General features: G+C 54.3%; 45 protein-coding genes (1 of these 45 running past the window's edge). 26 read left to right on the top strand and 19 right to left on the bottom strand.

Going from position 1 to position 57,671, the window contains the following annotated elements:
- The 12 genes from BLP79_RS16615 to BLP79_RS16565 form a co-directional block, all read left to right on the top strand.
- Positions 1 to 1,182, top strand: the 3' portion of a protein-coding gene (locus tag BLP79_RS16615; RefSeq protein ID WP_090220820.1) for a calcium-binding protein. The gene continues 1,176 nt to the left of window position 1, outside the view; 1,182 of the gene's 2,358 nt are visible here — the last part of the coding sequence; the start codon falls outside the window, past its left edge; the stop codon is at positions 1,180 to 1,182.
- Between the two features lie 48 nt (positions 1,183 to 1,230).
- Positions 1,231 to 1,755 carry a hypothetical protein gene (locus BLP79_RS16610; RefSeq protein WP_090220819.1) on the top strand — a complete coding sequence of 175 codons (525 nt, stop codon included), beginning with the start codon at positions 1,231 to 1,233 and terminating at the stop codon, positions 1,753 to 1,755.
- Between the two features lie 280 nt (positions 1,756 to 2,035).
- Positions 2,036 to 3,385 (top strand): phosphoglucosamine mutase, encoded by a 1,350-nt coding sequence (gene glmM / locus BLP79_RS16605; protein ID WP_090220818.1) that lies wholly within the window; start codon positions 2,036 to 2,038, stop codon positions 3,383 to 3,385.
- Between the two features lie 292 nt (positions 3,386 to 3,677).
- Positions 3,678 to 4,955 (top strand): nucleotide sugar dehydrogenase, encoded by a 1,278-nt coding sequence (locus BLP79_RS16600; protein ID WP_090220817.1) that lies wholly within the window; start codon positions 3,678 to 3,680, stop codon positions 4,953 to 4,955.
- A 220-nt stretch (positions 4,956 to 5,175) separates the two neighbouring features.
- On the top strand, positions 5,176 to 6,216 hold the full coding sequence (locus tag BLP79_RS16595) for an NAD-dependent epimerase/dehydratase family protein (protein ID WP_090220816.1): 1,041 nt from the start codon (positions 5,176 to 5,178) through the stop codon (positions 6,214 to 6,216).
- A gap of 252 nt (positions 6,217 to 6,468) precedes the next feature.
- Positions 6,469 to 6,609 carry a hypothetical protein gene (locus tag BLP79_RS19735; protein WP_170830514.1) on the top strand — a complete coding sequence of 47 codons (141 nt, stop codon included), beginning with the start codon at positions 6,469 to 6,471 and terminating at the stop codon, positions 6,607 to 6,609.
- A 190-nt stretch (positions 6,610 to 6,799) separates the two neighbouring features.
- Entirely contained in the window at positions 6,800 to 7,069 is a 270-nt protein-coding gene (locus BLP79_RS16590; protein WP_232716533.1) for a PqqD family protein, read from the top strand.
- Positions 7,070 to 7,507 carry a lasso peptide biosynthesis B2 protein gene (locus tag BLP79_RS16585; RefSeq protein WP_090220814.1) on the top strand — a complete coding sequence of 146 codons (438 nt, stop codon included), beginning with the start codon at positions 7,070 to 7,072 and terminating at the stop codon, positions 7,505 to 7,507. It begins immediately after the preceding gene.
- Positions 7,508 to 7,509: 2 nt separating this feature from the next.
- Entirely contained in the window at positions 7,510 to 9,417 is a 1,908-nt protein-coding gene (locus BLP79_RS16580) for an asparagine synthase-related protein (protein ID WP_090220813.1), read from the top strand.
- Positions 9,418 to 9,419: 2 nt separating this feature from the next.
- Positions 9,420 to 10,364: a phosphoenolpyruvate carboxykinase (ATP) gene (locus tag BLP79_RS16575; protein ID WP_090220812.1), complete on the top strand. Its 945-nt coding sequence runs from the start codon at positions 9,420 to 9,422 to the stop codon at positions 10,362 to 10,364.
- Between the two features lie 190 nt (positions 10,365 to 10,554).
- Complete coding sequence (locus BLP79_RS16570; RefSeq protein ID WP_157843999.1) at positions 10,555 to 11,727, top strand: polysaccharide biosynthesis/export family protein; 1,173 nt, start codon at positions 10,555 to 10,557, stop codon at positions 11,725 to 11,727.
- Positions 11,728 to 11,804: 77 nt separating this feature from the next.
- Complete coding sequence (locus tag BLP79_RS16565; protein WP_090220810.1) at positions 11,805 to 13,619, top strand: ABC transporter ATP-binding protein; 1,815 nt, start codon at positions 11,805 to 11,807, stop codon at positions 13,617 to 13,619.
- Positions 13,620 to 13,820: 201 nt separating this feature from the next.
- On the opposite strand, the gene BLP79_RS16560 is transcribed toward BLP79_RS16565, so the two are convergent.
- On the bottom strand, positions 13,821 to 15,242 hold the full coding sequence (locus BLP79_RS16560) for a mannose-1-phosphate guanylyltransferase/mannose-6-phosphate isomerase (protein ID WP_090220809.1): 1,422 nt from the start codon (positions 15,240 to 15,242) through the stop codon (positions 13,821 to 13,823).
- 568 nt (positions 15,243 to 15,810) lie between these two features.
- Between BLP79_RS16560 and BLP79_RS16555 the strand changes: the two genes are divergently transcribed.
- Positions 15,811 to 16,980 (top strand): nucleotidyltransferase domain-containing protein, encoded by a 1,170-nt coding sequence (locus tag BLP79_RS16555; protein ID WP_090220808.1) that lies wholly within the window; start codon positions 15,811 to 15,813, stop codon positions 16,978 to 16,980.
- 64 nt (positions 16,981 to 17,044) lie between these two features.
- Here BLP79_RS16555 and BLP79_RS16550 read toward each other — a convergent pair whose 3' ends face one another.
- From BLP79_RS16550 to BLP79_RS16540, 3 genes are all read right to left on the bottom strand, one after another.
- Positions 17,045 to 17,788, bottom strand: a complete 744-nt coding sequence (locus BLP79_RS16550) for a metallophosphoesterase family protein (RefSeq protein ID WP_232716536.1) — start codon at positions 17,786 to 17,788, stop codon at positions 17,045 to 17,047.
- Positions 17,789 to 17,998: 210 nt separating this feature from the next.
- Positions 17,999 to 19,471: a calcium-binding protein gene (locus BLP79_RS16545; RefSeq protein ID WP_090220807.1), complete on the bottom strand. Its 1,473-nt coding sequence runs from the start codon at positions 19,469 to 19,471 to the stop codon at positions 17,999 to 18,001.
- A gap of 369 nt (positions 19,472 to 19,840) precedes the next feature.
- Complete coding sequence (locus BLP79_RS16540; protein ID WP_090220806.1) at positions 19,841 to 20,617, bottom strand: sulfotransferase family 2 domain-containing protein; 777 nt, start codon at positions 20,615 to 20,617, stop codon at positions 19,841 to 19,843.
- Between the two features lie 297 nt (positions 20,618 to 20,914).
- Between BLP79_RS16540 and BLP79_RS16535 the strand changes: the two genes are divergently transcribed.
- Both BLP79_RS16535 and BLP79_RS16530 read left to right on the top strand, forming a co-directional pair.
- The gene (locus tag BLP79_RS16535; RefSeq protein ID WP_090220805.1) at positions 20,915 to 22,762 is read left to right on the top strand and encodes a type I secretion system permease/ATPase; all 1,848 of its coding nucleotides are present in this window, start codon (positions 20,915 to 20,917) and stop codon (positions 22,760 to 22,762) included.
- Between the two features lie 3 nt (positions 22,763 to 22,765).
- Positions 22,766 to 24,076, top strand: a complete 1,311-nt coding sequence (locus tag BLP79_RS16530) for an HlyD family type I secretion periplasmic adaptor subunit (RefSeq protein ID WP_090220804.1) — start codon at positions 22,766 to 22,768, stop codon at positions 24,074 to 24,076.
- A gap of 25 nt (positions 24,077 to 24,101) precedes the next feature.
- Here BLP79_RS16530 and BLP79_RS16525 read toward each other — a convergent pair whose 3' ends face one another.
- From BLP79_RS16525 to BLP79_RS16500, 6 genes are all read right to left on the bottom strand, one after another.
- The gene (locus BLP79_RS16525; protein ID WP_139163227.1) at positions 24,102 to 25,010 is read right to left on the bottom strand and encodes a glycosyltransferase family protein; all 909 of its coding nucleotides are present in this window, start codon (positions 25,008 to 25,010) and stop codon (positions 24,102 to 24,104) included.
- A 162-nt stretch (positions 25,011 to 25,172) separates the two neighbouring features.
- On the bottom strand, positions 25,173 to 26,177 hold the full coding sequence (locus BLP79_RS16520) for a hypothetical protein (RefSeq protein ID WP_232716539.1): 1,005 nt from the start codon (positions 26,175 to 26,177) through the stop codon (positions 25,173 to 25,175).
- Positions 26,165 to 27,820, bottom strand: a complete 1,656-nt coding sequence (locus BLP79_RS16515) for a glycosyltransferase family 4 protein (protein ID WP_090220801.1) — start codon at positions 27,818 to 27,820, stop codon at positions 26,165 to 26,167. The genes BLP79_RS16520 and BLP79_RS16515 overlap by 13 nt, the downstream gene beginning before the upstream one ends.
- A 20-nt stretch (positions 27,821 to 27,840) precedes the next feature.
- Complete coding sequence (locus tag BLP79_RS16510; RefSeq protein WP_090220800.1) at positions 27,841 to 28,758, bottom strand: glycosyltransferase family 2 protein; 918 nt, start codon at positions 28,756 to 28,758, stop codon at positions 27,841 to 27,843.
- Positions 28,755 to 29,921, bottom strand: a complete 1,167-nt coding sequence (locus BLP79_RS16505; protein WP_090220799.1) for a hypothetical protein — start codon at positions 29,919 to 29,921, stop codon at positions 28,755 to 28,757. Before BLP79_RS16505 ends, BLP79_RS16510 begins: the two co-directional genes overlap by 4 nt.
- A gap of 90 nt (positions 29,922 to 30,011) precedes the next feature.
- On the bottom strand, positions 30,012 to 30,872 hold the full coding sequence (locus BLP79_RS16500) for an ABC transporter permease (RefSeq protein WP_090220798.1): 861 nt from the start codon (positions 30,870 to 30,872) through the stop codon (positions 30,012 to 30,014).
- Positions 30,873 to 30,962: 90 nt separating this feature from the next.
- On the opposite strand from BLP79_RS16500, the gene BLP79_RS16495 reads away from it, so the two are divergent.
- From BLP79_RS16495 to glf, 3 genes are all read left to right on the top strand, one after another.
- Positions 30,963 to 32,330, top strand: coding sequence for a KpsE/RkpR family capsule polysaccharide export protein (locus tag BLP79_RS16495; RefSeq protein ID WP_198512012.1), 1,368 nt, complete (start codon positions 30,963 to 30,965; stop codon positions 32,328 to 32,330).
- Between the two features lie 22 nt (positions 32,331 to 32,352).
- Positions 32,353 to 33,006 carry an ABC transporter ATP-binding protein gene (locus tag BLP79_RS16490; protein ID WP_090220797.1) on the top strand — a complete coding sequence of 218 codons (654 nt, stop codon included), beginning with the start codon at positions 32,353 to 32,355 and terminating at the stop codon, positions 33,004 to 33,006.
- 67 nt (positions 33,007 to 33,073) lie between these two features.
- On the top strand, positions 33,074 to 34,246 hold the full coding sequence (glf, locus tag BLP79_RS16485; protein WP_198512013.1) for a UDP-galactopyranose mutase: 1,173 nt from the start codon (positions 33,074 to 33,076) through the stop codon (positions 34,244 to 34,246).
- Between the two features lie 16 nt (positions 34,247 to 34,262).
- Here the strand turns inward: glf and BLP79_RS16480 are convergent, their stop codons facing one another.
- The 4 genes from BLP79_RS16480 to BLP79_RS19730 all read right to left on the bottom strand — a co-directional run bounded on the left by BLP79_RS16480 (position 34,263) and on the right by BLP79_RS19730 (position 41,568).
- The gene (locus BLP79_RS16480) at positions 34,263 to 35,618 is read right to left on the bottom strand and encodes an HlyD family type I secretion periplasmic adaptor subunit (RefSeq protein WP_090220796.1); all 1,356 of its coding nucleotides are present in this window, start codon (positions 35,616 to 35,618) and stop codon (positions 34,263 to 34,265) included.
- A gap of 11 nt (positions 35,619 to 35,629) precedes the next feature.
- Complete coding sequence (locus tag BLP79_RS16475; protein ID WP_232716541.1) at positions 35,630 to 37,588, bottom strand: type I secretion system permease/ATPase; 1,959 nt, start codon at positions 37,586 to 37,588, stop codon at positions 35,630 to 35,632.
- A 22-nt stretch (positions 37,589 to 37,610) separates the two neighbouring features.
- Positions 37,611 to 39,638, bottom strand: a complete 2,028-nt coding sequence (locus tag BLP79_RS16470; RefSeq protein WP_090220795.1) for a hypothetical protein — start codon at positions 39,636 to 39,638, stop codon at positions 37,611 to 37,613.
- Between the two features lie 100 nt (positions 39,639 to 39,738).
- A complete protein-coding gene (locus tag BLP79_RS19730) occupies positions 39,739 to 41,568 on the bottom strand; it encodes a hypothetical protein (protein ID WP_157844000.1) in 1,830 nt (609 codons plus the stop codon).
- 679 nt (positions 41,569 to 42,247) lie between these two features.
- On the opposite strand from BLP79_RS19730, the gene BLP79_RS16460 reads away from it, so the two are divergent.
- The 5 genes from BLP79_RS16460 to BLP79_RS16440 all read left to right on the top strand — a co-directional run bounded on the left by BLP79_RS16460 (position 42,248) and on the right by BLP79_RS16440 (position 46,503).
- On the top strand, positions 42,248 to 43,084 hold the full coding sequence (locus BLP79_RS16460; RefSeq protein ID WP_090220794.1) for a response regulator transcription factor: 837 nt from the start codon (positions 42,248 to 42,250) through the stop codon (positions 43,082 to 43,084).
- Between the two features lies 1 nt (position 43,085).
- On the top strand, positions 43,086 to 43,637 hold the full coding sequence (locus tag BLP79_RS16455) for a hypothetical protein (protein WP_232716543.1): 552 nt from the start codon (positions 43,086 to 43,088) through the stop codon (positions 43,635 to 43,637).
- Positions 43,638 to 43,691: 54 nt separating this feature from the next.
- Complete coding sequence (locus tag BLP79_RS16450; RefSeq protein ID WP_090220793.1) at positions 43,692 to 44,822, top strand: hypothetical protein; 1,131 nt, start codon at positions 43,692 to 43,694, stop codon at positions 44,820 to 44,822.
- Positions 44,823 to 45,091: 269 nt separating this feature from the next.
- Positions 45,092 to 46,027 (top strand): hypothetical protein, encoded by a 936-nt coding sequence (locus BLP79_RS16445; protein ID WP_090220792.1) that lies wholly within the window; start codon positions 45,092 to 45,094, stop codon positions 46,025 to 46,027.
- Between the two features lie 2 nt (positions 46,028 to 46,029).
- A complete protein-coding gene (locus tag BLP79_RS16440; protein WP_090220791.1) occupies positions 46,030 to 46,503 on the top strand; it encodes a hypothetical protein in 474 nt (157 codons plus the stop codon).
- Here the strand turns inward: BLP79_RS16440 and BLP79_RS16435 are convergent.
- A complete protein-coding gene (locus BLP79_RS16435; protein ID WP_090220790.1) occupies positions 46,500 to 46,814 on the bottom strand; it encodes a hypothetical protein in 315 nt (104 codons plus the stop codon). The genes BLP79_RS16440 and BLP79_RS16435 overlap by 4 nt on opposite strands.
- Positions 46,815 to 47,183: 369 nt before the next feature.
- Between BLP79_RS16435 and BLP79_RS16430 the strand changes: the two genes are divergently transcribed.
- Entirely contained in the window at positions 47,184 to 48,368 is a 1,185-nt protein-coding gene (locus BLP79_RS16430) for a BCCT family transporter (RefSeq protein WP_090220789.1), read from the top strand.
- Between the two features lie 178 nt (positions 48,369 to 48,546).
- Here the strand turns inward: BLP79_RS16430 and BLP79_RS16425 are convergent, their stop codons facing one another.
- Genes BLP79_RS16425 through BLP79_RS16415 form a run of 3 tightly spaced genes read right to left on the bottom strand, consistent with a single transcriptional unit; the run spans position 48,547 to position 53,233 of the window.
- Entirely contained in the window at positions 48,547 to 49,134 is a 588-nt protein-coding gene (locus tag BLP79_RS16425) for a hypothetical protein (protein WP_090220788.1), read from the bottom strand.
- On the bottom strand, positions 49,131 to 50,903 hold the full coding sequence (locus BLP79_RS16420) for a hypothetical protein (protein WP_090220787.1): 1,773 nt from the start codon (positions 50,901 to 50,903) through the stop codon (positions 49,131 to 49,133). Before BLP79_RS16420 ends, BLP79_RS16425 begins: the two co-directional genes overlap by 4 nt.
- Positions 50,900 to 53,233, bottom strand: coding sequence for a glycosyltransferase (locus BLP79_RS16415; RefSeq protein ID WP_157844001.1), 2,334 nt, complete (start codon positions 53,231 to 53,233; stop codon positions 50,900 to 50,902). The genes BLP79_RS16420 and BLP79_RS16415 overlap by 4 nt, the downstream gene beginning before the upstream one ends.
- A 33-nt stretch (positions 53,234 to 53,266) precedes the next feature.
- Here BLP79_RS16415 and BLP79_RS16410 point away from each other — a divergent pair, with 33 nt between their 5' ends.
- On the top strand, positions 53,267 to 54,331 hold the full coding sequence (locus tag BLP79_RS16410; protein ID WP_090220785.1) for a hypothetical protein: 1,065 nt from the start codon (positions 53,267 to 53,269) through the stop codon (positions 54,329 to 54,331).
- Positions 54,328 to 54,972, top strand: a complete 645-nt coding sequence (locus tag BLP79_RS16405; protein WP_090220784.1) for a class I SAM-dependent methyltransferase — start codon at positions 54,328 to 54,330, stop codon at positions 54,970 to 54,972. The genes BLP79_RS16410 and BLP79_RS16405 overlap by 4 nt, the downstream gene beginning before the upstream one ends.
- A gap of 68 nt (positions 54,973 to 55,040) precedes the next feature.
- Here BLP79_RS16405 and BLP79_RS20050 read toward each other — a convergent pair whose 3' ends face one another.
- Positions 55,041 to 57,269 carry a nidogen-like domain-containing protein gene (locus tag BLP79_RS20050; protein WP_090220783.1) on the bottom strand — a complete coding sequence of 743 codons (2,229 nt, stop codon included), beginning with the start codon at positions 57,267 to 57,269 and terminating at the stop codon, positions 55,041 to 55,043.
- Between the last annotated feature and the right edge of the window lie 402 nt (positions 57,270 to 57,671).

Below are 57,671 nucleotides of genomic sequence, written 5' to 3'. Positions count from 1 at the left end.
GGCGCAGATATGTTGGTGGCGTCGCGGGCAGGCAGTCAATTGCAGGGCGGGGCGGGCGCGGATCGCTTTGTCATTCAGCCGCATCAGGGGGAGATTGCCCAGGGGCGGATTGAGATCTTAGATTTTGAAGTGGGGCTGGATCAGCTGGATCTGAGCCTTGTGCCGGGGCTGCGCAGTCTGAGCCAGCTGGAGGTGCGCACGCGCGGCGCAGAACTTTCACTGACCTTTGACGGGTTAGACCTGCGTCTTCACAGTGCAGATGGCACCCGTCTGCAGCTGCAAGACATCTGGCCACAGGATATGCAACAGGCCTATCATATCCCGCCGGGGGAGAGCCTGTCTGCAACCCCGGTGATTGATCCGCCACCGCCGGTGGTCGGGGATGAGACCCTTGTGATTGGCGATACCGGAGACAATCTGCTGACAGGCAGCCAGGCTGCAGATCGGATTGTCGGGGCGGCTGGTAATGACAGCTTGTGGGGCGCCGCTGGAGCGGACAGTCTGCTGGGAGGCGACGGGGCAGATATGCTGCGCGGTCAGGCCGGTCATGATCGTCTGTGGGGCGGTTCTGGTGCAGATCACCTGAACGGGGATCGTGGACGTGATACATTAAGCGGCAATGAAGGGGCCGATCGCCTTTATGGGGCGGCAGGGCATGATGTGTTGTGGGGCGCGCGCGGCAATGACCGCCTGTATGGGCAACGCGGCAACGACCGTTTGGAAGGTCAGGCTGGGCATGACAGCCTGTGGGGGGGGGCTGGCACAGACCGGCTGGTGGGTGGCACTGGAGCAGATCAGCTGCGCGGGCAAGCGGGCAATGACCGGCTGTTTGGCGGCACCGGGCGTGATGATCTGGGCGGAGGACAGGGGCAAGACAGGTTATATGGGCAGCAGGGGGCGGATCGTCTGAATGGTGGTGCAGGGGCCGATCTGTTGTGGGGCGGTGCAGAGGGGGATGTCTTTGTCTTTGCAGGCCGCCACGGGCAAGATCGGATCATGGATTTTCAGCAGGGACGCGATGTGATGGATCTACGTGCCTTGGCGCAGGGCGGGGCAGAGCGGGTTTCGGATCTTGATATCAGGTCAGCCCAAGGCGATCTTTCGATCGACACCGGCAGTGGCAGGATCCTTCTGGAGGATTTGGCGCGTCTTGAACTGACAGCGGCCGATTTCATTTTCTAAGTTTTTTGGTTTTGAGAGTATGAATGGGGGGCTTTGGGGGAGAACACGATGGACAACCAATCAACCAAGATAGCAGAAATTTGCGAATGTATTGATCATAGCTTTGGATTCTTAGTCTGGTGTGATGACTTTGCCCGTCGTGTTGATCCTGATGATCTGGCTTTTGGCCTCGCCCGGGGGCATGAGTTGATTTCTCATGCGACCCGACTGCATAGTTTTCTTGCCCTTAGGAAGCTCGACGATTTTTTATCAAGCAAGACGACCAAGGCGGATGATTTGGTCGCCACTAAACTTGGGTTAGATGTGTCAGAGATTCTTAGTGGAAAGTGTTTTCTAACATCGAACGAGCGACAAGACATAAACAAGGGCGTTGCTCACCTCACGAAACGGCTATCGCTTGATGCTGATAGTGAGGTCGAATTGAAGGCAATCGTCGTGCGCTCCATACCTATATACAAACGTTTGATACTGGAACTTTGCAATTTAGATACTTCTAACGAAGCTGAGTATTGGCTCAATAAGACTGGCAAACTGGTACAATGGTACAATGAAGTACTAGGCGTGGCCGGCTAAATGTCAGTTATGCCTGCAGTGTGCCTATTCAGCACTTGTCTGATTTGTAGTAAACCACAGTGCTATAGATCAAAGGCTTGCAGGGTGGACAATCTAGCGGGATTAACGAAAATAAAGATCGTAAGGGGCTGAGTTTCGTATTGTGGGCGCTCTGTAAATTTTCTGGCTGTGACCCCTCTTTCAGTGCCTTATACCAGTCTCTTGGGGGCAGCCATGGACAGGCTTTGGCAATCGGCTTAAACCAGTGCGCAAGACGGGGCGCGAACAAAGGGTTAAGCCAATGAGCCGCAAGTATTTTGGAACCGATGGCATCCGAGGCCGCGCCAATACAGGCGCAATGACTGCCCCCTTTATGGTGCAGCTGGCCACAGCTGTGGGGCAATATTTCAAAGACAGTGCAGAAACCCGTCGTGTGGTGATTGGCAAAGACACGCGCCGCTCTGGCTATATGTTGGAAAATGCCCTGACCTCGGGGTTTATGGCCGCAGGGCTGGATGTGTTTATGCTGGGGCCGTTGCCCACCCCTGCGGTGGGGCTGCTCACACGGTCCATGCGCGCAGATCTGGGCGTGATGATTTCCGCCAGCCACAATCCCCATCATGACAATGGCATCAAATTCTTTGGCCCCGATGGTTATAAGCTGTCAGACAAGGCTGAGGCTGAAATCGAAACCCTGCTGGAAGCCTTGTTAAATGGCACAACAGAAGCGTCCAGTGGCGAGATTGGCCGCGCCACGCAATTGCACAATTCCGCCACGCGCTATGTGGAATATGCTAAAACCACCGTTGCGCGCAGCGTGCAGCTGAATGGGCTGCGCATTGTTTTGGACTGTGCCAATGGGGCTGCCTATAAGGCGGCCCCTGAAATCCTATGGGAGCTGGGTGCGGAAGTGATCCCTTTGGGCATCCAGCCGGATGGGTTTAATATCAACAAGAGCTGTGGTTCGACCCACCCGGATGCCGCTGCGCGGCTGGTGCGTGAAACCCGCGCGGATCTGGGCATCTGCCTGGATGGGGATGCGGATCGGATTATCCTGTTGGATGAAACCGGCGCGATTGTGGATGGCGACCAGATCATGGCGCTTTTGGCCACACACTGGGCCAAGGAAGGCAAGTTGAACCACAACACATTGGTGGCAACGGTGATGTCAAACCTCGGTCTGGAAACTCATCTGAAGGAACAGGGGATCACCCTGCAGCGCACGCAGGTGGGGGATCGCTATGTGGTTGAGGAAATGCGCCGCGGTGGCTTTAATATGGGAGGAGAGCAATCCGGCCATATCGTGTTAAGCGATCATGCCACCACAGGGGACGGGCTGATGGCCGGTTTGCAGGTCTTGTCGATCCTGCAGGGCAGCGGACGAAAGGCCAGCGAACTGCTGCGCCGTTTCACCCCGGTGCCGCAGCTGCTGCAGAATGTGCGCTACGGGGCAGGCCGCGCGCCTTTGGAACAGGAAGACGTCAAAGCCGCCATTGCCAAAGGTGAGGCCGCACTGGCCGGATCTGGGCGCCTGTTGATTCGCAAATCCGGCACGGAACCTTTGGTGCGGGTGATGGGCGAAAGCCATGATGGCGCCGTTTTGAAAACGGTGGTGGATGACATCTGCGCAGCCATCGCGGAACATGCCTAAAGGGCAGCCTGTCGCCGGTTGTTCCGAATATTGGCAACGCCACCAAGATGCGTCTGACCGGTTTCATTGACGAGATCGAGAGCGCACTGGGCAAAAGAGTGGTCCGCAATTACATGGAGATACAGGCAGGGGATGTGCCTGCGATCTGAACCGATACGAATTCGTTGCACCAGCTGACAGGCGATTAGCCGCAGAGCGATGTCACAGAAAGTATTGCCCAATACGTGGCCTGGTTCCGCGACGACTATGAGAAACAAACAGGAGCTGATGCTCCGGTGTAGGATAAACACGGATGTCACTTGAGGCTTCAAAAGTTGCAATCGTTGGTCTGGGTTATGTGGGCCTGCCGTTGGCGGTGGAATTTGGTAAAACCCGCCCCACCTTGGGCTTTGACATCAATACCAGCCGGATTGCGGCCCTGCGGGGCGGGCAGGACAGCACTGGTGAGGTGACGTCTGCAGAATTGGCTGAGGCCGCGCATCTTGAAATCACAGATGATCTGGACACTCTGCGCACGGCACAGATTTATATTGTCACAGTGCCCACGCCCATTGATGCCCATAAGCGCCCGGATCTGAGCCCGCTGATTGCGGCCTCAAAAACCGTGGGCGCGGTGCTGAAACCCGGCGATCTGGTGATCTATGAAAGCACGGTTTATCCTGGGGCCACCGAAGAAGACTGCGTGCCAGTGCTGGAGCAGGTCTCTGGCCTGACATTCAACCGAGATTTTTATGTGGGCTATAGTCCTGAACGGATCAACCCCGGCGATAAAACCCACCGTTTGCCTAATATCGTCAAGGTCACGGCAGGCTCCACCCCAGAAGCCGCAGCCAAGGTGGATACGCTTTATGGAGAAATCATTACGGCCGGCACGCACCGGGCGGAAAGCATCAAAGTGGCCGAAGCTGCGAAGGTGATTGAAAATACCCAGCGTGACCTGAATATCGCTTTGGTCAATGAACTGGCGCAGATCTTTCACCGGATGGATCTGGACACAGAGGCGGTGCTGCGCGCAGCAGGCACGAAATGGAATTTCCTGCCCTTTCGCCCCGGTTTGGTGGGGGGGCACTGCATTGGTGTTGACCCTTATTACCTGACCCATAAGGCTGAAAGCCTAGGCCATCATCCGCAGGTCATTCTGGCAGGTCGGCGCATCAATGATCAGATGGGCGTTTATGTGGCGGGCGAGGTGGTGAAACTGATGCTGCAGCGTCAGATTTCTGTCAGTGCTCAAAGCCGGGTTCTGGTGCTGGGCCTTACCTTTAAAGAAAACTGCCCGGACCTGCGCAACACAGGCGTTTTGCATCTGATCCGTGAATTGCAGGATTATGGGCTGAATGTCGATGTGCATGACCCCTATGCCAACCCGCAAGATGCCCTGCGCGAATATGATCTGACCTTATGTTCAGATCCTGCCCAAGGCCGTTATGATGCGGTGGTGTTGGCCGTGGCCCATGAAGACTACCGCTCACAGGGGGCTGCCACTTTACGCGCCTATGGGCGCAAAACGCATGTGTTTTACGATCTGAAATCCGCCTTTGGCCCAGGGGAAAGTGATATGCGCCTGTAAAGAGTGGTTTTGCCGGCTGGGAGGTCGGTTCCTGTCCAGGCACAGTCCGCATGATCTGTGTCACAAGTGCCCGCAAAAGTAGCCTTTTTCCTGTGGCCAAAAGGAAGAAAACAAACTGTGCTGCAATCGCTTCACACAGGGCCGGTTTTATGGAAACTAGGCGCTGCAGGTTCGGCTATTCCAGACCGGACCCTTGAGTATTTCATTTGAGGTCCTTCTCATGCAAACTGTATTGGTCACCGGGTCTGCCGGTTTTATTGGCTTTCATCTTAGCAAACTGCTTCTCTCGCGTGGGTATCGTGTGGTTGGTCTGGACGCGCTGAGCGACTATTATGACGTCTCTTTGAAAGAAACGCGCCATGACTTGCTCGCAAAAGAGCCCAATGGGGATGCGTTTACGCCTGTCATCGGTAAGGTGGAAACGCCTGGTTTGGTGGCTGCGCTGTTTGCTGAACACAAACCGGATTTTGTGGTGCACCTCGCTGCGCAGGCCGGTGTGCGCTACTCGATTGAGAACCCGCGCTCCTATCTGGAAAGCAACCTGATCGGTACGTTTGAAATCTTAGAAGCCGCCCGTGCCCATCCGCCCAAGCATATGCTGCTGGCCTCGACGTCTTCGGCTTTTGGGGCCAACACCCAGATGCCTTATCAGGAAACCCAGCGCGCTGATCATCAGATGTCTTTTTATGCGGCCACCAAGAAGTCGACGGAAAACATGGCGCATTCTTATGCGCATCTGTTTGATCTGCCTGTGACCATGTTCCGCTTTTTCACGGTTTATGGCCCTTGGGGGCGGCCGGATATGGCGCTGTTTAAATTCACCAAAGCGATTCTCGAAGGCAATCCGATCGATGTTTATAACCATGGCGATATGAAGCGCGATTTCACCTATGTGGAAGACCTGGTGGAGGCGATCTGCCTGCTTCTGGATGCGGTGCCTGAACGTCCTGCTGATGGCCGGGTGCCCGAAGGCGACAGCCTGTCTCCGGTGGCTCCGCATCGCGTGGTAAATATTGGCAACTCCACCTCGGTTCAGCTCACAGATTTTATTGCGGCGATTGAAAAAGCCACCGGCCTCACCGCTGAACAGAACTTGATGCCGATGCAGGCAGGTGATGTGCCCGCCACATGGGCGGATGCAAGCCTGTTGCAGCAGCTCACCGGTTATGTTCCCAAGACCGATGTGGACACTGGCGTTGCCGCCTTTGTGGAGTGGTATCAAAGCTTTTACCGCCCCAATGTGGCAGGCCGCCAGTCCTAGCTGTGCAATTTCTGGACAGGGTCTGGGAGGTTACAGATTCTCAGCTCCTGTCTAAGCATACTATGATCGTTTGAGACTATCGTCTTGCGGGTATTGTGCCCGGTGGGAGGGGTCGCCAAAACGCTTTTAAATTCGTTTGCGAGACAAAAATAGGCAGAACTACAAATCCCTAACAAATAGCTAATGATTCTTCTTGCGATGGTACTTTGGGCTGTTAAAATAGATTCAGTTTTAAGAGTTTGAGGATTTAACGTGACCAAACAAGTCTACACCATCCCCGTTCTTCGTATTCATGGCAAAGTTGAAGCCGTTACGGAAGGCCTATCAACTGGTAGCCGCCTTGATAGCAGTTTTCCGCCGTCTTCTCCGCGTGGCGACCTTACGTTCTCATAAATCGCATGGCTGGCTTTGGCCAGAATGGTCATTTGTAAGTAGTGATTGAATAATGGCTGACTTCAAAATGGCGGCTGTTAGAAATTAACCAAGCAAGAGCAGGCGACCTGTCTTCTCTTGCTTCGTCTGTGTGGGACTAGGCGTTTTATGCGCCCTGATGTGATCGCACTCAATCTTAATGGCCTCATCAATGAAATATTTTCAAGCCAAAGCAACCGTGGTTGATGCCGATATGGATGGCGACCGCGCGCTGCTAGATCTCGAAGAGAATACCTACTTTACCCTAAATCCGACAGCATCGACCATCTGGGCTGCGATTTCTGAACCTCAACCTCTGCAGGTTCTTGTCGCTGAAGTGACAGAGAAATTTGATGTTTCCGAAGAAGAATGCCGATCTGATGTGGAGGCTTTGCTGCAGGATATGGTTGCGGCCAACCTCGTGAATGAGGTCGAGGCCTGAATGCGCCTTTTGCGTCGATTTGGTCTTTATGCTCTGTGCTTGGGAACCTTGGTTGTTGTGCGGGTTTTGCTGTGGCTGACCCGCTATCAGCGGATCATGAGCTGGCTGGTCAAACCCTGTCAGGCCAAGGCCAACCCTCAACGTCGCAGTGCCGTTGCTGCCACGGTGCGTGCCGTGAGCCGCAGCGCGAAGCTGGTGCCGGGCGCGAGCTGTCTGACACAGACGATTGCCTGTCAGGCGATTCTGTCTTGGCGCAGCATTCCCAGCACCATCGAAATCGGCGTCCGTTACAATGAAGATGAGACAGAGCAAAGATTTAATGCGCATGCTTGGTTGATGTGGAATGGCCACGCGGTTCTGGAGGCGCAGGAAGGCAATATTGACAGCTTCTCGATCATCAACAGCTTGCCGACCCCCACACGAGAGATAGTGCGTTAGCGATGCATGGTTTTGTTGCCCAGATTGCTGAGGCGCGGCCGATAGAACGGCTGAACCGTCTTGCACGGGCGGGCTGGCGGACAGACGCGAAATTTAACTGTGCCACGATTGGGATGGCGTCCTGCCAGCCTGTGACAAGATCTGATACAGAGGCGCAGCTGATTGGGTTGGCCTGGTTGGCCAATCGGGATGAGATCTGTGACGGTCTTGGCCTTGATACCAAGGCAAGTCATTTACAAGATTTTGATTTGATTGCACGCTTATGGGAACGCGACGGATCTGCGTTTGTGCATCAGGTCAATGGTGGGTTTTCGCTTCTGGTCTATCAACCTGAAACGGGTGTCGTTGATTGCTTCCGTGACCCGTTTGGCATGTTTCCCTTATATTATACGCAGCAGGCAGAGCATCTGACATGTGGGAGCGATCTGCGCGCAGTCTTGCATCTGGCAAACGCACCATTGACGGCGGATCTGACACGTCTGGCGGATTATATTGTGGGCGAAGAAATAGATCGGTCTCGCACGGCATTTGCGGAAATTAGGCGAGTGCCTGCAGCGCATATTTTGCGTGTGGATGGACAGAATGCGCCGGAGCTCCAGGCCTACTGGTCGCTGCCTGACCCGGATGAGATTTCTGTAGAGGCGGCGGTTTCAGGCTTTAAAGCACCGCTACAGTTGGCGTGTTCTGCCTGTGTTGGGGGGGCGCCCGACGGCGTTGGCGCGATGCTGAGTGGCGGGCTTGATTCCTCTTCGGTGGCCGGGTTGGCCGCAGATCAACGGGCGCAGGCCGGGGCGGCAAAACTGCCTACGCTGTCGTTTACATACCCCGGAAAACCCTATGACGAGAGCCCATATATCACCGCTGCAGACGCGCAGTTTTATACAGACCCCGAACATATAGCCGTTACAGCTGCCCCGGATCTGAGAGCGTTGCCGGGCATTGTCGAAGAGCAAATGGATCTGTTTCTGGCTTATGGATTACAGAAGAGCCGCGCGATCTATCACGTCGGACGCGATCGGGGGCTGCGGGTTTTGCTGGATGGTCATGGCGGGGATGAGGTCGTCTCCCATGGCTATGGTCGTCTGATAGAACTTGCGGCAGCGCGCCAATGGGGGGCGCTGCTGCGGGAAAGCCGGGGCGTGTCACAGGTTTATGGGAGCAGCACGTTACAGCTTTTTCTCCTGTTGTTTGGCAAATTTGCACGGTTCAAACCAAAGGGATTGCCGCGTCGAGCGATCATGCGCCTTGCCCGGCGGCTGCACCAGAAAGAGCAGAGAGGCGAGCCAGAGTTTGACAGTAAGACGCTGTTGTCAGATGATCTGCGCGCCTGGCTCTCTCTGGAGGAAACGCCACGCTATGATTGCACAGAAAAGAATGGCGACACCCCGGCAGAACTGCGTCAGCAGGAACGGTTTGAACACCGTAGGAACTTGAAAGCGCCAATTCTGGAACATGCGTTTGAAGTGCTGTTTCGGGCAGCTGGGGCGGCGTGTATTCTACCACTCTACCCGTTTTTTGATCAGCGCGTCGTCCGCTTTTGCCTGTCTGTGCCTGCAGCGGCCAAGCTGCAGGGGGGGCGTACCCGGTGGGTGCTGCGCGAAGGGCTTGGGGATGTCTTACCGGCATTGATCCGCAAGCGCCGCACAAAGGCTGATTTCGGGGATGAATTTCGTGATGCGGTTCAACGCTTTGCTCAAATGACACCGATTGGGCATTCTTTGCAGGCCGGAGCACGCCCGATAGATCTGCTGCGCCCAGAAATCGTTGCAGAGCTTGAGCACCGCGTGGGCGAACTGCAACACAGTTCTGCAGATGTGCTGCGGGCCTACTGGCGCCTTACGGTGCTGCGGGACTGGCTGGATGCCTGCACGCGTTGGACAAAGCTGCAAGCAGCAGGAAAGTTGATGTAACGATGCAGACATTCTACGATGTCTTTGGTCTTGTGATCCGGTCTGATTTTACACTTGAGGCTTTGTCAGAGGCAACTTTGTCAGAGGCCGCGGCGCTCCAACGCAAAGATCAAAAGCCCGAACTGGTTGTACGCCGCGTCAGCGGTTTAAAGCGGCCAGAGCAGCACTCTCATGACCCGTTTTTCGACATTACACCAGAGGTGCAGTATATGCATTGGCAGGCGGTGGGGACCTTTGTGGTTCGCAGTGCGGATCTGGTTGAGATCGAACCCGGTGATGGGATCGATGATCATCTCGTCTCGCAGCCCTTGCTGGGATTGGTGATGTCCATCGTGCTGGAACGGCGCGGCGTGCTGTGCCTGCATGCGGGTGCGGTCAATATCCGGGGGCGCGCTGCGTTGTTTCTGGGCGACAAAGGGGCCGGGAAATCCACTACCTGTGCAATGCTTCTGAACACTGGCGCTTTGCCGATAACTGATGATCTGGTCGCGGTTGAGACAACTGAGACCGGCAAAGCGCACATTCGCCCCGGATTTTCGCGAATGAAACTCTGGCCGGACAGCATCGCTGCGCTAAACTTGTCCGCGACAGCGGCTGACGTACAGGTCCATCCCAAGATCAGTAAAATTCAAAAAGCCATGCCGCAGATGGTCGAGCAAACCCCAGTGCCTGCAGCATGTGGCTTTTTTCTCAATCGTTCGCAGGATGTGACGCAGTTAGAGGTGAGCCGTCTGGCCCCGCATGAAGCTTTGCCGTTGTTGATGCGGTTTACCTTTATGGCACGTTATGGTGAGAGCCGATTGGGGCGGGATCATTTGATCGCCCATATGCGCCGTTGCAGTGCCTTTGTGGCAAAGGTCCCGATGCATCGGCTCGACATACCTGAAGACCTGTCGCAGCTGCCTGCTCTTTCCCAAGTTATTCAGGAGACAGTGGAACATGTCTGAATTTTCCGAAGCGCCTGTTTTTTATCTCTGGCGAATAGAGAACAACCAATTAATTGTGCGAAAAAAGCTCCGTCACACGATTTTTGCAAACAATTAGAGCAGTTTGTGTTAACGGATTCCCTTAGGTTTTACTGAAATATTCACAGGCTGTATTATGGTTTTGTATCTACTTCGTCGCGTTGGACTCATTTTGCTTTTTTCTTGTGCGGCGATTTCCGCGCAAGCTCAAAAAGATATTACAATCGCGCCAGGCGATACGCTGTCCTTTTGGATAATTGGCGCGCTTGATGCGCCCCGCACTGTTCCGATTCAGGCGGATGGCACTGTGATGTTGCCTTTGGTTGGCCCCTTGAGCGTCGCCGGACTTACCATTTCCCAGGCGCGTGAAAAACTGGCAACACGGCTTCGGGATGTGCCAGTTCGGATTGTCACCCAAGAGGGGCGCGAGCTGCGGATTGGTCTGCGCCCAAATGAAATTGGCCTGGATGTGGCGCAGTTTCGACCGATCTATATGTCTGGTGATGTGAACGCGATTGGCGAAGTGGAATACCGGCCCCATCTGACGGCCCGACAGGCCGTGGTCAAAGCCGGGGGGCTTTTGCGGCTGGAGTTTTCTGCCGCCAATGAAATACCGATTGGCCTGATGACACAGCGGGTGCGCTTGCAGCAGCAGGTCGACACAAGCACCTCGATACTGCAGCTGTTGGCACATCACTATCTGCTATTGAACCCGGATACAGACCTGACCACCGAGCCCTTGTTGCGACAGATCCCCGACCTGCCGTTGACGGATGGTGTTCTGACACAGGTTGAAATGCGCAAGACGCTTTTGGAACGCGAGGCTCTTAATCGCCAGAATGTTCTCAAACAGCTGGAAGCCCGCGTAGATGTGATCGAAAGCCTTGAGCGATCCAGCGCAAATTCAATGGAAATAGCGCAGTCCTCGGTGGAGCGGCTGACCAAACTGAATGATCAGGGTCTGCTACGGACCGAAGCCATGGATAGTGCGCGACAGGGGTTTTTACAGTCACAGACCCGCGCTCTGCAAGCGGCATCCGAACGGTTGCGCATCAGCCTTGAGATTGCCCGCCTTGAAAACGAAGGGACAACTGATGCGCTGGAAATGAGCGAAGACCTCTTGGAGGATGTAAAGGCTGAACTGGAACGTTTGCAGACTTCAAAAGCTCAGTTGCAGGTGTTGAACTGGAATGCCGGGCAATACCAGCCCCTAGACGAAGCCCCGCGCGCGGCAGAAGTGATCCTGACGCTTTTTAGAAACGAAAATGGCCAGACAACAGAGCGTAAAATTGAGTTTGACGACATCCTGCTGCCCGGTGATGTGTTGAACGTATCCTTGCAATGAAGCGGCACAAAGTGAAACTCTCTGTTCGGCTGCAGCGGTCGTGGACCTGAGAGGTCCACAGACTAAGGTGACGTTATATGTTTAAACTGATCGCCCTCAAACGCAGGTTCCGTGAGACCTTTGGCCTGTGGCGTAAGGTGTTCTGGCTGCTCAGTTACAGCGGCAAGTGGTTGGGCTTTGCGGTTTTAGGGCTGACGCTTGCGGAAATCGCATTTTCCATCGGGTCTCTCCTGATGATCAAATCTTTGGCGGAAACGATGATTGCCGCAGAGGATTTGCGGGCGCAATCTGATACGTTCTTATGGTACATTTTGTTGCTGTTGCTGGTGTTTCTTGCGGGTCGCATTGCGGCGGCCTTGGGCAATTATGTTCGCAGCAAACAGGGCTATGTGGTGACGGATTATGTCAATCGGGCGATACAAGAGCGTGCGGTCAAAGCAGATCTGAGCTTTTATGACAGTGCGGAGTATTATGACAGCCTGCAGGGGGCCCGTCAGGCGGGGGCAGGACGACCGGCGCAGGTTGTGGCCAATACACTGAATGTCTTGCGCAGCATGTTGATGCTGGGATCGATCATGATCGTAATTGCGACGGTGGAATGGCTGGTTTTGCCAATCTGCTTTGCTGCGGTGGTGCTTATCTTGGTAGTGCAGATCTATTTTACCCGCGAGCGGTTCCAATTGCAGCGCCAACTGGTCCCCAAAGAGCGTCGTGCCCTTTATGCAGATTTTCTGATGACCTCGGAACCCTATGCCAAAGAGATCCGTCTCTGGGATCTGGGAAGCTATTTGCGCAAGGTGTATATCCAACAGCGCAAGTTGATCCGCGAAGATTATAACGTCATTGAATGGCGCAAAGCGTTGTCAGAATCCTGTGTGGCCCTGATCAGTGCTCTGCTGCTGTCTACGGTCATTGCCTACCTGCTCTATCGCTTCAGTGCTGGGGCTGCGACGCTGTCAGATCTGGTCATTGTGGTGTTGCTGCTCCTCCGGGCAGAGCTGTCGGGGCGGAATTTCGTTGCGGCCCTTTCGCGCCTGTATGACGATCAATTGTATCTGTCGCAAATTTTTGGATTTCTGGATCTGAAAGCCAGAATTGAATCCAGTGCAGGTGCGCTACCGGTGCCGACCCATATCTGGAATGGCATTCAAATGAAGGACGTATGTTTTACCTACCCTGGTGCTGATGAACCGACGCTGCACGATGTGAGCCTGGACATCAAACCTGGCCGCTTCACGGCACTGGTTGGGGGCAATGGATCGGGTAAGACGACACTGATCAAGCTGCTGTGCCGCCTTTATGATCCTGAGAAGGGGCAGATCCTGTTGGATGGTGCGGATGTGCGCGGCTTTGCGACAAAATCTTACCGGCGGTTGTTTAGTGTTATTTTTCAGGACTTTGTCCAGTTTGCCTTTTCCGGTGCGGTGAATGTCCAACTGGCGGATCTGGGCCATAAGCCGGATTTTGATCGCATGCGTAAGGCGACAAAACTGTCTGGTGCGGATGAGGTTCTGGAAGAGCTTCCGCAGGGGTATGATACGCTTTTATCGCGTATGTTTGACGGGGGTGTGGAATTGAGCGGTGGCCAATGGCAGAAGGTTGCTCTGGCCCGTGCCGTCTTTCCAGAATCGCGGTTCCTGATCTTGGATGAGCCTACATCTGCCATTGACCCCAATGCGGAAGCGGCTCTGTTTGAAGGATTTCGCAGCAAGCTTGGTGGGCGAGGTGCGCTGGTGATCAGTCACCGACTGTCGACAATCCGAATGGCAGATTACACCTATGTGCTTGATAAGGGGCGTATCGTGGAAGAAGGCACGCATGATGAGTTGATCGCCCGAGGCGGGCGCTATGCCCAGATGTTTGAGCGACAGGGGCGCGGGTACCGCAGATAGCTGCGCCCTGTTGGGGAATTATCGGCCTTGAATGTCTGATAGAGGAAAGCCGTATTTGGCGGTCTTGGCGCTGGATATGGTTGTTAACGGTAAGACGACAGGTTCCTTGTCCGCCATTGCCCATGCCAGCCCCTGCAATTTACCATTTGTCTGTCCTCAAACGAGGGTTTTGGTGCGCCCTGAGACGCACCAAAATTTGTGTTACGTCCGGGCATAGACATCTTCGTAGCGAATGATGTCATCTTCCCCAAGATAGCTGCCGGTTTGCACTTCGATCAGGACCATCGGCACCTTGCCGGGGTTTTCCATGCGGTGGACAGCCCCTAGGGGGATGTAAACGGATTGGTTTTCGGTCACCAACTGGACCTGATCATCAATGGTCACTTTTGCAGTGCCTTCGACAACGATCCAATGTTCAGACCGGTGATGATGGCTTTGCAGGCTGAGTGCTGCACCAGGATGCACCAGGATGCGTTTCACCTGAAAGCGATCGCCAACCACAAGGCTTTCAAACCAGCCCCAGGGGCGGTGATCTTTTGGAAAGGCTGTGGCCTGTTTGGCTGATTTTTCTTTCAGCGCAGCCACGGCTTTTTTCACATCTTGGGCCCGATTGGCATCGGCCACCAGAACCGCATCTGGCATGGCGACGGTGATAATGTCTTTCAGACCGATGCCAACAACTTCAAGCCCGGCATCCTCAGAGCGCAAGAGACTGTTGTCACAATCAATGGCAGTGGCGTTGTCCGAGGTGACAACACCGCGCGCATCTGGGCCGCTTTCGCGCCAGACCGCATCCCAACCGCCCAGATCAGACCAGCCTGCGCCAAAAGGAACCACGCTGAGGTTTTCGGCCCGCTCCATCACGGCATAATCGATGGAGATGTCAGCGGCCTGATCCCAGGCTGCAGGATCAAGGCGCAAAAACCCAAGGTCTGGCTGGCCGGCATCCACAGCCGTTTGCACCGGGGCAATCAAATCTGGGGCATGAGCCTGAAAAGCGGCCAGAATGGTTTTGACTGAGAATAAGAAAATGCCGGCGTTCCACAGGTATTGACCTGAGGCGAACATTTTTTCTGCAGTCTCGGCGTCTGGTTTTTCAACGAACCGTTTCAACCCCAGCGGTGTGGGCTGGTCTGGCAGCTCTGCGGTGTCCAGTTCCAGATAGCCATATCCGGTTTCCGCATGGCTTGGTGTGATACCAAAGGTAACCATCTGGCCGTTTTGAGCCGCAGGAACACCTGCTTCGACGGCTTGGCGGAAGGCCTCTGCATCCGGGACCACATGATCCGATGGTGCCACCAGCATCAAAGCCTCAGGATCGCTTTTGTTGAGCCACAGCGCAGCCGCCAGAACCGCAGGGGCAGTATTGCGCCCGGTGGGTTCAATCAGGATGGCACCGGGATCAATGCCAATGCTGGCCAGTTGTTCCGTCACAATAAAGCGGAAATCAGAATTGGTGAGCACCAGAGGCGCACTATAGCCTTCGCCGGACAGGCGTTGACTTGAGGCCTGAAACAGCGTGGTGTCGCCAACCAGAGGAACAAATTGTTTTGGATAGCTTTTGCGCGACAATGGCCACAAACGGGTGCCTGAGCCACCACAAAGAAGAATAGGGGTAATCATAACACTAAATGACCTCGTGTTTACTTATGACGCATGGTTTATAATTTCTTGCGCTGGCCCCATTCATAGGTCTCGCGCCGTCTCGTCTAAAGGGAAATATGCGTCATTCAGGTGAATAAGTGGGGAGATCTCAAAGATCTGCTGCAATGGTGGTCGTCTCGCACCAAACTGCCTATTGATGTGATAAGCCTGTGGTGCGTCAGCATGTTTCATATGAGGCATTCAAAAGGGTGTTTCTAAGGTTTTGGCATCTCGGATCTGGTGCGTAAGATGACAGACTGGCAGGTGTGCATTGTGTCAGCGCCTGTTCACGTCGTCTAACGCGCGCCTTTTTCAGCGGACTATGGCTAAGTTGCTACATCTTTGTGCTTTTTTTCGTCAATGAATGGTTTATTGGCTGCGCGCAACGCTAATGCCAAAGAAACATAGAATAAATTACCTTAATAGTCTCAATGAAATCTCATTCCATGTTCAAGACATTCCGCAGTGGCCTTAGATACGAGATTTTATTTCTTACTTCAATCACCGGGTGAATACACGCGCCCGACTTTGGTACATTAGGCGTGATATGGACGATGTTGTTTTTAAACTGTTGCTGCTTTTGGGGCGGGAACATGTGTCTGAAGATCAAGAGAAATATGCGCGTGGACTTCTGGTTCAGTTGAAGGACTGGAACAGGTTTATGTCCTTGGCCCATGCCAAAATGGTATCTGGATTCGTCTACCAGAATCTGGAGCGGATTGGGGGTGTGGATCCAGAGATTCTTGAACGCTGGCGACAGCTTTACCGGGGCGTTGCGCTGAACGCTCTGCGGGTACGTGCGGAAATGCAGGCTTTCCAGCAGACCTGTATTGCTCCAACCGCGGCGAGGTCCGTGTTTTTTAAAGGACCTGCGCTGGCGGAGACATATTATGCGTCGCCCTCTTTGCGCCCGTCGCGGGATTTGGATGTGTTGATCCCAGATGAAGACTTCGAAGCGGTGTTTCGCGCAGCGCTGGAGCAAGGGTATTGGGTGGCCGTAACAGAGGAGACCCGCCCTGAACGGCCAGATGAGGAAACATGTCAGGCTCTCTTGAAATACAGCTCTGTGATTAACTTCCTGTCCCCGCGTGGTGTGCATGTGGAGATGCACCGTCATCTGGACAAACACACGAAACTGTTCCCGACAGAAGACCTTGTCACATCTGCAGAGGATCTGGTGCTTGCAGGGACGACTTATAAGGTTCTGCCGCTGGATATGTTGCTGTGTTATGTCTGTTTTCACAATTCGCGTCATGTGTGGTCGCATCTTCATTGGTTGAGCGATTTGGACGCGATTGTGCGCAACCCGGATTTTGACCGGGGCCGTGCTATGGAAGTGGCGCGTCGTAAAGGGCTGGATCAACTGGTGGAAGCCTGTTTGGAGATGCATGCGCTTGTGGCTGCGCTCTGGACATGGACGGAAGATCAAAAGCAGACCCCTGGTGGAAAGCTCCTTTCACTCTGTGAGATGAATCTTGCCGGCGGGCTGGAGGTTGAAGAGGAAATTCGTACAAGCTTGGGGTGGCGTTCAGTGCCTTACAAAGAGTTCCTGAGCCCAAAGATGCAGCGCAGGCTGCGCCGCCGTCAAGCGATCCACCGTTTCCATCCTACAATCCGCGAATATTTGGAATGGCCCCTGCCTGAAAGGTGGCATTTCATGTATTATTTCACCCGGCTGATCTGGCGCGTGCGGCTGCATGTGTTGAAAACTGCGTGACTTCAACCTCTCAGGTCGGGCACATTCATAAGCCAACACCGTGGCAAGAGTGCTTTCCTTGTGCTTACAATCTTGCAGTTATGAAACGGGGGGATGACCCCGGTTCCAGATAGGCGGCTGTCAAAGTGCCGGTTGCATAAGCACCTGTATCAATTGCGATCCGACCATGGGTTGCAGAGGGGTGCGGCTGGATAATATGCCCATAGACAACCCAGGTTTCATCTTGGCGCTGGCGTGTTTCAAACGTGGGGTGCCCCCAGATCAGGTGGTTGGGCTCTTGATCTTCCAGTGTCACATCCGGGTGCGCGCCTGCGTGGGCTGCAAATACATTCCCGGAGCTGTAAAAAGCGGGCAGCGCCTTCAGCCAAGCGATCAACCTGTCGCCCATCTTGGCTTCAAGCTGTGACCGACAGGTCAGCAGCGCTTCGGGCCCCAGTGTTTGCTTGTGCAGGCTGATGTTGAAGGACGCCAATGTCTGCAGGCCCCCATGGTGCAGCCAAGTGTGGCCACGTTCTGGATCTTGCAGGAAACGCAGCAGCATGTCTTCATGATTGCCTTTCAGGCAGATGAGATCCGGTCGGGACAACAGGAAGCGCAGCACCTGTGCGCTTTTTTCGCCCCGGTCGATATAGTCTCCGATCAAAATCGTCTTTGTGCCCTCGGGGATCTGATCCAGAAGCCGCTGCAGGAGATCAAAGCAGCCATGCACATCGCCGATAAGGGCGATAGGTTCTGTGGGCCGCGGATCAGGGAAACGGGGTAAAGATCTATTACGACTGTGTCGTTTTTTAAAAATCTGTCCAATCACCTGCAGCGCGTTCCTATCGGGGGAATATTATTCCCTTATTTAGCGGATTGCGCGGAGCAAACGACAACAAATTTATCGCAAACGCAGGGGAGATCAAATGGAAAACACCGGACCGTTTATGCATGCCCTGTCAGCATAAAACCAGTTGACCAGACATCAAAAAGGCCCCGCCGAAGCGAGGCCTTTCTGGTAAACATCCAACCAGCCTAATTAGGCGAAGTCGAAGTCAGCATTTGACAGATCAGCCAAGTTCAGGCCTGTCAGAACAACAGATGTATCTTCATCGATTGCGATGGTAACACCTGCATCTGTTTCAAAGGCAATCGCCAGAACAGCATCCAGATCGGCAAGACCGATACCGCTTACGTCCAGCTGGTCATCACCAGTGCCGAAGTCAGCGATTGTGGTGGTGCCGCTGTCGTCACGCAGAACGAAGGTATCATCACCTGTGCCGCCAGTCAGGCTATCGTCGCCAAGGCTGACAAAGATCTGATCGTTGCCTGTGCCACCATTTACGGTGTCATCACCTGCACCGCCGCGCAGTTCGTTTGAGCCAGAGGTTCCGTTCAGAACGTCGTCGCCGTCACCACCACGCAGGGTATCGTCACCCGCGCTACCTGTCAGAGTGTCGGCACCTGAGCCACCATTGATGACGTCGTTGCCCGCGCCACCGTCCAGCAGAACGTCGTCACCAACACCACCGAAGATGGTGTCATCGTCAGAGCCGCCAGTGATGCTGTCAATACCAGCACCGCCGCCCAGGTTGTTCTCTCCGGACGCTGCGGAAATGGTGTCTGCACCGTTGCCACCGCGAAGGAAATCGTCATCCGCACCGCCAACCAGAACATCGTCGCCGTTTGCACCAAGCAGAGTGTCGTTACCTGCACCCGCGGTGAGGGTATCGTTACCTTCTGCGCCGTTGAAAGTGTCGTCGCCTGCAGCTTCAGTTGCAGTTTCGTCGATCGCTTCACCAGCTGCATCTGCAAACGCTTCATCATCACCGGTGGTGAAAGGAACGGTTGCGTCAAAGGTTACGGTAACAGTTTGGGTGTTGCCGTCTGTATCTGCCAGAACAACTTCATAAGAGAAGGTGACTGCATCACCTACGTTGCCCAGAGCTGCGATTGCAGCAGTGTTTGCTACAAACTGCAGGCCAGTTGCACCAGTGATGGTGAAAGCGCCATCGGTGTTGGTGAAGTTGCTGCCAGCAGTTGCGATCTCTTGACCGTCAACAGATACGATTGACGTTGCAGTGAAAGTGTCTGCGGTCAGCGCTGCGCCGTCAAATTCATATGTGTTGATGGTTGCCAGCGCCAGTGTGGTGCCGTCTGCATTTACGGACCCTGGGTTCAGGAAGCCTGAAGATGCGGTGCCGCCGACCAGAGTTGCGCCATCGTTGAAAGTGATGGACTGGATGCCGTTTGAAATCGTTGCGTCGTCGCCACCGGTGGTGTCGTCATCCAGAACCCAAACGCCAGTGTCTGCGTCAAATGCAACAGATGCGTTTGCACCTGTCAGCAGGGTCGCCAGATCGCTGCCTTCCAGTGTCAGGCTGTCTTCACCGCCGTTGCCGTCCAGGTCTTCACCTGTTGCATAGTCCAGCGCGTCTGTGATGGTGATTGTATCATCGGAAGTTGTTCCGAATTCGAAGACCTCACCTGTAGGTACATTAATTGTAGCCATGTCTTACTCCGTAAGTATTGCTCGTCGGATTGATGCGAGTAAGCGCACAGGCCTGATGCTCGCAAAAGTTTACCGCTCTCTGTTTTTCTGGATGGGCGATGAATGTCAAGGAAACTTCTGTCTGGGCCTGCGTCAAAGCAAAAGAACCTTAAAGCGTGGCGGTCATAACACGGTTTATTTTATTAAAAATTGTTAAGCCTGCATGTTCATATGGCGTTTCCTGCAAGGCCGTGCGGCGATTCCACTCAAACGGTCCTCACAAAGATATGTTCGCCTAAGTATACACGTCTTTGAGAGCTCAAAGAGAGGTGAAATAGAGGGCGGATTTTTGCCCGTTTTTGGAAGAATGCGCGAAATTCTGCCGGGGCTTTAGATCTTAATATCCTGAGGTGCAGCGTAAAATCCCTGTATCAACTGATGCAGCCGCATGTCGTTGTGGCTTTTTTCTGCAATGAGGTTACGCACCGAATCGGGGATCTCTTCGCTGCGATTCTCTCCGCTGTTTTCGCGATGTTCTGGCAAAGCAGCCAAACCATGGCTGTTGCGGAAGTGATCAAGGCTTGCCCCCAGATGTTCTGTGATGCCGATGAAACTGTAGGTGCGGGACAGTTTTTCCAAAGCATCATCAAAGGAGTAGAACGGACCAATCATCAGGTTGAGTTGATAATCATTGGGCAGCTGCTGGGCATAATCTTCCAGCGTTGGAAAGCGGGCTTTGAAAGCCTCGTGCTGGGGGTGTCGCTCAGAACAATTATAGCGATAGTTTGACACAAAACGCGCAAGCGGGTCGCGGATGATTGTGGCGCATTTGATCGGCAGCTCGTGGTTTTTCCAGAACATCACATCGCCCCAGCCGAAATGGCCCATCAGGACCTGTCGCACGGGTCCCTCTCCTGTGTGTTCTTTGGTACGGATATACAGCGCTTGTTTGGTTTTCTGGCGGAAGGATTTACCGGTGTTTTCCCAAGATACGGGATGAAAGATATCAAAGGCATTTTGCAGCGCTTTGCCAACTGACATGCCCGCAGTTTTGGGGATGTGCATGAAAAGGATGATATCTGCCGGGTCGTTAAAGGTGTTTGCGGCGACATGCTGGGGAGAGAAGCGGCGTTCAAACTGGGACGCGGCGTCGGAAATCTTTTGCATGGGGGTCTTTCATCCTGCGTTCAAAAGGCGATGGCCTTGGGCACCAAACCGCCTTAGCCAAGGGGGGGCGTCTTGTCAATCTGAGGGGCCCGAGAGCCTTTCTTTATAAGGGGAGCCCTGTGAGGATGCGCGCGGGGAAGTGTTTGACACTTTTGATGTCCTGTGGTCTTCACCAAAGGGTTCTTGAGGAATAAGCAGCCCTAGGGTTTTGACGTAAGGCCGCGTGTGAAACGCTGCCTTGTCGGTTAATGTCTGGCTGCAAATTGAAACACATGTGGTACGAAGGCAGCGCTTCCAATGGCACGCATTCCTGCGCAAAAGACCGGGCAGGTTGAAATCACCAAAGCCCGCCGCACATGCCGTAAGGCCTTTTGGTTGGTGGGGGTTTTCAGTTTCTTCGCCAATATCCTGATGCTGACCAGCCCGCTTTATATGATGCAGGTCTATGATCGGGTTCTGAGCAGCGGATCGATGGAAACGCTTTTGGCACTGACCCTTCTGGTTGGGTTTTTATACCTGATCATGGGCTGTCTGGATTTTATCCGAGGCCGTATTCTGGCGCGGGTGGGCGCACAGTTTCATGATCAGCTGGCCAAGAGGGTCTTTACTGCGGTGCAAGACAAGGTTGCGGCCGGATTTCATGATGAGAATGCCAAAGTGGGATTGCGGGATCTGGAATCCATGCAAAAGGCCCTGTCTTCGCCCATTGTTTCTGCGGTTTTTGATCTGCCTTGGTCGCCCTTATTTTTGCTGCTGATTGCCTCGTTTCACCCCTATCTGGGGGCTTTGGCTTTTGTTGGAGGCTTGGTTCTGGTGATCATTGCCCTGGTCAACCAATGGATGTCGAAAGCGCCCGTGGAACAGGCCAGCCGGATGGGAGCAGGGGCCCATCTTTTGGCGGATGGGATGCGTAATAATGCAGAGTTGATTCAAGGCCTTGGGATGCGTCAGGCAGCCTTTGCTAAGTGGCGCACGATGCGCCAGATGGCAAATGTGGCGGAACTGGGGGCCAGTGATCGCACTGGTCTGTTTGGCAGCAGTACAAAAACCATACGGATTGCTTTGCAATCTGCGATGCTGGGCACTGGGGCCTATCTGGTGTTGACCGAAGGTCTGACACCGGGTGTCATGATTGCTTCATCCGTGATTATGGGTCGGGCATTGGCCCCGATTGAAACGCTGATTTCTCAATGGGGATTGGTACAGCGCGCATTGCAAGGCCAAGAACGTCTGGCCACTATGTTGGGAGAAACACCAGAACGCCCGGCTCCGATGCCTTTGGCACGTCCAAAAGCAAAACTGCAGCTTCAAGGCGTGACTTTGGTGCCGCCAACACTTCCCGGACAGGTTTCAAAACCAGTACTGCAAGGGTTGAATTTCGACATAAACCCAGGATCTGCCCTGGGCGTGATTGGCGCATCAGGAGCTGGAAAATCCTCACTTGCGCGGGCTTTGATTGGGCTCTGGCATCCAGCCTCTGGGCGGATCCGGCTGGATGGGTCCACCTACAATCAATATGATATGGATATTCTAGGCAGCTATATTGGCTACCTGCCGCAGCAAGTGACCCTGTTTGATGGGACAATTGCAGAAAACATAGCGCGGCTGGCCGAAGTGCCAGACCCTGATCAGGTGGTGGCCGCTGCAAAGAAAGCTGCTGTGCATGAGATGATCCAGCAATTGCCGCAGGGCTATGACACTCCTGTCAAAGTCTCTGGCAGCCGCTTGTCTGGTGGACAGATCCAGCGGATTGGTCTGGCGCGTGCTCTTTATGGGGATCCGTTGCTTTTGGTTCTGGATGAACCCAATTCCAATTTGGATAATGAAGGCAGCCAAGCGTTGAACCTTGCTGTGGCCAGCGCGCGCAAAGATGGCCGTGTTGTGGTGATTATGGCGCATCGCCCGGCGGCGATTCAGTTGTGCGATAAGATCTTGATTTTGGATAAAGGCACGCAGCGTGCCTTTGGAGAGAAAGATGTGATCTTGAAAGAGCATTTGCAGCCTGCTGCTGCCAAAGCGGTGCCACCAAAGGCCGCTGCACCCGCGGTTCAGGGACAAGGGGCGCCTGCGGGCAAACAAGATGCGGGTGGTGCAGCAAAACCGCAGCCTGTCCAGTCGGATGTTGAAAACAGCAAAGCAGGTTAAACCATGGATACGCCTTCTTCAAACGGTCCTTCTTTTCGTGGCTTTGCTATTGCGGGTTTTGCATTCCTTGTGCTCCTGGTGGGCGGGCTCGGGGGATGGAGTGTATCAACACAGATCTCTGGTGCTGTCATTGCGCAAGGTTCTATTCAGGTGGAACAGAACCGCCAGATTGTACAACACCCTGATGGTGGGGTTGTGGCGCAAATTCTGGTTGGGGAGGGAGATCGGGTCTCTGCTGAAGATGTGCTGATCCAATTGGATGACAGCGAACTTTTGGCCGAATTGCAAATCATTGAAAGTCAGCTGGCGGAAATCCTGGCCCGTACCAGCCGTTTTACGGCAGAACGCGATGAGGCGCAGGATATCAGCTTTGATCCGCTTTTGCATATGCTGAATGGTAGCCATGTTGAATTGCCAGAGCTGATTGCGGGTCAAGAGCGTCTGTTTCAGGCGCGTCGGGTCAATCTAGAAGCCCGTGTGAACCGTTTAAAAGAACGGATCAGCCAAATTCACAGCCAGATTGATGGGATTATGGCACAACAAGAGTCGATCGACGATCAGCTTGTGTTGTTGCAGGAAGAATTGGTTAATCAGCAAAACCTTTTGGATCAAGGTCTTGCTCAGGCAGGGCGCGTTCTGGCGCTGCAGCGCGAAGAGGCACGCCTGCGGGGGCAGGCAGGCGCTTTGACTGCGCAGCGCTCGCAGGCGGCAGGGCAGATTACAGAGCTGGAATTGGAAATTCTCAATCAAAGCAGTGCGCGGCGGGAAGAAGCGATTACAACGTTGCGGGACTTGCAGGTGCGTCGTCTGGAGCTGATTGAGCGCCGCAATATCTTGATGCAGCGCCTGTCGCGTCTGGAGCTGCGCGCGCCAGTGGCGGGGGTGGTATATGATTTGGCTGTTTTTGCCCGCAAATCGGTGATCCGCCCGGCGGATCCTTTGATGTTCCTTGTGCCGCAAGATCAGCCTTTGGTGATTACGGCGCAGATTAACACGGATGATGTGGATCAGATTTATCTGGGACAGCCCGTCAATCTGAAGTTCACCAGTTTCAATCAGCGCACCACCCCCAGTCTTTTTGGGGAGGTCAGCCGGGTCTCTGCGGATGCGTTTCAGGATCAGCAGACAGGGCGGTCGTATTTTGAAATTGAAGCGCGCCTGAACGCAGGTGAAGCGCAGCGTCTGGGGCAGGATAATGTGCTGGTGCCGGGCATGCCTGTAGAAGTCTTCGCTGAAACCGGTAGCCAGACACCAATGGATTATCTGATCCAGCCCTTTACAGATTACCTGGGTCGGGCCTTTCGGGAGTTCTAAGGTGAGAGCTTATATAGCGCGCCGTTTACAGCAGTCTGTGAAACCGCTGTGGCACCTTGAACAGTTCATATGAGGTGTCATGAGCAAATGTGCCATCTGCTTTGACTGCGCGAAAATAATTTTTACGCGTTTCAGCGATCTGAAACCCATTGGAGGCCAGATCAATTTCCGTTTTATTGATCTGAGAGCGTTTTAGCCTGTTAATGTAATTCTGAATGGCTTTGTTTTTGGGGCGTGCCCAAATAGAATCTGCGCCTTTCCCTGAGGTTTTGTATTCGGCATGCCGCTTGGCTTGGGTTTTCATTTTGGTGTCTACATCCACATCTCTGATGTGGAATGTGACGCAGCTGCGATCAATTTCAAATTTGCTGTTACATCCATGAAAGCCACCGCCCCAGATGATGGCACGCTGTTTAATCAGGGGTTTGGTATATTTCTCAGATGCATAGACAAATTGCCGTTGGGAGAGGATGGGTTTGGTGACATCCAAAGGGGTGTCTTCCAGCCAGGGGATATGCGTCAGATTCAGACCTAAAGGCGCCAGAAGGCCACCTTTTCCAGCGCTTTGGGAGAGATAGCTCGCTAAGGTGTCATACTGGTTAGGATCTGGGACAATCAATTCATCCACATCTGTGTAAAGCACCGTATCGTAATAGTTCAAAAGACCGTTTGAGATATCGGAAATGAAAAGCGACCGTGCGCCATCAAAATTACTCGGCAGACTGTTTTTTTGGCGCCGCGGATAGCTTTCTCGTATGTGATCAGGGATATTGATTACAGAGATGCCCGGCGGCAGGTTTGAGCGAAAATTGTCGCTACTTTTATTATCAATAACAAAGATATCTGTATCTGGAAATGATTTGGAATAGTGATGATACCAGATCTTAAAGAAAAAGCTCTCATTTTTTACCATCGTCAGAATGCAACTCTTCATCGATCGATCACCTTAAAGAAAGAAATTTAAACAGCCTGATATCTGAGGCTCTAGTCGATTTATGTGTGCCTTGCCCTGTTGTGAGGCGGTGTATGGTTTTTGTGAAGCCTTCAACAGATTTTGTAATATAAAGCAAACTGTTACATGAGGGCAGCACAGGTTTCAGTTGCGGTCATTTGGGTTGAGTGTTTCCAATTTCAGGCCTTGCTCTTTCATCTGCGCCTGTACCTCTTCTTCTAATGCTTTCAGATCTGGGCGAGGGGCATCATAGCCATCATTGGCCATCTCTGGGTAATTGGTAAAATCGGGGCTGAAGAACTGTGTTGGGCCCTCGGGGTCATAACGTTGTGCGAGGGTTTCATTGACCTTCTCAAAGCGGCGTAAAAAAGCGCGGGCCTGGGCACGAGAGGGCGTGAGCTTTTCAGGATCTTCCAGCGCGCGTAGAGAGGGCATAAAGCAACTGCGCGGGTAGCCGCGTTGACGTAGCCAAAGCCCAGTTAGAATTTGGGTTCTGTTCCAGGCGGTGTTCAACCGCTCTGCAGGCTGTTCTGGCGCAGGTAGGCCAAGGATGTTCCTGAAATCAAGTACCGTATCGCTGCCGTGTAGATCTTGTGGCTGATAGCGGCGCACGGTCAGAGCCTCAGCGCCAAAAACGCGCTCCCACTTTTCAAGTTTTGAGGCATAATCCATATAGCGCATAAAATATGGTCGATAGCTGGGAAGGGCATGTACCTGTGCGCCATAGAATTGATAGGCTGTCTGTCCCAGTATCACCTGTTTACGGTGTGACAGCGCCAAAAGATCCTGACGGCGCAGATAGACGACAATGCGAATATCATCAAACTCCTGTCGCAGGCGCTCTGCAAGCGTGCGGATTTCTCGCTCGTCATGCAGCCAGAACAGCATTTCAGTTGAAATCACACAGTCTTCAAAACCCCGCTGATTGGCATTTTCCAGGCGGCGCTCCAGAAATGGCATGCGCAGTTGCGCGCGCAATTGAGGCCCCATGCCTTTGCAGGCAACCAAGGGGTTCATATCCACCCGTGGCCGGGCATGAATATAGCTCCATGGACCAAGAGTCTTGTCTTGTTGCCCCTGGAGTAGGGATTTTTGCAAAGAGGTTGAGCCGGTTTTATGTGTACCGATATGGAGAACTAACCGACGCATGATGTTTTTTCTTCTTGTTGAACCGTAGGGGCTTTTGCGGAGGGTATTTGGGTTTTTTGCAGGGTTTGTGCATAGATCCGTGACAGTACTTCACGTGCTGAGGGTTCGTTTTGCAGGGCTTGCAATCTGGCGTTCTGGGTGCGTTCAACCTGTTGGGCAAAGCCTTTGTCACGCAGCAAACGTATCACGAGATTACAGGTTTCTCGCACTGTTTTAAAGGGCGCCCAAGGCACCAGTGTTTCAGCGGGGCAGATCTCATTTTGCCCGCCAACATCGGTGGAGATTGGAATGCAGCCTGCTGCGATGGCCTCATAGCAGACCAACGCCAGTCCTTCATTTGAAGAAGGCAAAAGCATAATGTCGCTTTTGGCCAAAAGCGCAGGCACATCGCTGCCTGCACCGTGGAGATGAATGCAATCATTCAAACGCCAGCGCGCGACCTTATGGCGTAGGGCCTCCAGATAAGCACCTTCTCCCACGATATCAAAATGAAAAGACACGTTGTTTGCCTTGCCCCATTTGTGCAGACGGCGCAAAATGGCCAGCATCAAAAGGGGGCGTTTTTGATGGACCATGCGCCCGACAAAGGTGATACGACAGGTATTCTGCCCGGCCGACAGGCGCACCGGCAAAGGCGTTTTATCCCGTTGGCGATCATCCAGAAGGCGCCCCAGCACCATTTTAGAGCCATAGACACGGAAGCTTTCCCCATAAAACGCCAGCAGTTCATTGCTGATCACATGGTGATAATCCAGAAAATTGCTCCAGACCCCGGAAATGCGCGGATAGCCCCCATCGTGATGCTCAACAATATGGGTGCTGTCCAGATTGACCACATGAGGGTGGCGCAATTTGATGGCAGGCAAAGCATCATAGAGAGGCACACAATGGTGATTGTGGGTCAGGATGATGTTTTCCTGCGCAATCAGACGCTCAACAAAATGCCCTACCAGGGCAGGGGGAAGATAGCGGTCTGTGCGGATCAGGTGCAGGTCTGGATGCTGGGGCAGTTTGGCGCGCAGGCGCTCAGGGCCATGTTGGCCGACCATCACAAAAACCCGCAGGCCCAGATCCAGAGCCCATTGAATGCTATTAAGGCCCAGACTTTCTGCACCGCCGACGTCCAACCAATGCAGGCCGATCAGAATTGCAGGCGTTTTTTTTCTGGATGTGGTGTGCGCGACTGCAGGGTCTGTGAGGTAATTGGCTGTGCGGCTTAAGGGGAGGCGGGCAAATTTATGGCGTTTGGGACGTAGTCGCTGGCGGCGGCGTTCAACCAGATACTTGCCCTGTTCCCCCAGCAGCGGGGAGAGGCTGTTGACCAGCCGGTAGTGAAGTGGGCGATCAGCCCAAGGCAGGTTTTGATGTGCCCGCCCGCGTATTTGACGCGGTGAAGGGATTGTCAGACAGATCCGTCGGCCAAGCTGGCCTGGCTGTGGAGCCGGGCCGATCCGATGTGCGCCCAGATAGCCCTGCGATAGCATATCCGCGTTCAGCGGATTCTCCTGCCTTTGGATCAGGGGCGTCGCCATCTTGGATTTTTCCCACCACAGGTGCAGTTCAATCGGCTCCTGTGGATAAAGGGTTTCATAAATAAAGCGTACTCCGGCCACTTCCTGGTCGATGTAATCCTTGTCCTGCATGAGGGTGGCCCTTTGCTTGTTTAAACGCTGCTGTCGGGATCGGGCCGTTCAATGGCCGGAGCAAAGGAACAACCTTGCCAGATTGCTTTGTAAACCTCACGGCGCAGAGCGGGGTCAACATTGCCCGCGCGCATTTGATTGTGCACACCGCGCACAAAAACAGCCACCCCGTACCAGCCCTGTTCCCGGCGACGAAATGAGGTTTCATTGCGCGCGCCATAGCGGAATTTCCAGATGTTCTTGTCGTTGATCAGCGCGTAGTTCACCCCTTTGTTTTCAGGCACATCGTGGACGACTTCGCTGTTGGGGCAATAGATGCCGGGATATGTTTTGGCAATGCGCTGGGTGTATTCAGCGTCATCATACCAGATGAAGTAGTCTTTGATTGGAAAGCCGTGCTCCTGGATCACCCAGCGTGGCACGAGGACTGATACAAATGAGCAGGCGCTGACCAGAAAATAAGGTGTTTCGGGGCTGTAAAACCGGGGCCAGTCCCAAACGGTTGTGGGGGTATTCATTTCACAGAGATCCCCATTGGTCCATTTCACAGCCGAGCAGGCAAAAGCAGGACGGTGGTGAAAGCGGGTCTCAAAATCCTGCAGGCTGTGCTGGAGTTGGGCGATTGCTTCTGGTTCGGGGTAAGCATCATCATCGCTGAACCAGATATAATCATGGCCGGCCTCATAAGCGACGCGCGCGCCTTCATAAAAGCCACCCGCACCGCCGGAATTTTCGCGCAGACGCACATGTTGAAACCGCTGATCCTGGTTTTGCAACTCTTGCAGCCAGGCGCCTGTGTCATCGGTGGAAGCATTGTCGATGACAAAGACCTGATCCGGCAGCTGTGTTTGCTTTTTTAGCGCGTCGATCACCCGTTTCAGCTTATCAAGCCGGTTATATGTCACGATGACAGCGGCCAGAGAGGTGGGGAGGCTCATAGGGTGTCCTTTTTCGGTCCGTCAGCCTGTGGCCGATCTGTTATTGCTGTTTTGCGACGATGTACATCTTGCAGGCGGTGGCGGTGAAAATAAGCAGGCCATTTGTGCTGTACATTAAGCATATCCATCATCATTGCGGCCATTACATCCAGATTGCGCTGCTCTTCGGGAGTAAAGTAGTCTTTTGGATCAACCGATTGCGGGGTTTCAATGGTACGTGCCTGCATGGCGTCCAGCGCATCTTGTAAGATAGGCGCGTCTTCAAAAAACATCTTATCCAGTGCTGCAGCATCTTTGCGGTAGCTTTTTTGGATTTGTGCCCAAAGCCCCGTATCCATGCGCAGTTTTTCCTGTGGCGCCTCTCTGAGCATTGGGATTTGCCCAATACGGCGCGCCATTTCCCAGCCCAGGGTATGGCGTAGCCATTGGCCGGTTTCGTCGAACGTGGACTGCACATGCTTCAAAAACATCAGTTCGCGCAGGCCGAGCGCTTCGTTTTCAGACTCCAACTCAATGAATTCACAGGGCTGCTCGTCAAAGGCGACATGGGCAAAATCTTCAATGACGGATCCGCCGCGCAATTGGCTGCGTACCATAGGGCGCAAGGTGAAATCCGGGCCAAAAGCCGCGCGCCATTTTTCAAAGCGCGGGGCATAGTGGAAGCGACGTGATGCAAGGTTCTTGTCATAGAACGCCTGCATCGTTTGGTTGAACCAGCCGATTTTGATTTGTTCGCCAAAGCTGGACAAAATTCGTTCGGCGTGGGGGCGGACATAGGCAATGATATGAATGCGGCTCACGTGGGGACGGAAAAAATGATCCACCACGGTGCGAAAACCCGCAGCAGGAATATTTTCAAACACCTCACCAGACAACACAATATAGTCTGCTGTGCTGTCTGCGATTTCAGAGGCCAGTTCTTCCAAACCCGGTTTCTTGCGCAGATGCGCTGGCAGCGGCGTCTTCTCCAGATGACTTTTGATAAAGCCCATGAGGTAATTGTGGTTCAGTTTTGCAGGGTACAAAAGCTCAACTGTTTGCGGGCGCACAGCCCCAACTGCAAAAGCATTTTGTAGGGTGGTGGTTCCGGTTTTATGGTCTCCGATATGGATCACCAGCGTTTTTGAGCTTTGGCTTTGCGCCACCTGATCCGTCATACCCATGCCTTTGTCTTTCTTGCGGGAAGTTCCTAATCTAAGAACCTCAATGGGTCCAGCGCAAACCTGATGCGCAAAAACCGCTTTAACCAGGCTTTAGCGGTTCAAAATCTCGCGGTGATATCGCCCCATCAGCAACAGTCCCAATGCGAGCAGCCCAAGGCTTAACAGCAGCACATAAGACACGTTTACATAGTGCGCCCCATAGGTTGGATAAAACCCTGTGCGCATCAGCCCGGCCACATGCATCAGCGGGTTGTACCAGAGGATTTCGCGGGCCACAGGGGGCATGTCTTCAAATAGGAACAACACGCCTGAAGCCAGAAACAAAGGGCGGTTTAAAACAGACCAAATTACATCCCAGATTGGGAATAATCCCAAAAGAACAGCGTTTAATGTGCCGACTCCCAGCCCTACCAGCATTGCAAGCCCCATTGCGCTGACAACAGAAGGGATGTCCAGCACAGCGCGACTGTCAGAGATCAGCAAAATTCCGCTGAGCAAGAGTAAGGCTGTGAGGCTGCCTGTGAGGCTGTTCAAAAGAAATCGAGCCAAAATTGCGTCAATCCAGGTCACAGCGGGATAGCGCAGCAGGGGGCGTGAATACGTCAATGCGCGAGACACATTGCCAGAGAGCTCGCGATACAGGTTGAAGGGTAAAAAACCTGTTGCATAAAAAAGGAGAAAACTATTGCCCAAAGAGGGGGTGCGGATCACCAGGGAAAATCCCACAGACAAAAAGAGGATTGCAGCAAGGGGTTCGACGATGCTCCACAGATATCCACCGGGGGTGCGGCCGTAGCGGGTCGACATTTCGCGCAAGATTAATGCCACCACCACACGTGTTGTAGCAAAACTGCGTGTACGGGCCACAGCAGGGGGCTGGGCGGGCGCGAATGCAGCTTCAGAAGCGTCAGCATCTGGGGGGGCGGGGGAAGAGGGCGCAATGCGGGTCATGTCAAACAACGTGTTGATTGTGTGGTTGTAGAGTTGCAATAGGACAGCGATACTGCTGCAAAAGCAAAAGGCAAGAGCAATGAGTGTATTGTGGGACAAATCATCATGACGCAAGACAGCAACAGTAATCTGCGTCCTGTTGAAACAAGTGATGCACCCGAACAACCTGCCGCCGAGCCAGGCCCCGGACCCAAAGGGCCGGGAAAGGGTGGTCCTCTTGGGCCAAAGCAGGAGTTGAAGCGCCTGCGCAAGAAAATGCAGGAAGACAAAGCCGAGATTGCCCGGCTGACCGCCCAGACCGAGGCCTTGTCTACGGCTCATTCCGTAGCGCGCCCCGCTGGTATGCGGCGACGGCATTGGGGGCTTTTGGTCAGTTTTGCTGCTTTGGTGGTGATCCCATTGCTGGCGGCTGTCTTTTATCTGTTTACAATCGCCGAAGATCAATATGTGTCGACCACGGGTTTTATCGTGCGTTCACAGGAAAGCACCAGCAGCACGGATTTGTTGGGAGGCATTGCGACTCTTACCGGAAACGGAACCGCATCTGATGGAGATATTCTGTTTGAATTTATCCAAAGTCAGGAAATGGTTTCTGCTGTCGATACCGAACTGGATTTGCGCGGGCATTACAGCACATATTGGCCAAAAGATTGGATCTTTGCGCTTTGGCCCTCTGCCACTCAGGAAGATCTGGCCTGGTATTGGCAGCGCATTGTGGGCATTTCCTATGACAGTGGTTCGGGGCTGACCGAAGTCCAGATCTCTGCCTTTGACGCCGAAACGGCACAGGCGATCGCGCGCAGCATTGTGCGGATCAGCCAGGAGCGGATCAATGCGCTGAACGAGCAGGCGCGCAGTGATGCAATGCGTTATGCGCGCGCAGATCTGGATGTGGCGCTGGAGCGGTTGAAAGAGGCGCGAGAGGCTTTGATTGCCTTTCGCACGCGCACCCGCATTGTAGATCCTGAAGCGGATATTCAGGGTCGTATGGGGGTGATGAACAATCTGCAGCAGCAATTGGCCGAAGCTTTGATTGAATATGATCTGCAAAGCGGAACACTGGCGGCAGGAGATCCGCGTCTTGGTACGGCGCGCCGCCGCATTGATGTGATCCGCGATCGCATCGAAATTGAACGCATTAATTTTGCTAGTGCAGACAACACAGAGACCGGAGCGGTTGGCGAAGACTATCCCAGATTGATATCCGAGTTTGAACGGCTGAATGTTAATCGACAGTTTGCCGAGGAAAGTTACGGGGCTGCGCTGGCAGCTTTGGAGGTGGCCCGGGATGCGGCCACCCGACAGGGGCGCTATCTGGCCACATATATCAATCCCACCTTGGCAGAGGTATCACAGGCGCCCCGTCGATTTGTGCTGACGGGGCTGGTGGGGCTGTTTTTATTGCTGGGATGGTCCATCTTGGCACTGGTTTATTATTCCATCCGAGATCGCAGCTAAAGACAAAGAAGGGCTTTATCCTGTGATCCGCTTTGAAAACCTCACCAAAAGTTTCTGGCTGCGCGGAGAGCGTAAGACCATTATCGACAATTTGAACCTGACACTGCCCACAGGTAGCTCTTTGGCGCTTTTGGGGCGTAATGGGGCAGGAAAATCCACCTTGCTGCAGATTATTGCAGGCACGTTGCCCCCAGATTACGGTCAAGTGGTCACGGATGGGTCAATCTCATGGCCCGTTGGATTGGCGGCTTCGTTTCACCGGGATCTGACGGGCGCAGAAAATGTGCGCTTTATTGCCCGGGTTTATGGGGTGGATACAGATGATCTTGTGGCTTTTGTGGATGAGTTCGCTGAATTGGGGAAGTTCTATCACATGCCCATGCGGGGGTATTCCTCAGGCATGCGCTCCCGGTTGACCTTTGGGGCTTCTATGGGAATTCGCTTTGACACCTATCTGGTGGATGAGGTGACTGCAGTGGGTGATGCGGCCTTCAAACGCAAAAGCCGGGCGCTTTTCTCGGATCGGATGCGCCATTCCAGTGCAATTGTCGTCAACCATTCAATGGCCCAGCTGCGTGAATTCTGTAATGCGGGCCTTGTCCTGGAGCAGGGGCGTGTGCGCTATTTTGCGGATCTGGATGAGGCTATTGAAGAACATCTGCGTTTGATGAAATAAGCAGGCCTGGCCTGAAGTGAATCCAGATTGAAAAGACGTGGCCGAACTGGGACAGGAGAGACAAAATATGAGCGTAGGAAAATTTCTGATGGTAGGTGCGGGCCTGTCGGGGGCTGTGATTGGCCGCCATCTGGCGGAGGCAGGCCACGAGATCACTGTGGTGGATGCGCGCGCTCATATTGGCGGCAACTGTCACACCGAGCGCGATGAAAAAACCGGCGTTAATGTGCATGTCTATGGTCCGCATATTTTCCATACCGATGACGCGGAAGTCTGGGACTATGTGAACCGGTTTGAGACATTTCAACCTTACAAAAACCGGGTAAAAACCACCAGTTTAGACCCCAAAGGCCAGCGCGGTGTCTTTTCCCTGCCGATCAATCTGCACACGATCAATCAGTTCTTTGGCAAAACCTTTCGCCCTGACGAGGCACATGATTTCATCACCAAAGAACAGGCCGATACTTCAATCGCGGATCCGCAGACCTTTGAAGAACAGGCGATGCGCTTTGTCGGTAAGGATCTGTATGAGGCGTTTTTCAAAGGCTACACCATCAAACAATGGGGCATGCACCCGTCTGAACTGCCTGCGAGCATTCTGAAACGCCTGCCAGTGCGGTTCAACTATGATGATAATTACTTCTTTCACAAATATCAGGGCATGCCGGAAAACGGCTATACTCAGATGATTGAAAAGATCCTGGACCATAAAAACATTACGGTTCAACTGAATACGGCTTTCACCCGCGATATGGGCACAGCCTATGATCATGTGTTCTATTCCGGGCCGCTGGATGGCTATTTTGACTATGAACTGGGCCGCCTTGGCTATCGCACTCTGGATTTTGAACGCTTTGACACGCAAGGTGATTATCAGGGCTGTGCGGTGATGAACTACGGTGAAGAAAGCGTGCCTTATACCCGCATCACCGAGCACAAACATTTTGCGCCCTGGGAAAGCCATGAAGGATCGGTGTGTTACCGTGAGTTTTCGCGCGCCGCCGAGCCAGAGGATATCCCGTACTATCCCATCCGACAGGTGAAGGAAAAAGCCTTATTGCAAGACTATGTGGCGCTGGCAGAGCAGGCAAAAGATGTGACCTTTGTGGGCCGTCTCGGCACGTATCGCTACCTTGATATGGATGTGACCATCCGCGAGGCGCTGGACACAGCGCGCAGCTACCTGGATCTGCGCACTGCAGGACAGCCTGCCCCTGTTTTTGCTGCAGACCCGGTTTAGAAGAGCGGAACGGTATCTAATCCTCCCGGAAGGCGCGCGACATAGAGTCGACGATGGGTTTGGTGATATATTGAAAAAAGGTGCGCTCTTGCGTGGTGATCAGCACTTCGGCAGGCATGCCGGGGGTTGGCACAAAACCCGGAAATTGCTGATGACTGCTGCGCGCAAGGGTGACGCGGGCAATATAGACTTCGGGGTTGGTCTGATCTTCTCGATTGTGGATTGAATCCGCTGACACATAGATCACCTCGCCGTCCAGCACCGGGGTGGTGCGCTGATTGAGCGCGGACAGCCGGATAAAAGCGTGCTGGCCTAATTGCACGCTGTCAATTTCCGTGCGCGGGATCAGGGTTTCAATAATCAAAGGCGCGTCATAGGGGATGATTTCGGCAATTTCCTTGCCCGCTTTGATGACCCCGCCTGAGGTGTGATAATGCATCCGCACCACCGTGCCCGCCACAGGGGCGGTGATTTCCGTGCGTCGCAACACATCGCGCGCCTGCAGGATCTGTTCATTGATACTGTCCAGTTCCGCTTGGGCTGCGTTCCATTCGTCAAGGGCGGCCTCTTTATAGGCATGTTCAGTCTGCAGCGCCTGTTTTTGATATTTTTCAATCATCGTGTCGCTTTCCCCCATTTCAGAGCCAAGCCGCGCGATTTGTCCGGTGCCTTCCACGATGGAACGGCGCAGCGCGTTCAGCTCTGTCTTACGGGTCAGACCGCGATCAAACAGGGTGGTTTTGGCCTCCAGATCTTCCTGAAACAGTACAATCTGCTCCTGAACAGAGTGACGTTGATCGCTGTAGCCCTGTTTGCGCAGGCTCTGCGCGGTGATATTGTCGTTGAGCAGGCCCAGATCATTTTCCAGCTTGTCGCGCGACAGGGTAAAGCTTTCGGTCTGGCTGGTCAGAATATGCGACAGGTCCAGATTTTCAGCTGCCAGCGCATGGAGTTTTGGAGGGAATTCCAAGGTTTCATAGCCAAAATATTCGGCTCTAAAGCGAGAAATCATGGCTTCCAACCGGGCGCCCCGCATGTTCAACTCTTTCAGATGTGTCTCTGCGGCGGTGGTGTCCAATGTCACCAGACGATCCCCTGCTTTGACAAAATCGCCCTCACTGACAAGGATCTGATCAATGATCCCGCCTTCAAAGTGCTGCAGGATTTTATTGCGCCCGGTGGCGACAAAGCTGCCCTGTGACACCACTGCTGCCGCAAGAGGGGCGCTAAAGGCCCAATAGCCAAACCCGCCGAGACAGCCAAGCATCAAGATAATGCCAAACATCCCGATCCGGGACACCTGACGGGGTAATTCTGAATACCACTCTTGTGGCTGATATTCGTTTTCATGGGGCGGGTGAATTAAGGTCATGGTCGCACTCCTTATGCGGGGGCTGGGCCATTCAGATTGGGGTTTTGCAGATTTTGATTGCTTTGTGGCGCGGGCGCAGGCGTGGAGCGGCGGCGCTGCTCCAATTGGGCCAGAACCTGCTGGCGTTGGCCAAACATGGCGATATTGCCATCTGCCATCAGCATGATCTTATCCACCGACCCCAAAAGCGACGGTTTCTGCGTCACCACAACCACGGTCATATCGTGGGATTTGGCATGGGTCAGCGCGCGTGCCAGTGCCATATCGCCGGCTGCATCCAGATTTGAATTGGGTTCATCTAAAACCACCAGGCGCGGTTCCCCGAAAAAGGCACGTGCCAGTGCGATACGTTGTTTTTGCCCACCCGACAGGGGGGTGCCATCTGCTGCCACCATGGTTTCATAGCCTTCGGGGAAACTGGCGATCATCTCATGCACATCTGCCAGAACAGCTGCGGTGTGGATCTGCTCATCGGTGGCGTCTTCGCGCATCCGGGCGATGTTTTGTTTGATGGTGCCGGGAAACAGCTGCACGTCCTGGGGCAGGTAGCCCACGTTTGATCCCAGCTGCCGCTGGTCCCAGTTGCGCAGATCCATCAGATCCAGCCGCACCGCGCCTGAGGTGGGCAGAACGGATCCCACCAGCATTTTGCCAAGGGTGGTTTTGCCAGCCCCTGAATTGCCGATTATGGCAAGGCTGTCGCCCGGTGACAGGGTAAAGCTGAGCCCGTTTAAGACCACACGTTTTGTACCCGGCGGCACAAACAGCAAACGCTCCACATCCAGACGGCCTTCGGGATGGGGCAGGATCAGCCGGTCCCGATTAAGAGGCGAGCTGCGCAGCAGTGTGGCAATGCGCCCGTAAGCGGCACGTGACAAAAGGAAATGATTCCAGCCTTCAATAGCGCCTTCCACCGGAGCCAGAGCGCGGCCGGCAATAATAGAGGCTGCAATCACCATACCGCCGGTGATTTCCCCGTTGATCGCCAAGGAAGCCCCCCAGCCAAGCATGCCGATCTGTGTGAGCAGCCGCACCGCACGAGAGCAGGAGGCTGTGATGATATTACGGTCCTGCGCCTTCACCTGTGATTTCAACGAGCGCGCCGTGTCTTGCCCCCAGATGCTGACTGCTTCGGGGATCATTGCCAGCGCATTGATGATCTGGCTGTTGCGAGACATGGAATCCAGATGCAGATTGGCGCGGCTTTGATGTTGATTGGCCTCGGCAAAACTGCGGGAGGTGATCTTTTGGTTGATCAGCGCAATCACAAAAAGCACCAATGCTGTTGCCATCACAATCAGCCCCAGATGCGGGTGCACAAGGTAAATCGCCAAAAGGAAAAACGGTGTGAAAGGAATATCGAGAAAGGACAACAAGGTGCCAGAAACCAGAAAACTGCGCAGCTGCTGCAGATCGCCCAAGGTCTGATATTCACGCCCATTGCTGTGTAGGGACGCGCGCGCCGCAGCACTTAGGATGGGATTGCCAAGCTGGGCGGCAATTTCAACCGCTGTGCGCATCAGGATAAAACGGCGCACCGCATCCAGCACCGCCTGCAACAGGACTGCACCCACAATCAGGGTGGTCAGCATCACCAAAGTATCCATTGACCGGCTGGTCAGGACCCGATCTGAAATCTGAAACAGATACAGCGGGATCGCGAGGATCAGCAGATTGGTGGCGCAGGTGAACACCATAACCAGAAGGATGTTCTGGCGAATGGCTTGGAGCCCCAGCTCCAGACCTTTGGAAAAATCATTGGGACCAAGGCGTTTGTGAAACCGGCTGTCGTTGCCCCCACCGCCGCCGCTTTGGCTGCGTCTGATCGGTGATTTGGGCCTTTGGCCAGAAGGATGTGGGTTTTGAGGCATCTGATGGGGCGCTGCATTGGAAAAATCGCGCGCCTTTCCGGTTGCCCCCTGTCCTGTTGGTCCTGTCCCCCCCGGGTTTTCCGTTCCATAATCTTTCAATGTGCATCCCCCTTTTGAAAATTTAGGCAAGGAGCGTCTGCATCACATCCACCGCTGTTTCCCCTGATTGCGGTGCAAAGATGCCTGCGTCCTCGTCGTGGTCTGATTCCAGCAACCCATCGGCCAGAAACAGAAAGGCTTCGCTGGCCAGACCATCTGGTGTGGCCAGCATCAGGGGGTCTTGTTCCGAGACAAAATCCGCCTGATAGAGAAAGGCGTCGGTATAGGCGCCTTCGCTTGTGTAAATGGTTGAATCCAGGCCCGCATCGGTGATTGAGGCGAGGTTCAACAGCTCGTTTTCACCGGTTGTAACAGAGACATTGGCCCCATCCGTTGCCTGCAGCGTGCTGGCGGTAACCGCGACCTGATCGCCGTCCCCCAGTACATTCACCTGTTCAATGATCTGCAGATTGAGCACATTGCCGGTGACATGCAGCACGCGCAGCAGGTCCAATTCAGCAAAAGCCACATCCCCCTGCACCGCGCTGACATCATGGATGCCATTTGCAAACTGTTCTGCGGTCTGGGCAAATGGATCGGTGATCTCGGTATGTGTGTTTAAGCCAATGTTGGAAATGCTGGCCGCATTCAGCAATAGATTGTCTGACGCGCTGATATCGCCGGCAAACCCCGGCTGTGTGTTGATCCAGTCATTGTCGAACAGCACATTGGTCTGTGAAAGAAACGACAGATCGATGAAATCCCCATCGATGATGATCATATCATAGTGAAAGCCAAGACCAAGAATATCGCTGCTGTTGATCAGCGTATTGCCACCGGTCTGGATCAGCGTGTCTTGGGCCGAAAACCCAATGCTGAGCACATCACCGTCCTGAGCAAAGTTGAACTGCTGCACGTAGTTGTAATTCAACAGATCTCCGTCCAGCGTCACCACGGCGAGAAAATCGGGGCCGTTGCCGGGGGCGTCCCCATCGGCTGGCGCAGAGAGGACGGGATTGGCAGTCTGGATGAATTCTGCGCCATTATAGCTTTGACTGGGATCTGACGAGCTGTCAGTGGTGCTATTTTCACCATTTATAAGATCTGTATCGCTCCAGACATTGACCTGGCTGATCACGTCCGCCTCAACAGATTGACCACCCACTGAAACCACGGGCGCATCCAGCCAATTGGTGCTGATGCTGCTTTGGTTGATTAAAACATTGCTGCCGGCGCTCACCTCATGGGTGGCCGCATCCAGATCCGTCTCTGTCAGCGGCGTCCCTTGCGCAGATTGCGCCGGGTTTGACAAAGCGCCCTCTGCCATCTCTGGCGCAGAGGTCTCGTCTTCACTTTCAGCTGGGGCAAAGCGATGGCTGATATCTGCCAATTGGGGCAAGGCCTCTGCAGCGCTGCCATTCACAGTAATTGGGTCGATATCAGCGCCAAACGCGGCACTGATACTGGTGCCACCTATCGCTTGGGTCAGCGCGTCTGTCTCTAGACTCTGCAGCTGCGTTTTCAGCGCGAGACCGGTTTCATGGGCATGGATCTCCCCCTGTGCCGGCGCGGGTGTGGTCAAAGGTAGCAAAGCGTCTGCTTGGGTCTGCAGCGCAGAAAGACCTGCGTTAAATTCAGAAGCCGAGAGAAATTCAAATGCGCTGGGGTACGTGATCAGCACGTCCAGATCTTCCAGCACATTGATCTGGGCTGTGACCGTGGCCAGCTGGGCCGGCGGGGGCAGCTGAAAATTGGGCTGATCGCCGGTCTGGGATGTGCGGTTTGAAGAAAGAGGCGCGGGCGCTGTTTCGCTGGGAAACATGCGGGGCAGGGGCGCGGATACAACGCCGCTTTGACCCGATAAAATCAGCGGTGAGGTTTGTGCACCGATGGAAGGGCTGATGTCGCGCCAGTAGAGATTTGGATTGAAATCTGTCAGGTTATAGCTGGAGGATACATTGATATTAATCGTGAGAAAGGCGTTCAGATCTGGGGCCTGAGCCAGTTGGGCTGTAAACTCCTGATATTGAATTTTCAGCCGTGCGGCTTCATTTGAAAGTTCAAAAATCCCGATAAAATGAGCAATGATTTCTGTTTTATCGTCAAACATATCATGAGCCCCCGGTTTTGCGCAGATCCTTCGTTAAAATGTGGGCTGGAAAGGGGATCTGCGCGACATAGGCGCCGCGCAGATCCGGGGTTTCTCAGACTTATCCGTCGTCTTCGCCAATTAGGCTAGAGCTGTAGCCGCCGCCCACAACGGTCATATCAACCGTGTTGCCCAGCACATTTGCTCCTTGGACGATGTTCTGATTGAAGGCTGCATTGTCCAAAGCGGCGTCCGCTGAGGCGGTGGACAGGCCATTTACATAGCCATCATCGCCATTGTGCGATCCCCATGAGCCGCCGGTGTGACCGCCCATGCCGCCATCTGCAGAAATCAGGCCGCCTGTGCCGCCATTGCCGCCCCAGATACCAGCATCACCGCCAGCCCCTGCGCCATTGCCCGCTGTGCCGCCATAGCCGCTGGCATCACCACCAGCCCCGCCAGCACCACCGGCGCCTGAGCTTGCAGCGCCGTAGCCGCCGCCCATGCCGTGACCAAGACCAGCCCCATCTGCGCTGCCGCCATCCGCTGCACCAGAGGTTCCGCCTGCGCCACCAGCTCCGCTGGTGCCACCGGTGGCACCTGTGCCGCCATCTGCGTCATTGCCGCCTGTGCTGGATTGACCCAGGCCATAGCCACCGGCATCACCGGATCCGGCCAGACCCTGGCCAACGCCTGGACCACCATCTGCATCTGCAAAGCCTATGCTGTCACCGCCATCGGCCAGTGCCTGACCAATGCCAGGGGAAGGCAGGAAGCTAAAGCCGCCGCCGCCCGCGCCGATTGCACCTGCGTCGCCGCCATCGCTGCCGTCAGCGCCTGCATTGCCACCCGCGCCAAGGCCTCCGGCCAGAGCTGGGCCGCTTGCTGCGCCGCCAATGCCACCAGCCGGGCCTGCGTTGCCGCCGCTGCCGCCGGCTCCACCGCCGCCTGTGGTATCAGCCGTTCCGCCAGCTCCACCAGCGCCACCGGCACCAGAGGTTGCAGCGCCACCGCCGCCACCCAGACCTACGCCAACACCGCCAACACCGATACCGCCTGCGGTTGCTGCACCGCCTGCGCCACCTGCAGCGCCATCAGCATTGCCACCGGCATTGCCATAATGCATGCCACCAAGGCCAAGCGCACCGCCGCCCTGTGCCCCATGGGCATGGCCTGCACCGCCAGTGGAGTATCCGCTGCCAGCGTCGCCGCCATCGGCTTCGTTGGTGATGCCTTCTTCAGCATAGGCGCTGCCGCCCTGCGCTGTTTGGGTCGAGCCATAATTGGCATTGTTGCTGACGGATGCACCTTCGGACACATCATTGTCTTGCAGCGCATTGGACATGCCATTGACAACGCCCGTGTCATTGCCATCTCCGCCAAGCGCTTTTTGCAGAACGCCGCCCAGATTGATGTCGCCGCCAATGTTGGTATTGGCATTGCCATTGACCATGGAGATGTCATCAATTGAAGCATTGTTGCCGAGATCGAAATCTCCAAAGTCATCATCAGTTGGATCCAGACCGGTCAGGCCAAGATTGACATCAACATCAACGTCAACATGTGAGGTGTTTGAGGTGGTGGCATTTGATCCGGATGTGGCGGAAGATCCTGCATTGGTGCCAGCGGTCGAATTTGCACCCGCGGTCCCGGCTCCAGAGCCGGCCCCTACACCAGCGCCGGCCCCAGCCGCCGTAGACCCTGATCCAGAGGTGCTTTCATTGCTGTTGTGATTGCTGTTGGCGTTGCCGTTTCCATTGCCGTTCAGATTGCCGTTGCCATTCCCGTTGAGGTTCAGGTTTTCACTGTGCTGTCCCTGATACTGGTCTTGGCCTTGACCTTGCTCCTGACCTTGGCCTTGGCCCTGATCTTGACCCTGACCTTGCAACTGGCCTTGGCCTTGCAATTGGCCCTGTAGGCCAAACAGATGATTGTGACGATTGCCAGACATAAGTTATCTCTCCCTAAAAGGGTTCGATCGGTCACGAGTCTTTCCAAAGTGACCATTGCCGAACCAAAGTGTCTTAAAATCAATCGCCACGTTTCATTTGCCTGAGTGCAAATTGTGAAACGAAGCGATTGGCCGTCATGATGCCGCAGCAAATGAAAACGACAGCCGGGCTGAATTCCCACCGGGGTCGCGATTGTAAAGAATTCACCCGCAGCTGTCGTGCCGGGCTTGTTCATCCTGTTCAGTTTGGGGAAATGGCGTAAGCTGGAAATTCGGACTATATATTTATATGCGCACAACTTACGCGTTATACGCATTAAATTTCAGTTATTTATTTGAAGGTAGGGCGGCCTTTAATTAACCATGTTAATAAAGGATTGGAAATTTTATCCACAGATTATTGCAATTTTTATAAAGTTTGACATAATCATTAGGGGAGTTGTGGAAAAGACCTTCATACTTTTGATTAGTTGACGCGATACGAAAGAGCGTCTTATCTTCAGTATGTTGTTTTAAATCACAAAATAAGCGTCACAGGATCTTGAGGGCGCAAAATTACCTGGGCAAATCGAGCGTAAGTAAAGAAAAAGCGTTGCGTTTTAATGGCAGCAAGGCTTTGCGTGCGAGGGAAGGTAAGTGGGATTATCATTTCTATTTACCTTAGGGTTTGGAGAAACGAATGCCGGGTGTAAAAACTATGGCGCCGTTACCGTTGGATGATCAACAATTGATGACACCTAACGCTGAAGGCGAATTGGTTGTTTTTATTGGTCCACAAAAAAGTTTTACGCATACCGTTTTGCGTATTGTGGATGAAGAAATCGAAGATATTTTGCCGCTGCGATATGAAACGCTGGATGCGTTTTTACCAGCATTAAAAACACTGACATCGGGGATACGACTGGTCATTGTTGATGCCTGCGCCTGTGAGCGTGTTCTGCACAAAATACAAGAGATGGCCCATGGGGCTGCAGCAGAGTATCCGCACCATCAGATGCCGGGATTTGTTGTGGCCTATTGGAATGAGGCGAATGCCCATAGCACCTTAGAGCGTCTTGGCGGCAGCCTGGGGTTGCAGGGGTTTTTACCCATGAACCAAAGCATCGATATCTGGCTGGCGGTGCTGCGCCTGTTCCTCAGCGGGGGCAGCTATCTGCCGTCCGAACTTTTGGAGCAAAACATTACCACGCCGCAACCCACACCCGCTGCAAATGGAGAAACAGCAACGGATCCCACATCTTCAACCATATCAGAGACTGGCGGAGAGGCGATTGTGCTGTCATCAGCGGCTTTGGACACCTCTGGGGAAGAGAAAGAGGTTTTGACCCAACGCGAAGTTGCAGTGATGGAAGAGGTGGTGAATGGTCTGCAAAACAAGCAGATTGCGGCCAAATTAAAAGTCTCAGAACATACGATCAAGCTGCATATCCATCACATCATCACCAAGCTGAGGGTCAATAATCGTACTGCTGCAGCGATGAAATTTGTCACCACCTGCCAATATGCGCGGGCCTGAGATGGCGGCGGAGCCAGCTCTCCCACCACGTGCCGCCACAGAAGGCGTGCCTGCAGCAGATCAAAGACCCTCTGACATGCTGGACGAGGTACTGCTGCGGGTGGGGCGGCTGAATTACACCTGGACCAATACCGAAAGCCTGTTGATCCATTTGATTGCCGGATTGTCCAAGGTGGAAAAAGATGTGGCCGTTGTGATTTTTCTGACCCTCAACACCACCCGCGCGCGGGTAGATCTGGTGCAGCGTCTGGCCAAAATGGACCGTGTGGCCATGACCCTGCGCGATGAGGTGCTGGATCTGACCAGCCGGCTGACCCGAGAAGCGGCGCTGCGCAACAAATACAACCACTGTATTTATTCCTTTGACCCTGAAATGGGGCAATTGCAGACTATTTTGATGCGTATTCAGGACCGCCGTCACGAGATCCGGATGGGAAAAACCGAGGCCCTCACCAAAGGAGAAGCTTCACATATGGATGAGAGCATCAACCGGTTGCGCCAGCTGAATGTGGATATCTGGGATCTGGTGCGGCGGCATCATTTCCCGGCCTAAACCTGTAGCCTATATATAAACCTGCGTAATTTGGTCGTGTTCGGGAGGACAGTCATGCCTGTATTGCCGTTTTTAACCTCTTATCCGCGTGCGGGTATCCTGTGTCTGTGCCTTAGCCTTGTTGTGATCCAGCCCGCACGGGCCGTAGAAGGGACAGACCCTAAAGAGGCTTATGCGCTGGCAGAGGAGCTGCGTAAAACAGGCCGCTCTGCGGCGGAGTGGCAACAGGCGCTGGATCTGCAGCAAATGCTTTTTACCCAGGGGAATAAGAAATCCCTGTTGCGGGTGGCGCAATTGCATTTGCTTTTAGGTCAACAGGACGCAGCCTTGCAGAGGTTTGAACAGGCCAGTGCGGCCGGCAGCAGCTATGCGCGGTTTTTAACGGCAAATCACCATGCGCAAGGGGATTTTGGTGCAGCATCTACGCCAGAGGTTGGGCTGGCTGCGCTGCGTCAGATGGCGGTTGGTGAAAACGCGGGCCGGGCGCAGCTGGCGCTGGCACAGCTTTATACAAAAGGCATTGGCGGCACCGAAGCAGACGGTGATGCGCTGTTTTCTACTCTTGCCGTAGAGGGCAACAGCCGTGCGGCCTCTGTGGTCTTGCGCAAACATGAACGCCGGGGCACGCGCCTGCCAGATCTGGATGTCAAAGCGGTGGTGGCCGCGCAGGAAGCCCATCTGGCACAGGGAGATAGGCGCGCAGCCACAGTTCTGGCGCGCGCCTATCTGCGCCTGCGACGCTACATCCCGAATGCGGCTGCGCGCCATCGGGCTCTGGTGGCAGATCACATGGCCCTGTTGCCGGAAAAAACCCGCTATGCTGAGGTCGTCAGCGCTGAATACGACCGACGCAACCATCGTGCATCTGCGCGGGCGTTGACGGCAAAATTGGAACCGGTCACAGGGGAAAGCTTTACTCAGGCGGCCTTGCGTCTGCGCGGGATTGAACGCACTTCTTTTGTATATCTGCTGCAAAAAGAGCTGGCGGCGCTTCAGGCCTATTCCGGCCCCGTCCATGGCAAGCTGACCCGCCCGACGCTGCAGGCGCTGCTGCGCTATTGTCGCGCGCAGGGCGGATTTGACACCTGCAAACATGGGCCTTTGAATTATGACAGCTCGCTTTTGATTGCCCGCGCCATTGGCATGGCTAAAGAGACGCGCCGGGCAGAAGGGCCGCAAAACTGACTCGCTGAGGCGCCGCCTCTTCTTTACACAAGATATAGGAGGCATCCGGGCAGTATGGCCTGATCTGCCTCTGGTGTGCCTGCTCGGACCCTGCCCATTGGGTTAATAACCTAAAGACTTCTCCCAAAAATGTCATAATGCGTTATTTTTAAAGGAGAATATATCCTTTTTGCGGCACCCCCGCAGGGAGGGTGCTATGCGGGAGAAGGATAATGTTAGCAAAGTGGATGAGCGGCTTGTGCCTCCTTCCCCTCCTTGGAGGGGGACAAATGGCCCAGGCGCAAAGCTTGTCACAGATCGATCAGGATTTGCGACAAGCCATTGATTTCAGAGCTCTGGCCTATCGGGAGTGTCTGGGTCAGCATGAATGCACCATCGGAGAGGTCTCGCTGCGGGCGACCCGGTTAAACGATGATGGCGAGACCTGGAGCGAGGCCACCCTATATTGGGACCCGATAGATGGGATTGGCATTCAGGATGGGGCCCAAAACGACGAAATTGATTTCGAAGAACGGCTCGAAATCCGCTTTGAAGCGCCGCAACAGGTGCAGTCCATCTGGTATAGTGATCTCTTCCACAGCGAAGATCGCCGCTATGGCTCTTATCTGACAGACCGGGTGGAAAATGAACCTGTGGATACAGAGATTGCGGGGCTGGGTCTGGTGGTCGGAGATGCGGAAATCCGCCGCGCCACCTTTTCTGCCCGCGATCGCCTGCCCTGGAGTCCGTTCAATCAGGAGGTCTCGCTAGACTTCATTGAAAACGGGGATCTGCGGCGACGGGTGGTCATTCAGGATGAAACCATCATGGTGATGGCCCCGCGCGGCACCTCCACTGAACTGGACGCGCTTTTGGAAAACCCCATTGGCAAGGTTGATCGCGAGAAACGCTCCATCTTTGAAGGGGTGGAGACCGTTGAAATTGATCTGTTGCCGATCCTGGCGGAATTTCACGGCACCAGCCTGTTTGCGGTGGGCACGCGCAATTTTGATCTGGTGCAGCGGGTGGCCAATAATGAGCAGGCCCTGCGCAATCTGCGGCGCATTGCCGAATACAAACGCTCCACCATCGATATGTCCAATGGCGAGTTGCGCATGGATCTTGAGGAGACCACAGCGCTGGATGGGCTGACCTTCTTTGCGCCGTTTGATGCCAGCAATGATTTCTCGGTGGCAGGTCTTATCTTTGCACAAGAGGAGGGCTGATCATGGCAATTCGCAACAGATTGCGCGCCCTCTCGACCGTGATCAAAGGGATGATCATTGGCGCGATTGCCGTTACGCGGGCGTCAGCGGCGGTGGCGCCGCCCGGACCTGATGCACTGGACGAGGTGAACGCCAATTGGGACCAGCTGCGCACAGAGCTGGATCAGGGGGCTTTGGGTGGTGCAGAGACCACCCCGCTGCCGCCTGAGCTGGAAGACATTCTGGCGCTGGCAGATCTGGACCAAAATATCGAATTCGCCGTGCGCACATCCTATGCGCTGGTGGATGATGCGAGGGTTGCGGCCTTGGATGCCCGCTGGCTCGATACCATTATCTCGCGTGGCAACTCGCGCCAGATGGCACAGTATTTCGCTGTGCGCACCTCGCTGACTATTGCGCCCCCGGAGACAGGATCGCCTTTGAACTGGTGGCTGTGGAACGCCTGGGGCAAAGGCGGTGGCGATTGTGATGGTTAAGTCAGTGACCCCAGCGTGCGTTTTAGACGCGCGCGGCCTTTGCCGGTGGCAGCCAAGCAAGAGAGGTTGCGTTCCGGCAGGGTGATCACAATAGACCATGTTTGTGCATCAGGCGAGGCGTAGATCTCAAGGATGCGATTGCTGTGGCTGATCTGATTGGCAATGGGGGCTTCGCCAAATTGTGCAGCAAGCTGTGTGCTGACGTGATCGCGATCTGCGCATGTGGCCGCAGCGGCGGTAGAGACTGCGCCAAAGGTCGCAAACCCTAAGATCGCGCACAGCAAACGTGCACCTGTAACAGGCTGTTTCATACTGTCGTCCTCAATCCATTGGCACATTTTCATGCGCTCTCGACATGCACCTTTCACAGGGTGCCTGATCAGGGTTTAGGAAAGGTTTCTCCCAAGGTCACGTTTTAAAATTTTACATAACGCAGATTGGCGAGTTTCAGCCTGTGGCCGCGGAGCAGGCACCGTAAATGCGCTGTGATCACAGGAATGGCTGTTTGTGATCTTATGCACGGGAAGGCGTTTAAGAAAGGCGGCAGAGCGCCTCGTCGCATTCAGGCAAATAAGAGGGGCATAAGATCCCCAATACATGGTTAGAATACTGATCCTGCGCAAAAACACTTGGGAAACGCAGGAACACCCCCTACAACAAACTAAAACTCAGGGGGATAAATGCTCACTTCAATCATTTCATTCGGGGTCATTCTCGCGTTTGCGCTTGTGATATTTTGCGTCATCAAGTGGTGGAATTTGCCACTGACCGGCGTCACACCTGTGCCATTGTTCACGTTCATCGCAATCTTGTTCACGTCGGGGCTGGATGTCGGTCTGATCATGTTTCCGCTGGCGTTTGACTACCCGCTCTATGCAGACACGGTGGCCGAACCCGCCTATGCATTCACCAACCCACTCGCGCTTGAGTTCGGGTTCTGGGGCTTCTTGATCTGGGCGTTTTATTTCCTGACAACCTTCTATTTCTGCGCGATTGAGCCGCGTGTGGGCTTCTTCAAAATCCCAGTGGTGAAGCTTCTCAATAACATTGTGATCATCACGACATGCGCTTTCACGGGGGCGCTGTTCCTGATCTACATGCCTTACTACATCGCAGAAGTCGGCGATGGTGAAACCATCCTGCCCGTGTTTTACCTCATCTGTTTTCTCGTCATCCTGATTGCTGCATTCAGCTCGACGGACTTGAAATTCGTGAAGGTTTTGTCGGTCAGCTCGACCATCCTGTTCTTATTGCTTATCCTGTACATGTTCTTGAACGCAGGCATGAGCCTGGGTGACTTGGCCGCGACGTCCAGCAATATCGGCGGCTATTTTGCGAACATTCATAAGTTTATCATTCCGCTGACCGAGTACCACGAGTTCTATCTTTTCTGGTGGTTTGCGTGGTCCATCATGATTGGACAGTTTGTAAGCCGTTTTGTCGGTGGTCTAAAAACATGGCAGTTGCTGGCCGCGCTGCTTGTCTTCCCATCCATCCCCTTGGTGCTTTGGTTCTCGGTTCTGTATTTCTACCACCTCAACGGGATCGGCACAGCTGGGCTGCCAAACTGGGCCATGACAATCGTAGGAATTGTGTTTGTCATCAACTCGTTTGACTCATTGATCCGCCTTTACACGGACAACCTGAATCTCACGACGGAGCGCTTTGGCACTGTGTCGTATGTTTTGGCCAATGCGATCGGCCTGTTTGTGTTGACGCTGCTGTTCCAAAGCCAATGGTTGCAAATTCAGTGGGTGGGGACTGTTGTCATCGTTATCTATCTCTTGGCGTTGGCTTACATGTTCTTTGTCAAACGTGAGAAACTGTCCAATCTGGACGGCAATCCTGTGACCGCGGCAGAGTAAAACCACCAAACAGAATAAGGGTCCCGCCCAGACACTGGGCGGGACGACTGCGGGCGATGTTCTGGGGCAAATCTAGAATCCGCCATACTGGCCAGGCCGGTCTTGGTGTTGCGTGCAACATTTGAAGATAGGCTCAAAGTAAATGTTTCCCACAGCAAAGCGATGATGCGCCGTGCCTTTAATCCTGCCCTGTGACAGGCTCTGCCACAGGCGGTGTCTGGGCCTTCCACAGGGCAGCCCCTGAGGCCAGGTCGCGCAATTGCACCATAGCATAGCGTATCTGCAGGCGTTTTACGGCCTCTAAGGGGGAGGCGGGACCAATATAATCATAACTGAAATCATAGCGTCCCAAAAACGGGATCACCCGCATGGTTTCGCACAGGAACACATAGCGGGCAAAAGGGGTGATATAATGTTTGCGCAGCAGGGCCTTTAAGGCGGGGCGCAGGGTTGTGCTGTCCAGATCTCCAATCCAGATGCCCACCACGGGCAGATCATCGGGGTCTTCCATCCAAGCCGTGCGCCCCAGCGTGACGTTCAGCGCAGGCAGATGTGCAGCAACGGGGGTCAGTGCAATATTTGGCATGAAAGTTTGCGGCACCTCAGGCGGGATCGTTGGAAAATCCAGCGCAAGATCAAAAAGATCTGGCTGCTCCAGCTCTTGACTGAGATTTTGAAACTCCAGCTGGGCCAGACGCGGCCCCATGGTTTTATTATCATGGGTCAGACGGCGCAGCAGGGCAGGCGGGGCAAAGGTCTGGCTCATGTTTCAGGCTCCTGTGATGCATGGCCCATATAGGGCTGGAGCATCTGATCGATGCGCTTATTTAAGGCTGCGGCCTCCAGCGCCTGTTTGGGGCGTTGCGGGAACCGGGTGCCTGATTTGACGGCCTGCATAAAAGCTCTGATCTTGGGTGTGATATCTTCTGGCGTGTCTGCCTGCAAAACATCAGCCCAATTCTGTGTCGCAGCAAAAGAGGCGCGCGCCACCTGATCATCCATGCGGATGTGGTTGGTGGGGGCAAATAGGACGGGTTTGTCATAGGTCAGCATCAGTTCATGAAAACTGTTATATCCGGCGGCAGTCACCACACCATCAATGCCCGGCAGATAGCGGCTGAGCGGAAACAGACGACGGATCAGCGCGTTCTGGCTGCGCGGAGGGGGCGCCAGCGGGCTTTGGGCCCAGATCAGGGTGATCTTTTGGCGCTTGGCTTCGGCCACCAAAGCGGTCTCTAACGCGTCCCAATCGCCAAAAGCGCCCCCCAGAGAGATCAGGCAATAGATGCCCCGCCGCAATCCCATGCGTTTGCGGGCCTCTCGGGGGGAATAGGCGGGTAGGGTCACGGCCAGCGAGACGGGTTGTGTTTCATAGGTCTGGCAGAACCCACGGGTGTGAGCCTGATGCAAACGCGTGGGGCCCTGATCAACGGCAACCGCCAGGTCTCCGGGTTCCAGAATGAGATCGCAGAATTGCTCGTTTTCCATGAACAGCGGGTCTGCATCTGGGCTCAACATGCCGCGACGCACCCACAAAAAAGCACATGTGCCACAGCCGGGCATCCGCAGGGCGGCAAAGACAAAGGGATCGATCATGGCGCCGTCATAGGCCACGATATCAGGTTTAAAAGTCTGCAGCAGCAGGGCAAATTCCTGGGTTTCAAAATCCCGCCAATCGGGGGGGTGGGCGCGCAGATGGGCTGCGGTCTGGCGCAACACAATGGGATAGCCCGCGGCTTGCAGAATTTCAGCGGCGCGGGAAAAGCACCAAAACACCACTTCGGTTTCGCGCTCGGATTGTAAAGCGCGCGCCAGTGCCATCATCCGGGTGATATGGCCCAGCCCCACCCCATTGGGCACCACTGCCAGCATTCTGCGCGCCCGTGGCAGGGCCGGAACAGCGGGCCCATAGGTGCTGACATAGGCACAAAGATCCACCAGATCCTGATCGTTTGGATCTGTTGCATGCAGCCGGGCGAGACGACGCAATCGGCCCCAGGACAGCGCATCTATCTTGATCCGGCGCACATCACGTATCTGGTGCGTGTCTAGAAAAAAAGTCGCTTGAGGCTGGCCGCGATCCAAAGGCAGGCTTGTTTCCGGGCGTTGCACTGGCCGTAAGGCTGGGGCGGCAGAGACAGGCAGACCGGTCACAGTTTCACAGTATTGAGCGGCCTCCGGGGTGAGAGCGCAAAGCTGGATATGATCTGCAGGGCTTGCCTTTAGAGCGGTGGCCAACATGCGCAGCGCTGCCTCTGTCTGTGTGTGATCCTGCTGCAAGGTGTTGCGGCGCAGGATAAGCGTGACAGGTGTTGCGCTTTGAAGCAGGGCAGGCAGATGGGCGAGGGCTTCGTTCTGTGACAGGACAAGGATTTCATCTAAAGGGATGGACCGCTCAGCGGCGTCAGGCGAAGGGGAGATCAGGGGTAAAAACAGATCATGCGCGCGTGCAGGCTGATCTTCCAGCACCTGCCCAAAAGGATCACAGGCAGGCCCCAAGACTCCAACCCGGCGCTGTGCCTCACCCGGCATCATGAGGCGGCTCCCTGGCCGCAATAAATCTGGATCAATGGATCCGTGACAGCTGTCTGGCTAAAGTTTTTGCGGATAAAGCCGACGCGCGGGTCGATTTTCGCGGCGCGGGCGCGGGGCAGCCAATGGGCGATTTCGGTGGCCGCTTTATCGGCGATGATATCTGCAGGTAAAAGCAAAGCCCCGGCAGCCCCGCGCCGTTGCAGGGCTTCACGCACGCCACCGACATCACAAGCGGCCACTGGCAGCCCTGCGGCCTGTGCTTCAAGCAAGACATTGGGCAGGCCTTCCACACGCGACATCAGCAACAACAGATCCATATCGCGGTAAATCTGGCCGGGATCCGTGACATCCTGGATCACTGTCAGATCTTCCAGCCCAAGGCGGCGGGCCTCAGCCAACACAGGATCCAGCAGTGGCCCTGTGCCAAAAATCACTGGGCGCAACGACAGGTCGGTCTGATGGCGCAGGGCCGCCACGGTCTGAAGCCACAAAAGCGGGCGTTTGTTCAGGGCAAGCCGAAAAACCCCGCCAAGTGTCATATCTGGGTTGGTCTGGCGCACAATATAGGGTCTGTGCAACGGCGCAAAGGTGGCCGGTTCAATGATATTGCGCAGAGGGTGCACATGGCCTTTGGGCAGAGAGAGCCATGTTTCATAATCCCGTGCGGCAGCCTCGGCATTGGCGGTAAAGGTCACATTACTGCGCGTGGCAAGAGACAGAAACAGGGGCTTTAAAATGGACAGCTTGTGATCATACCGGCTGTTTGGGGCCATATTGCGCATGCTTAGCACCAGGCGTTCGACGTTGCACAACACTCCGGCAAGGCCACAGGCGGCACTGGCGCGGTCCTGCCAGCCATGCAAAATCTGTGGGGAAAGACGTTGAATGAGATGCCACAAAGACGGCACATCCTGACGCAAATCAAAGGGCAGAGCATTGATAATGCGCGCCACAGCTGCGGGTAAGGTAGGATTTTCAACCTGCAGGGCTTCAAGACTGTGGACTTCAACGCCAAGGGCTGCAAGATCAGACAAAAACGCCGCGCGGCCTCGGTCTTTTTCCAATGAAAACACCGCAACATGCAGATCCTGCGGCGCTAAACCTGCCTGCAACAGAGCTTTGATCAGCGCCACAAACTGTCGCTCAGCCCCGCCTGCTTTTAGGGAAGCATTGACCAAAAGCACCCGACCGGGCGCTGTGCGGCGGCCCGGCCAGCCGGGCGGTGTGGCAGGCAGACCGGCAAAGCATTCCAGCGGTAGCATAAAATCCGGGCTGCGGATCTGGCTTGCACTGTCAAAATCTTCTGGCATTTCCGGTCCATCTAGGGTGCTAAACGCGCAGGCATCAAGCACCTGTTTCACCCCATCCCCAAGCGGCATCCGACGGCGACGCAGCCAAAGCAACAGACCGATTTCGCCGTGATCCAGCAAAGCCTCTCCGATGGCACAGCCCTGTTGATGACGCATGTTCTGGATCTGGGGCGGGCTGGCGGACAGGGCGCGCAACAAAGCCAGCATCACAGCGCGCTGGCCGATTTTCAGGGCCAATTGTATCCGGTCTTCCAATGGTAAATCACTGAGTAAAAGCGCTGCGGTAATCTGCTCTGCATCTTCAAATCGTTCAAGCCGCTGATACAGGCTGAGCAGGTGAAACTGGGCGTCGCGCTGATAGCGCGTTGATCCTTTTGCAATCTGCTGCCAAATCGTGATTGCGCTTTCAAACTGGCCCTTTTGTTCGGCCATACGGGCACGGCGTATGACAAAGCGCAGATCATCAGGGAATGCAATTGTAGCTGCGGCATTGAAAGCCCGCGCCTGATCAATTTCACCGGCATAGCGCAGCAGATCAATGGCGGCCATCGCGTGTTGTGGCGTCTGCGGCACTCCCCCTTTGGTCAGGCGCTGTGCGATTTCTGGATCAATCCGCAGTCTGCTCCCCTTTTGCTGCTGACGGGCCTGTTGCATATAGGCCTGTGTCAGCAACGCCAGCGCGTCGGGCCGGGTGGGGCAAAGCCCAAAAGCGCTTTCCAATGTAAAAATTGCCGCCTGCGCCTGGTTGTTTTTCAAGGCATAAGCCGCTTCATCAAGCGTCAGCCCCTCGTGGCTGCCCCCTGCAGCCCAAATTTCAGCCCGGATGGCCTGCGCAATTGGATCATGACCTGCCTGTGCGGCGCTGCGCGCAATATGTTCCCAGAGGCCCGGTGCCAGATCCGGTAACTGGCCAGACCCCACCAGAAACATCTGGGCTGCAGAGAAGCGTTTCTTTGAGCAAAGGGCAATCACTTGGCGGCGAACTTGCGCGACATCCTCCAGTAAATTACCATCATCCATAGATTTTCCGATCAACAGAAAGGTAAAATCACTATGCATCTGCCCCAAAGCGATGGCAAGTTCCGGTTGCAAAGCCCTGACAGCGTGCCAGTGATGATGGGAGCCGCAGATCTGGCTTTGATACAGCAGATGGCCGCAGATTTACCCGATCAGGCCCGGTTGCTGGAAATCGGCCCCTGGCTGGGCGGGGTGAGCCAGCATCTTGCAGATCATGGCACATTGCATGTGGTGGATCATTTCAGATGGAGCGCACAAAATGCGCAGAACCATCCCGATCTTTTGCCTGTTGGCGCCAGTTTTCGCCCTCTGTTTGAACGCCATCTGCAGACGCAGGGGAAGGCCGCCCGACTGTCTGAATGTGACATATCAGCCTTTGAATGGACCGGGGGCGCGCTTGATTTCTGTCTGATCGATGCGCCGCGCAACCGGGAGGATCTGTGGCTTTGCCTGCGTCAGGTTCTCAGTGCGCTGACAGAGACAGGGGTGGTACTGATCAAACATGGGCTAAATCCCGCCCATCTGGACATGATGGCCCTGATTGAGGTTTTAATCACCCATCAGGTTCTGGAGCTGGTGCTGACAGGGCAACCTGGCTGGTGCAATATTGCGGTCTTGCGGAGAGGGGAGGCCGGGACAGAACTGCCCACAAAAGCAGAGCTTGCCTTGTGGCTCAAAACCCCTTGCAACATAAAGCGATTGCCCAAGGATGGGCCACCTGAACGGGCTTTGCTGATGATGGCACATCTGGCAGAATTGGCCGCGGTGGGAGAAACGACCGCCGCCTTTGCGGCCCTACGCCAACAACGGCCTGATGCAGCTCTCTTAGCAGCCTGGATCTTATTAGAGCCCGGTATTGCGCCAAACACAGCAGAAACTGGTGCTTTTGCAGCCTTTGCCGATCTGGTTGAATATCATCATAGCGCAGATCAAAAGATTAATTGGGCGCCGCCCGATCACAGCCTGGCTTGGGCGCTGCGCCATTGCTGGTGCGCCTATGTGGCCAATCAAAACGGGCAGGCGTTTGCCCTATTTGAAATTGTCGCAGCCTTTGAAGCGGGCCGGATCCGGGATCTGTTGCCCAAGGAGACCGCAAAATGAGCACTTTTGACAAGATTGATACGCTTTACGGGGATCTGCCCTATATGTCGCGCCCCAAGGCAGATTTTCTGCGCGACCTCTTTTTGCAAAACAACCTGCGCGATGTGATGGAGATCGGATTTTTCCACGGCAAGAGCAGCGCCTATATCGCCGCTATTCTGGAAGAACAGAACGCCGGCCATCTGACCACTTTTGATCTGGCCTCGGCTCGTCGCAAAGAGCCCAATATCGAAGAACTGCTGACCCATCTTGACCTCAGCCATCGGGTGACACCATTTTTTGCCAAACGCTCTTATACTTGGGAGCTGCAACGGCTGATCACCACCACGCCCCGGCCCCAATTTGATTTTTGTTTTTTTGATGGGGGGCACACCTGGGACACCACCGGATTTGGGGTGGTGCTGGTGGACATGCTGTTGCGCCCCGGCGGTTTGATCCTACTGGATGATATGGATTGGACGATGGAAGGGTCAAAATATTATCAGAACAACCCAGCCCAGATGAGGCCCTATGACCGGGATGAACGCCAAACCCCCGCCGTACGCCGGATCTGGGACACGCTCTTGCCGCATCTGGGCTATGAGCATGTCAAAGAGTTTCCAGACTACGAAATGGGCCTGGTCCGAAAAGCTGCAGGTTAAAATACCCGCAGCTTTTGCCTTTTAAAACAGCACATCACTGGCGCTGAGGTCTGTGATGTTGCGGTCGATCAGCAAAAAGCTGTCACCATCATATCTTCAATAAGCAGGCCATGATTGGTTTGACGAATATGATTTGCGCGCAAGTCAGCAAAGCTTGTGATACCCGTTGCCGCACGCAGATCCAGTTGGTCATTGCTTCCAAAGCGCACCACCCGATCATCACCGCGGGAAAATACAAACACATCCGCACCTCTGCCCCCATCCAGCAGATCATTACCAGCGCCGCCATTCAGCTGGTCGCGACCATTTCCTCCAATTAAACGGTCATTGCTGCCACCGCCTAACAGGGTGTCATGCCCAGCCTGACCAAACAACTGGTCGCGCCCATTCCCCCCTAAAAGGCGATCTGCACCACGTCCACCGTTGAGGTAATCAAAACCACCTTCGCCAAGAAGAAGGTCATTGCCGCTTCCTCCATCTAGCCTGTCGCGACCCGTGCCACCTTCCAACCTGTCGCGGCCACCGCCGCCTATCAATCGATCATTGCCAGCGCCACCATCCAACTCGTTACGCGTGTTATTGCCCTGTAACCGGTCATTGCCGGTACCGCCCCAAGCATTTTCAATCAAGTTGATCACTTGGCCAGCATCATTTCGCACGGCCGCAGCCACCGCAATATTATCATCGATTTCACCAATCGAAGAAAACTGGCCAGGCCGTAGATCAATCTGACTGTTTGTTGCCAAATCAGAGGCGTCGATCAAATCCTCCCCACCAGCGTCCCAGATTGTCAGGATTACATCACGATAACGGCCGTCTTCGCCCACAACCTGCATGCCCAGATTGTTGTCGGAATTGATCGCATATTGATATTCCAGCGCACCATTTTCACCATTTCCATCGCCGAAATACACATTGGCTTCTGTCCGCGTTTCAGTGTTTGCGCCATATAGCTCTTGTAGCGCCTGAATATCCCAAAGCATTGGTGTCAAAGGCCAAGCCTGATCCGTGAGACTTTCCCGCTGCTCTTCTGGATGTGGAACATAAGACATCACAGTCAACAGATTGCTGGTATTTGGATTATTGGGATTTTCATTCGGATGATGCAGGCCCAAAGAGTGGCCCAGCTCATGCAGGTACGTGTTCCAGCTGGTGTGACCAAAGACTGGCCCCTCTCCATTCACAAACTGGTCTGTGTTGCTGCGATTGATCCAGACATCCCCGTCTGCGGATGCAATATCAGCGTTATCTCCTTCTTCGAGGAAATCTGATATGAAACCATAAAGACCGGGATCGCCAAACTCGGTGCTGCCAAAGGTGATATCCCCAACGCTACTGGTGTTGCGCACTTCAAATACCCATAGCCCTTCAGTGCCAGTATTGCCGGTAATATTCTCCAGATTGGTAATAGCAGTTTCACGACCAGATTGCGGAAGTTCAAAAAAATCAATGCCATTGCCTGCTGAAAATCCGGCACGCGCTGGCGTGCCGCCAAGGCCTGTATCCGCATCCCCTCCGGATGCTGTTCCTGCAGACCAGTTGATATCTTCGTAGCGAAACACAATGTCAAAATCGCCATTGCCCCGGTCGAACAATTGCAACTGAAACGAATTGGATGGCTCTGCGTTTCGATTGTAAAAGCCAACATTCTCCCAGGTCATCGTGACAACATCTGCCACGGCATCAATTTCCACCTGAATAGGATTGCCAACACGGGTGTCTACATCGGCCCAGAAAGGTGCAATAATGGGCAGGCTCTCATTTGCGATACTGGACGGGGTGAACTGCCCCAAGCTGCGGCCAAAAGTAATATTCCCATTGGTGTTCACAAAAATCTCGTCAGCCGCATAATGCGTGCCAACGAAATTCAACCCATCTTCAAAGACGTCTGACAGGTCCACCCGACTGGAACCATCGTCATTGCGCGGCAATACATCTCCAGCGGCAGCCATAAGCTGGCCATCTCCGACAATCGAACTACCTGAAATGCCATCAGTATTTGCAGACGCTGCACCCGCAGTGCTGCCAGGTTGCAAGTTCACATTCGCAACTTCATTCCAAGCCTCAATAGCACGCGACATCATCGCGCGCTGTGCCACGGTCATAGAAAAATTGTTCTCAAAAGGCACAAGGCTGACGCCGACATCCCACGCATCATCAACCCCATCAAAATTGCTATCAACGGCAGGGTAATAGGTGGGGATCTCTGAGCCTAAAAATGTATAGGTGATGACCCCGTTGCCATCATGCCAAGGAATGCCGTGGTCATCGATCAAAGACGTGTAATTGATGTTCATAAATGAGAGCCTTCAAAATGTCATTTTGTGAATGGAGGAGACAGTTGCGGTAGAAACGCATTGCCCAGACAACACTGGAAATAGAGATCACTGGTGAAGCGCGACAGGGCTTGCCGTACTTGGTTGTGAGAGGGGGCAGACTGACCTGAGGTACAGCACTGTATAAGCGGTGTCGTTGCCGCAATAGCAGCTTGTTCGCGCGCGCAAGAAACTTTGGCTTTGCAGATCTCAAAAGCACGATGTCTGAGAATATCACAGCCGTCAGGCGATGGGCTGGCAGCAGAAACCGAAGAAACCATCAAGCAACAGCCGATTCTGTTGAAAAACAATGTGTTGCGAGCGCAGAAAGTGACGCCTTGAACTGGACGCGAGCGCCTTTTCTATCAGGCTTTGCTCGTTTGC

It is taken from the genome of Epibacterium ulvae, assembly GCF_900102795.1.
Taxonomy (GTDB): domain Bacteria; phylum Pseudomonadota; class Alphaproteobacteria; order Rhodobacterales; family Rhodobacteraceae; genus Epibacterium; species Epibacterium ulvae.
This window is presented reverse-complemented; position numbering and strand designations above follow the sequence as displayed.

Excerpts from the sequence above, each read along its gene's own strand:
- BLP79_RS16575 (WP_090220812.1), top strand. The coding sequence starts at position 9,420 with ATGCAGACATTCTACGATGTCTTTGGTCTTGTGATCCGGTCTGATTTT.
- BLP79_RS16450 (WP_090220793.1), top strand. The coding sequence starts at position 43,692 with ATGCCTGTATTGCCGTTTTTAACCTCTTATCCGCGTGCGGGTATCCTG.
- BLP79_RS16505 (WP_090220799.1), bottom strand. The coding sequence starts at position 29,921 with ATGGGTATGACGGATCAGGTGGCGCAAAGCCAAAGCTCAAAAACGCTG.
- BLP79_RS16525 (WP_139163227.1), bottom strand. The coding sequence starts at position 25,010 with ATGAAGAGTTGCATTCTGACGATGGTAAAAAATGAGAGCTTTTTCTTT.
- glf (WP_198512013.1), top strand. The coding sequence starts at position 33,074 with ATGAGCGTAGGAAAATTTCTGATGGTAGGTGCGGGCCTGTCGGGGGCT.
- BLP79_RS16480 (WP_090220796.1), bottom strand. The coding sequence starts at position 35,618 with ATGACCTTAATTCACCCGCCCCATGAAAACGAATATCAGCCACAAGAG.
- BLP79_RS16420 (WP_090220787.1), bottom strand. The coding sequence starts at position 50,903 with ATGATGCCGGGTGAGGCACAGCGCCGGGTTGGAGTCTTGGGGCCTGCC.
- BLP79_RS16445 (WP_090220792.1), top strand. The coding sequence starts at position 45,092 with ATGGCCCAGGCGCAAAGCTTGTCACAGATCGATCAGGATTTGCGACAA.
- BLP79_RS16610 (WP_090220819.1), top strand. The coding sequence starts at position 1,231 with ATGGACAACCAATCAACCAAGATAGCAGAAATTTGCGAATGTATTGAT.
- BLP79_RS16455 (WP_232716543.1), top strand. The coding sequence starts at position 43,086 with ATGGCGGCGGAGCCAGCTCTCCCACCACGTGCCGCCACAGAAGGCGTG.
- glmM (WP_090220818.1), top strand. The coding sequence starts at position 2,036 with ATGAGCCGCAAGTATTTTGGAACCGATGGCATCCGAGGCCGCGCCAAT.
- BLP79_RS16595 (WP_090220816.1), top strand. The coding sequence starts at position 5,176 with ATGCAAACTGTATTGGTCACCGGGTCTGCCGGTTTTATTGGCTTTCAT.
- BLP79_RS16440 (WP_090220791.1), top strand. The coding sequence starts at position 46,030 with ATGGCAATTCGCAACAGATTGCGCGCCCTCTCGACCGTGATCAAAGGG.
- BLP79_RS19730 (WP_157844000.1), bottom strand. The coding sequence starts at position 41,568 with ATGTCTGGCAATCGTCACAATCATCTGTTTGGCCTACAGGGCCAATTG.
- BLP79_RS16560 (WP_090220809.1), bottom strand. The coding sequence starts at position 15,242 with ATGATTACCCCTATTCTTCTTTGTGGTGGCTCAGGCACCCGTTTGTGG.
- BLP79_RS20050 (WP_090220783.1), bottom strand. The coding sequence starts at position 57,269 with ATGAACATCAATTACACGTCTTTGATCGATGACCACGGCATTCCTTGG.
- BLP79_RS16520 (WP_232716539.1), bottom strand. The coding sequence starts at position 26,177 with ATGCGTCGGTTAGTTCTCCATATCGGTACACATAAAACCGGCTCAACC.
- BLP79_RS16540 (WP_090220806.1), bottom strand. The coding sequence starts at position 20,617 with ATGCAAAAGATTTCCGACGCCGCGTCCCAGTTTGAACGCCGCTTCTCT.
- BLP79_RS16460 (WP_090220794.1), top strand. The coding sequence starts at position 42,248 with ATGCCGGGTGTAAAAACTATGGCGCCGTTACCGTTGGATGATCAACAA.
- BLP79_RS16405 (WP_090220784.1), top strand. The coding sequence starts at position 54,328 with ATGAGCACTTTTGACAAGATTGATACGCTTTACGGGGATCTGCCCTAT.
- BLP79_RS16500 (WP_090220798.1), bottom strand. The coding sequence starts at position 30,872 with ATGACCCGCATTGCGCCCTCTTCCCCCGCCCCCCCAGATGCTGACGCT.
- BLP79_RS16470 (WP_090220795.1), bottom strand. The coding sequence starts at position 39,638 with ATGTTTGACGATAAAACAGAAATCATTGCTCATTTTATCGGGATTTTT.
- BLP79_RS16435 (WP_090220790.1), bottom strand. The coding sequence starts at position 46,814 with ATGAAACAGCCTGTTACAGGTGCACGTTTGCTGTGCGCGATCTTAGGG.
- BLP79_RS16585 (WP_090220814.1), top strand. The coding sequence starts at position 7,070 with ATGCGCCTTTTGCGTCGATTTGGTCTTTATGCTCTGTGCTTGGGAACC.
- BLP79_RS16410 (WP_090220785.1), top strand. The coding sequence starts at position 53,267 with ATGCATCTGCCCCAAAGCGATGGCAAGTTCCGGTTGCAAAGCCCTGAC.
- BLP79_RS16530 (WP_090220804.1), top strand. The coding sequence starts at position 22,766 with ATGGATACGCCTTCTTCAAACGGTCCTTCTTTTCGTGGCTTTGCTATT.
- BLP79_RS16545 (WP_090220807.1), bottom strand. The coding sequence starts at position 19,471 with ATGGCTACAATTAATGTACCTACAGGTGAGGTCTTCGAATTCGGAACA.
- BLP79_RS16415 (WP_157844001.1), bottom strand. The coding sequence starts at position 53,233 with ATGGATGATGGTAATTTACTGGAGGATGTCGCGCAAGTTCGCCGCCAA.
- BLP79_RS16555 (WP_090220808.1), top strand. The coding sequence starts at position 15,811 with ATGGACGATGTTGTTTTTAAACTGTTGCTGCTTTTGGGGCGGGAACAT.
- BLP79_RS16590 (WP_232716533.1), top strand. The coding sequence starts at position 6,800 with ATGAAATATTTTCAAGCCAAAGCAACCGTGGTTGATGCCGATATGGAT.
- BLP79_RS16565 (WP_090220810.1), top strand. The coding sequence starts at position 11,805 with ATGTTTAAACTGATCGCCCTCAAACGCAGGTTCCGTGAGACCTTTGGC.
- BLP79_RS16515 (WP_090220801.1), bottom strand. The coding sequence starts at position 27,820 with ATGCAGGACAAGGATTACATCGACCAGGAAGTGGCCGGAGTACGCTTT.
- BLP79_RS16535 (WP_090220805.1), top strand. The coding sequence starts at position 20,915 with ATGGCACGCATTCCTGCGCAAAAGACCGGGCAGGTTGAAATCACCAAA.
- BLP79_RS16430 (WP_090220789.1), top strand. The coding sequence starts at position 47,184 with ATGCTCACTTCAATCATTTCATTCGGGGTCATTCTCGCGTTTGCGCTT.
- BLP79_RS16425 (WP_090220788.1), bottom strand. The coding sequence starts at position 49,134 with ATGAGCCAGACCTTTGCCCCGCCTGCCCTGCTGCGCCGTCTGACCCAT.
- BLP79_RS16580 (WP_090220813.1), top strand. The coding sequence starts at position 7,510 with ATGCATGGTTTTGTTGCCCAGATTGCTGAGGCGCGGCCGATAGAACGG.
- BLP79_RS16510 (WP_090220800.1), bottom strand. The coding sequence starts at position 28,758 with ATGAGCCTCCCCACCTCTCTGGCCGCTGTCATCGTGACATATAACCGG.
- BLP79_RS16600 (WP_090220817.1), top strand. The coding sequence starts at position 3,678 with ATGTCACTTGAGGCTTCAAAAGTTGCAATCGTTGGTCTGGGTTATGTG.